Consider the following 56,010-nt stretch of genomic DNA (forward strand, 5'->3'; position numbering starts at 1 on the left):
GCCGACGGACATCGTCGCGTCGCTGAACCGGTCGATCAACAAGATCAATGCCACGCCAGAGTGGGCGCGCAAGCGCGACGAGGTGTGGTCCGGCTGGAAGCCGCTGACACCGGCCGAGCTGCAACAGCAGCTTCAGAGCGAAGTTGCCGCGTGGGGCGACCTAGTGCGCCGTTCGGGTGTATTTGGAGATTGAGAGACATGAGCGCACAAGTGAACGGACAAGTCACGACATTGCAGGCCCATACCGATGCCGTGCCCGAAGAGCAGGTAATGGCCGGATTTCCGCCAGCCCCGGAAACACGCGTCGGGCCAACAAACTGGTTCAAGCTGCCGTGGCTGCGCTGGTCGCTGATCCATCGTTCGCTGTCGGTGCCGACCGTTGACATCTGGCGCGGCGACGCTGCGCCTTCTGCGTTGCCGCCGGGCGACGCACTCGATGGTGCGACGGTGGTTACGGGGCCTGACGGATCGGAGATGGAACTCGATCAAGTGCTCGGCGTTTTGGAGATCGACGCCTTCATGGTGCTCCATCGTGGCAAGGTGGTGTTCGAGCGCTACCTGCACGGCATGGCGCCCCATCTGCGGCACGGCAGCGCGTCGATCAGCAAGTCCTACCTGGGCATTGTCGCCGGCATCCTCGCGCATGAGGGCAAGCTGGACCTGACGGCCACGGCGGAAAGCTACGTTCCCGAAATGTGCGGCACGGCGATGGGCGGCGCCACGCTCCAGCAGTTGCTGGACATGCAGGCGGGTATCGTGCGGCCGAATCTGGGAGACCGGCCCTCCGCGCTTGGTGCCCAGGACGGTGGCGTGTTCGAAGTGCTTGGATTGCTGCCGCGCCGGCCCGAATCCCCGACCGATTTCTACGACTTCGTGCTCAAGAAGCCGGTTGCCGGGCGGCATGGCGAGCGGCTGTACTACGACAACGGCCAGCCCGAGGCGCTGGCCTGGGTGCTGCGACGGGTCACCGGCAGATCGATCGCTGACCTGATGTCGACGTACCTGTTCCAGCCGATGTCGACCGAACGCGATGGGTTTTACTCGGTCGACAAGACGGGTGCCGAGTTTTCGTCCGGCGGCCTGAGCCTGACGCTGCGCGATCTGGCGCGCTTTGGAGAAACCATCCGCGGCAATGGCTTCTTCAACGGCCGGCGCATCATCCCTGAGGCCGTGCTGGCCGATATCCGCGCTGGCGGCGACAAAGCGTTGTTCGCGGAAAGCCGCTTTGCTGCGGCCTACCCGGGCGGCTCCTATCGCAACTACTTCTATCTGTCGCACGACCGCTTGCAGGGTATTTCGGCGCAAGGCCGGTACGGACAGCGCCTCTATGTATCGCCAGTGGCCGATGTCGTGATCGCGCACTTCGGCGCGGCACCGGGCCAGTCACCGCATCCGTTCGAGGTGCCCTATGCGCGCCTGCATCGCGAGATCGCCGAAACGCTGATGGGCTGAATACGTACGCCTGCCAACGAAGAGACCCCGCTCGCGCGGGGTCTTTGTCATTGCGGATTCCACAAGAGGACTCAGGCTACGCGCCGGTCCTGGTCTTTCCAGAATATTTCCCGTACCGCCTTGCGCGACAGCTTGCCATTTGCGTTCTTCGGCAGCTCGGCCACCACGTCGACAGACCTCGGCTTCTTGAAGTCGGCCAGCCGTTCGGCGCAGTGCTGGATCAGGTCGTCGGCCTGCGCGCTAACGCCATCGCGCAGCACCACTACCGCCTTGACACTTTCGCCCCAGACCGGGTCGGGCACGCCCACCACGCAGGCTTCGAAGACGGCGGGGTGTTGATACAGCACGGTTTCTATCTCCGCGGGATAGACGTTGAAACCACCCGAGATGATCATGTCCTTCTTGCGGTCGACGATATACAGGTAGCCCCGGTCGTCGGCGCGCGCAAGGTCGCCGGTATGGAGCCAGCCGTTGCGCAACGCGGCGGCGGTCAGTTCGGGTTCGCGCCAGTAGCCGGCAAACACGTCGGGGCCCGCGATGACGATTTCGCCGATCTCGCCGGCCGGTACCTGCTGGCCGGCATCGTCAACCAGGCATACGCGCGCCTCGCTGAACGGACGCCCACACGAAGCCAGTCGCTCGGGATTGCCTTGCTCGATGGCCACGCGATGATCGTCGATAGTCAGTGCAACCAGTCCGCCAGTCGTCTCGCCTGCTCCATAGCCTTGCGACAGGATCGGCCCGAATGCGCGCCAGGCCTCGACGATGCGTGCCGGGGCCATCGGAGCGGATCCGTAGGTCATCGAGCGCAGCGTGGAAAGATCGAATCGCGCGCGGTCCGGCACTGCCAGCAGCATGTTGATCATGGTGGGCACAACGAAGGTATGCGTGACACGATGCGTCGCCACCGACGCGAGGAAGGCTTCGGGATCGAACCGTTCGTGCAGCAGGATGGTGCCGCCCTGGGACAGGAACGGCTGGATGAACATGCCGCTGGCGTGGGTAATGGGGCCCGCCAGCGCCAGCACGTCGCCGGGGTTGACGCGCATGCGTCCGGTCAGCACCTTGCGCAGCGATGCCATGCGGTTGCCCATGGTTTGCATGGCTGCTTTGAGCTTGCCGGTGGAGCCGGACGTGTAGTGAAGCACGGCCAGATCGACATCGGCCAGTTCCACGTCGGGATTGACATCAGAAGCTTGCGCGAGCATCTGTTCATAGCTCACAAAGCGCGGATCGGTGCCACCAAACAGCACTCGGCGGCGCACGGACGGCACGGCATCGGCCAAGGCATGCAGGCGCTCGGCGTGGGCCGGACCGCTGATCAGCACGGCGGGCTCCGCATTGCGCAGTGTCTCCAGCACTTCGTCATCGGAAAGCCGTGCGTTGAGCGCAACCTTGACTAGCCCGCTCTTGTACAGCGCGACCTCGAGCTCTATCAACTCCGGCCGATTCCAGGATTGGATGGCTACGCGGTCTCCTTTTTGCAGGCCCAGGCTTAGGAGCGCGTTGGCCAGTCGGCTGGAACGGGTGTCGAGTTCGGCAAAAGTGATACGGCGGTCGGCAAAGAGAATGGCCGGCCGGTCGGGCCAGTACTGTGCGCTGCGCGCGACGAATCGCCCCAGATTCATGATGTTTTCCGGTGGATGGATGGGGCGACCAGTCTAGGCAGTGGCGCAGTGCATGCCGATAGCGGTGCGCGCTTTGCCGATAACGCCACGGAATCGGCAGGGCGCAAGGTGAGGCGGGTTTGTCCGTGGCAACTTCAGGTATCGCGATAGACCTGTGAACGTTCCAGCAGGATCTGGATCAGGCGCTCGGCCAGCGGCGACTGGTAGGCGTCCTTGCGGCGTAGCACGCCGATGGACCGTTGCCAACGCGCGGAAGCGATCTCCAGGATGGCCAGCCCCTGCGTCTGCGCAACCGTGCGCCGCCCGAGCACCGTCAGCAGATCGCTGCTATGGATGACCGTCAGAAGGGCCGCCGCTGACGAGTTGGTTTCCACGGCCACGTTTGGGGCAGGCAGGCCAGCCTCGGCGAAGCGCGCCTCAACCAGTCGGCGCGCCACTACGTTGGTATTGGGCAGTAGCCACGAGTAGTCGCACAGGTCGGCAAGCCTCAGCGAGCGCCGGTCCAACAACGGATGGCGATCCCGCGCAATCACCACGAGTTCGTCGTCGAACAACGGGATCTGCTCGAATTCCGGATCGCCTTTGCGCGCCAGGGCCGCGATGCACAGATCGAGGTCGCCGAGGCGGAGCGACGAGTAGAGCGAATCGTTGAGGCCGATGGAGATCTGGATATGGGCGGCAGGCCGCTGCTTGATGAGTTCGGTGCAGGCTTCCGAGAAAAACATGCTCAGGATCGAAGCGGGTACGCCTACGCGAACCAGGCCGATCTTGCCAAGGTGCAGGTCGTTGGCTTCCTTGATGGCATCGTCGAGCGAGGACCTCACCTGCAGCACGCGTTCAAAGAATACCGACCCGGCGGACGTCAGCGTCATGCCTTTGGCATTGCGTTCGAAGAGCTGTATTCCCAGTTCCTGCTCCAGGCGTTGCACCCCCTTGGTCAGCGCCGGTTGACTCTGGCCGAGCTTCTCCGAAGCGCGTCCCACGTGGCCTGCCTGTGCCACTTCCAGAAAATAATTCAGATCCTCAAGCCTCATCTGATTCCGCCGCGTTATCGAAACTGACGTTCCGATCATGGGGGAGGAATGCTGCCCGGTCAACACTGTCAGGATCGGAAGAGGAGTCAAAAATGCCAGAACTTGCTGCCAACCCTGGCGAGCTGCGTGCCGTGCTGCATCGCTACCTGGAGGACGAATTGCTTCCATGGGAGCGGGAGCAGAACATCGGTTACGAAGACCGGATCTCGCGCGAACTGATCCGTTCCATCTGGCGGCGCAGCCGGGAGCTGGGGCTTTACGGAGCCCAGTTGCCCGTCGAATTAGGCGGGCAGGGCCTTTCTGTGGAGGCAATGTGCCAGCTCAAGGATGATGTGGCCGCATCGGGGGCCATCCTGTTTCCTCATGTGCTGGGAGACTGGGGCGGACCTTCGCGCGTGGGCAATCTCGTCCGGTTTGCCACGCCTTACCAGCGGAAGCTTTTTATCGACCCCGTGATCGCCGGCGAGCGTGGCGCCTGCTTTGCCATGACTGAACCGAATTCGGGGTCGGACGCCGCGAGCATCCAGACCCGCGCAGTCGTCGACGGCGACGATTACATCGTCACGGGCCGAAAGCACTTCATCACTGCCTCGGTATTCGCGGACTACGCCCTCACCATGTGCGTGACGGATCCCGACAAAGGCAATGAAGGCATTTCCGCCATCTTCATCGATCTCGATAGTCCGGGCGTTACGCTCGATACCGCCTGCGTGCCCATCACGGGACAGTACGTGGATGCCGACATCATCCTGGATCACGTCCGCGTACCGCGCCGCAACTGCATCGGCGGAGAAGGCAACGGCTTCCGGCTGGCGATGAACCGCATCAGCCTGAATCGACTGCTCCACTGCCCGACCATGATTGGATTGGCCCGCCAGGCGCTGCGCCTGTCCATTGCCTACGCCAACACGCGTCGCCAGTTTGGCGGGGCGATCATCCGCTTTCAGGCGATTCAGCACATGCTTGCCGACATGGCCTCCAGCCTGTTCGCTTGCGAAAGCATGGTGTTGGCCGCCGCACGCAAGGCCGACGCAGGCATCGATGTCCGCATGGAAGCGTCGATGTGCAAGCTATTCGTCTCCGAAGCCTGTTTCCAGATTGCCGACAAGGCTGTGCAGATTCACGGCAACGTGGGGGTCACGAAGAACCATCCGGTCGAGTTCATTTTCCGACGCCTCCGGCTTTATCGGATCGTGACCGGCACCAGCGAAATCCAGCGCAACACGATCGCCAAGGAAATCATGCAAGGTCGTGGCGCATGAGCGGGGGCTAAGCATCACGATTCCAGACCTCATTCGCGGCGCTGAACGGAAATGACCGTATCTGGCCGAGAAAAGTGCGGCACATATTGGCGCGAACGGATGGCAAGTGGCCATCGCTTAGAATTCCGCATCCGAGACCGATAGTCGACACCATGCCTGGAGCCAACCTGACGCAATGCGTCGTGAAGCCAATGCGAACAGCCGCGCTGGTCATCGTGTTGTTTGCGCTGGGCGCGTGCACCGCGCGGCCTTTTCAACCGAACCCGCCGGCGTACACGATGTGGGAAAAGACGGGGGTGACTGAGGATGGCGTGCGCGCCGCCATGCACGATTGCGGCTTTGCCAGCGCTACGAGCAATGATGGCGTCAACATGACCGGCAATGACTATGCCGGCGCCGAACTGTGCATGATCGACAACGGCTTCTTGTACAAAGGGCGGCGCATTGCCTGCGCCGACTTTCCGGAGCGGATGGCCTGCGCCCGGGTGCCGCGCGGCAAGACCTTTGGAACCGATCCCGATTTCGATCCGGCGCGGCTGGCGAGCCGGCTAGTGCGGCCGCCCGCCTATGCGTACTGGACTCGCCCAGGGACCGATGTCGAAGGTGTCAAGCACGCGATGATGGCGTGCGGCTACAACACCGTCATCGAGCCGACCGATTCGATGCTGCTCAACGACATCGCTGGCGCGCAGCTGTGCATGATCGAGCAGCGGTTCACGTATGCGTGGCCCGTCAACAGCCTGCTATGCAAGAGCACGCCAGGGTTGGCTGCCTGCCGCAACCGTCCCATCGATGCCAAGCGCTGCTGCGCTCGTCCGAAAGCCGCGGGCCAGCACTGATTCATTTCCTGGCTGACATGGCGGATGACGTCACGCCATGGCGGTATCCACTACTTGCCCGCGTATTTTAATCGCCGGCCGCGTGTTCCTTTACATCGCCTACGACCATTGCTTTTAGCCCTTCACGCAGTGCGGTCGCATTTTCTACGCCGTTTAGTTCCTCGAACTCGCGTTGTGCGGCTCGCCAGAGCGGGGCTGCTCGTTCGTGCAGCCGTCGCCCGTCTTTGGTGAGTTCGATCAGTCGGATTCGGCCGTCAGTTGGCGACGGCTTGATTTTCACGAAGCCATCGCGTTCGAGAAAGCCAACCATCTTTCCCATCGCCGTCCGCTCAATATCGAGCCTCTCGGCCAGCGCGTTGACTGGGGCACTTCCCACCTCGTCCAATGCTGCAAGCGTCAGGAATTGTGTAATGCGCAGACCCACCGGTTCGAGATGGCTATCGTAGAGTCGCGAGATCTGCCTGCTTGCCTTCCTAGCGGCGAAGCAATTGCACTGATCGATTCCAAGCGGCTGGTCAAACACCGACATCGCGGTTCCACTCCTTATCTATTTGGGCTAGTCATGCATTAAGTTTAGATGCAGCTTGCACCGAGCCGGGCTCCGGGGCACTCGGATACTCGGCTCGGCCGACGGACGATACGCGTGCACACGGCAATCGTCATGGGACGGTCTACACGCCGTCCGGCGGTACGATATACCCAGGCACTTCGGCCGCAAGGGTGCTCTTCAGGACTGCAGTGCCTTTGTCAGCCATGACTTCGCTCTTGCCGGCGGCTAGAGCGTCGTAGGTCTTTCGAACAACATCATTCGGACTCGCCTTGGGTACATCAATGCCCTTGGTCAAGTCTGTATCGACGAAGCCGACGTGAAGGCCGAGCACGTGGATGTTACGCTCTTTCAGGTGAAAGCGAAGCTGGTTCGTGAAGCTCCACGCCGCTGCCTTTGACGCGGCATACGGGGTCAGATAGGGGCGCGGCAGCCACACAATGTCGGAAAGGACGTTGATGATGGCCGCATGTGATTTGGTTGTTAATACCCCTTCGAAGGCCTGGGAGACACGCACGACGCCATAGTAGTTGGTGTCGAACATCTGCTGGGACTGGGTCTCTGTGTCGACCGCGAGAGGCCCTTCTATCAGTGCGGCAATGCCGGCGTTGTTGATCAGAAGCGTGGTGTCGGCGGCGACTTTCGCGGCTGCGGCGATCGATGCTCTATCTGTGACGTCAATCTGGATCGGCGAGATACCTGGTTCATTGAATCCGGTGATGTTGCGCATGCCAGCGTAAACTTTCTTCGCCCCGCGACGAACCGCCTCGCGAGCGAACTCCAAGCCAAGGCCACGGCTGGCGCCGGTGATGAAGACAGTTGCGTTTTTCACTTCCATGACAACTCCTTTTGATTGGTGCGAGCCATCGGAGGCGAATATCTTGGCCCCCAACGCGCCCGTGGTATCAAAGAAAAATCTCTTCTGGAAATTGCTCCGAGAACATTTCCCGCAGATGGGTAGCGATGCTTAGGACAGCACCGAGCGGGGACATTCGTACGCTGACTCGTGGCACCGATCCATCGGCATTTCGGACTGCGATGACGGTTGCGCTCAGCTTCTCGCCGCTTTTCAGAACAGCCTCGTATTCGAGCACCAGCCGCACGTCGCTGGTTTCAAGGAACGTTGGCGTCTGGGAGCCGCCGTAGAGAGCTCCAACAGCATTGATCAGGAGCCTGATGTCATCGCGTCCTACAACGCGATCACGCAACACGGAACTTGCTAGCTCCGCGTCTGCCGTCAAATCATCCAGAAATGGGTGACGTTCATTCCGTGAATCGGACACGTTCATCTCCAATCGTTGCAGGACAACGTTCATGCAAAAACAGCGCGATTCTTTGCGACGTACTGTTGGACCGAGAGCGGTGGCTTACCGGTGATCCTCGCAACAACGTCGTTGGTGCCGGAGAAAATTCCTTCTTGGTAGTTTTGCGCCACTTCCACCAAATGCTGGGTGAGGAACGGCGGGAATTTGTAGAGGTTCTCCATCTTGTACTGAAACTCTTCGATCGAAGTCGGTGTGTATTCGATGCGAGCGCCAAGTACTTCGCTCATCGCTGCTGCGATTTCCGTGTGGTCCATCTCGACGGGGCCATGGAGCGTGTAGATTTTTCCTGCGTGGGCCTCAGGCGCTGCCAGCACATGGGCGATCACTCGGCCCTGATCGTCACTGGCAATCGGCGCATGACTGCCGTGGCCAAACGGGAACTCAATTCTTTTCTTGGCCCAGATCTCCTTCGCAAAATGCGGGTAGACCAGCCAATCGGCGAAAAAAGTGGGACGCAGGTGCGTAGTCGGAACGCCCGACCAATCGAAAACACGCTCGGAAATCCAGTGATCCTGAGCGGCGTGGCTTGCCGACTCCCGGCGCGCAGAAATCTGTGACATGTTGACGATCGCCGCGACGCCCGCTTCCTTCGCAGCCTGCGCGAAGTAGGCGGCAGCGCTGATGATCCCTGGCGAGATCGGATGAAGGAAATACGCCGAACGGATGCCCTCCATCGCCGCGCGGATCGCGTCAATACTTGTGAAATCGCCAACAGCGATATCCACTCCGCGCTGCCTCAAGGCGGCAGCGCGATCGTCGTCCGTGCGGACGTAGGCCCGCACGCGTCTGCCGAGCGCGAGCAGTTCGTCGATGGCTGCGCCTCCAGTGCGTCCGGTTGCACCGCTTACAAGAATGTCAGGTGGGTTCATTGTTTCGCTCCGTTTTTTGAAATGAGAGCATATGCTCTCTTAAGGCAAGAATAGGAGCATATGCACGTAATGTCAAGAATCGCCTGGTGCGGCCTGTGCGGATGGCACTCCCAAGAGGGTTTTGCCCGTCCCGGGGTGGCGAACTGTTAGCTGGGGCGCTGCACGCTGGCGCCATCGCCGGCGTTCAGTCGGGCGATGTCAACGGCGCCTACGCGACGTCTATCAGTCACTGGCGAAGAGCGGCTGACTTCGCCGGCCCCCCTTCCAAGATGGACGCATGGATGCGCGATAATGGCCGAAGAGCTCGTTACTAAGGAACTCAATGCGCATCCCGCCAATGAAGAGCATCGTTGCCTTTGAGAGCGTTTCGCGCAACCGAAGCGTCAGTAAGGCAGCCGAAGAATTGGGTTTGACTGCTTCAGCGGTCAGCCATCAACTGGCCAATCTGGAGGACGCTATTGGCCAGCCGCTGTTCTTTCGCCAAGGCCGAGGTCTGGTACTCACGCCGGTGGGCGAGCAGTATTTGCGGGACATCACCGGAGCTCTCGCAGAACTCAATAGGGCAACCGAGCGTGCTTCCACACCTGCAGCCATCGACATCCTGCGCGTTCACACCAGCCCAAGTTTCGGACTGATGTGGTTGCTTCCGCGATTGGAGTCTTTTCAGGCTGACAACGGCGATATACAGATCAACTTGTCGTGCTCCTATGAGGATGTGTCGTTCACCGCTGGTTTCTATGACGTGGATGTACGGCACGGCCACGCGCACTGGCGAGACCTCGAGGTCAAAACGCTTCGCCATGAACGGATTCTTCCGCTCGCCTCGCCCGAGTACCTGAGAAAGAATCCGGTGCAAAAGCCCGCCGACCTCGTGCAACGCCGGCTGATCAACTCCGAAACTCCCCTGATTCGGTGGGAGCAGTGGTTTGCGCGGTTCGGCGTGCCCGCGATGCATAAGAACTTCGACTTCGCCTTCGACCGTTCATATATGTCACTTGAAACGGCTGCGCTGGGTCTTGGCGTTGCGCTTGAGAGCTCACTGCTGGCGTCGGTGATGCTTCAAAAGGGGACGTTGGTTCCCGTGTTCGAAGAGCAATACGCAGTGGAAGTTGTTAGCCATCACGTGGTCTATCCAGCCCAAAATGCCGACTTGCCACGGATTCAGCGCTTCCTGACGTGGCTTGATCGGGAGGTCAACCGGCGCCAGGAGGGCGCTGACTAATGAGGGTTTTCCCTCATCTCGACAACCCTCGATAACTGAAAATTTCTCAGCAATAGTTGAAATCGAATGCATTGATTGGAAGCGCTTCAGAGACAAAACTCGACCCATCAACACACCACGCATAAGCAAGGAGACATGAGATGCTGGTCGAGAACAAAGTAGTTATCGTCACGGGCGCAGCTTCGCCTCGTGGTATCGGCAAAGCAACTGCCCGGGCGCTGGCGAAACAAGGCGCAAAGGTCGTCATCGTTGACCTGCAGCTCGACGCCGCTCAGGCGGCGGCCGCCGAACTGGGTGAGGTTCATTTGGGACTGCGCTGCGATGTCACGGACAAGGCTTCATGCGACGCCGCCGTGCAGGCCACCATCGCACGCTATGGCCGCATTGACGCGCTTATCAACAATGCCGGCATTACGCAGCCTATCCGCACACTTGATATCGGTGCCGCCAATTTCGATGCGGTTGTCGACGTGAACCTCCGCGGCACGCTTTACATGTCGCAGGCGGTACTGCCGCAAATGAAGGAGCAGAAGGGCGGGAGCATTGTCTGCATGTCATCTGTTTCCGCTCAACGCGGCGGTGGCATCTTTGGCGGCCCGCACTATAGCGCCGCGAAAGCCGGCGTTCTCGGGCTGGCTAAAGCCATGGCCCGCGAATTTGGCGACGATCGCATTCGCGTGAACTCGGTCACGCCTGGTCTGATTCAAACCGACATCACCGGCGACAAGCTGACTCCCGAAATGCGCGCCGACATTATTAAGGGTATTCCGCTTGGACGGCTAGGCGATGCCGCCGACGTAGCCAACGCTTGCCTGTTCCTGGTAAGCGATCTTTCCACATATCTCACTGGCATCACGCTGGATGTGAACGGCGGCATGCTGATTCACTGATAGCGGCCCGAGGGCCGCCTCCCCACCATGTCAAAGCACCCGGGACCACTCGGGGCACCGGCAGGAGACATTCCATGAAGACCAAATATGCAGCGTCGCCCCTCGGGGCCGGCGTGGTGACAACACGCGCCGACGAAGCCACGTTCGAGTCTCGCACCTACGGTAAGGTGATGCGTCGGCTGATTCCGTTCCTGATGCTGTGCTACCTGGGAGCGTACCTCGATCGCGTCAATGTGGGCTTTGCCAAGCTACAGATGCTGAACGATCTGCAGTTCAGCGAAACCATCTACGGTCTCGGCGCCGGCATTTTCTTCCTGGGCTACTTCATCTTCGAAGTACCAAGCAACGTCATCCTGCACAAGGTTGGCGCACGCAACTGGCTGGCACGCATTATGTTGACGTGGGCCGCCATCTCGGCAGGCTTCGCTTTCGTCAGCACGCCAACGCAGTTTTATGTACTACGTTTCTTGCTCGGTGTTGCTGAGGCTGGCTTTGCGCCTGGGGTCATCCTTTACCTTACGTACTGGTTTCCCTCGGAGCGGCGCGCCAAAGCGCTCTCGATGTTCTTCATGGCGATCCCTTTGGCCGGCATCGTTGGCGGTCCGCTGTCGGGGTGGATCATGCATGCCTTCCATGGTGCGCATGATCTGGCGGGTTGGAAGTGGCTATTCCTGATCGAGGCATTTCCATCGCTGGTTCTCGGCATTGCCATTCTGTTTTATCTCGACAATGGCATTCAGGGCGCCAAGTGGCTTACGGTCCAAGAAAAGGCGCTGCTTCAACGCAATGTCGAGGGCGACAATGCAATGAAGGTACAGCACATTTCGATTCGTGCCTTTATGGCCGATCGACGGCTCTGGTTGATGGCAGCGATCTACTTCTGCGTGGTGCTGGGCCAGTATGGTTTGACGTTCTGGCTCCCGACCATCATCCGGAAGACTGGTGTTGCGGATCCGCTGTGGGTTGGCATCCTCACCGCCGTACCGTATCTGTGCGCCATCGTTGCGCTGCCGCTGATTGGCCTGTCGGCCGACCGTCGGCGGGAGCGCCGTCTTCACCTGGCAATCCCGATGCTGGTGGCGGCGATTGGCTTCGCCACGCTGCCAATGCTCGGCAGTGTCACCGCAGCCATCATCTGCCTCTGCATTGCTGCTGCGGGAATCATGACTTCGTCTTCGCAGTTCTGGGCGCTTCCCACCGCCGTGCTGGGCGGTATGTCCGCAGCAGCCGGTATCGCCGCGGTGAATTGCGTGGCGAACCTCGCGGGCTTCTTCTCACCCGCCATCGTGGGCTGGCTCAACGACTTCACTGGCAAGTCAACTGCGGGCCTGATCTTTATCTCGGCGACGGTCGTATTCGGCGCGCTGCTCGTATTCCTGGTACCGGCGAAAGCTGTGAATCGCTAAGCCAGCCACCATTTAACGGAGTCAATCATGAGTCGTACAAATCTCGAGGCGCCTGTCTCGCTGGCAGAGCGCGCCTATCGTATCCGGCGCAACGCCATCTTGATGGGCGAAGTCCAGGGGCAAGGCTATGTAGGCCAGGCGCTCGATATCGCGGACGTGCTTGCCGTCGCCTACTTCGGTGCCATGAAGTACCGTCCGGAAGATCCTCAATGGGAGGGTCGGGATCGCTTCCTGCTTTCCAATGGACACTACGCGATCGCGCTATACGCCGCGCTGCTCGAGGCGGGCATCCTGCCTGCCGAAGAGCTTGAAACCTACGGGAGCGATGACAGCCGCTTGCCCATGTCGGGCATGGCTAGCTACACGCCGGGCATGGAGATGTCCGGGGGGTCGCTCGGCCAAGGCCTCACGATTGCCGTCGGCCGTTGCCTGGGTCTGAAGCGCAAGAACTCGGACGCGTTCGTCTACACCCTGTTTTCGGATGGAGAACTGGACGAAGGATCGATCTGGGAAGGCATCCTTTCCGCCAGCCACTGGAAGCTGGACAACCTGATCGCCATGGTCGACGTGAACAACCAACAGGCTGACGGGCCGTCGACGCAGATTCTGTCGTTCGAGCCGCTGGTGCCGAAGCTGGAGGCTTTCGGGTGGTATGTGCAGCGTGTGGACGGCAACGACATCGATGCGGTAGCTACGGCCTTCGACAACGCCCGCGCGCATAAAGAAGCGCAGCCGCGAATGATCGTCTGCGACACGCGGATGGGCTGCGGTGTGCCGTTCCTTGAGCAACGCGAAAAGAATCACTTCATTCGGGTAGACGCCCACGAATGGCAACTGGCCCTGCAGGCCCTCGAAGAGGGGAGAAAAGCATGAGCAACAACATTCAATCGGGCAAGCCCCGCCTGAAGACCTCGGCCATGATTGCGTCGATCGCGGGAGAAGGGCAGACGACGCGGTCGGCGCCATTCGGTCACGCTTTGACAGCACTGGCGGCCGAACGGCAGGACATCATCGGCATGACGGCTGACCTGGGCAAATACACGGACCTCCATATTTTTGCGAAGGCCTATCCTGATCGTTACTATCAAATGGGTATGGCGGAGCAATTGTTGATGGGAGCGGCTGCAGGCTTTGCGCATGAAGGCGCAGTTCCCTTCGTGACGACCTACGCAGTGTTTGCAACGCGTCGCGCCTACGACTTCATGCATCAGACGATTGCCGAGGACAACCTGAATGTCAAAATTGTCTGCGCGTTACCCGGGCTGACGACAGGATATGGCCCCAGCCACCAGGCAGCGGAGGACCTGGCGCTGATGCGAGCCATGCCCAACATGACGGTCATCGATCCGTGCGACGCCATCGACATCGAGCAGATGGTTCCAGCCATTGCCGAACACAACGGCCCGGTCTATGCCCGTCTCCTGCGCGGCAACGTGCCTGCGGTCCTGGACGAGTATGACTACAAGTTCGAACTCGGCAAGGCGAAGTTGCTTCGGGACGGTGCCGACGTATTGATCATATCGTCCGGAATCATGACGATGCGCGCTTTGGAAGTGGCCAAGGAGTTGGAAGCGGATCGTGTCGGCGTGGCCGTGCTGCATGTCCCCACAATCAAGCCGCTCGATACGGAAACCATCGTGCGTGAAGCGCGAAAGTCGGGCCGATTGGTGATCGTGGCAGAGAACCACACCGTCATTGGGGGACTTGGAGAGGCGGTGGCCGTCACATTGCTGCGTGAGGGTGTACATGTGCCCTTCAGGCAAGTGGCTCTGCCCGACGAGTATCTGGATGCCGGCGCGCTGCCGACGCTCCATGACCGCTATGGTATTTCCACAAACGTGGTGGTCCAGTCGGTAAAGAAATGGCTTAGCGAGTAGAAGTGAGCTGTAAGCGGCACCGTCGCTTGCCGGTGCCGTAGATGCCGATATGGTTTTGGCCTGGCGCACCTCATTCGAGACCGGTGGGCACATTCTTGCGCGATTCGTCGCTAAGTCTCATTGGGCCGCGAGCTCGATATTGGGCGTGCGTGCAGTCTCCCGAATGATGGCAACCACCGTAATTCAGATCGGGAACTGCGTGGTCGACAACACCTGCTTGAGCACCATGAACGAGCGGATCTGCCGCACGCCCGGCAGATAGAGCAGTTGCTCCGCATGGAGCCGGTTGAAGCTGTCGCTGTCTTTGGTGCGCACCAGCATGAAGTAGTCGAACTCGCCAGTCACCACGTGGCATTCCATGCAGCCCGAGACCTGCTGGGCAGCGGTCTCGAACTGCGCGAAAGACTCCGGCGTGGAGCGGTCCAGTACCACGCCGATCATCACCAGCATTCCCGCATCGAGCGCACTGGGATTCAAAAGTGCCACGATGCCGCGGATCAGTCCCATTTCCTTCAGACGTTCCACGCGCCGCAGACACGCGGGCGGGCTCAGATTGACCTTGGCCGCCAGCGCCACATTGGATATCGATGCGTCCTGTTGCAGCGCGCGCAGGATGGCTTTGTCCGCACGATCAAGGGCCTCGATGTGCGGCGAAGTCACCGTATTCGAGGGTGCCGAAGATGGTGCATGCGGTGGTGCATCGAGGCCGGATTTGGTGCGAAATTTTGTTTCTTTCATGCGGTTTTAGAAAGAATTTTTGATTTTATAAAGCTTGTTTCTCCTTTTAATAGTGTTCAAAACGAAAGTTTTTTGCAAGCACGTTTCGTGAGTTTTTTCTTAGGATGGCACCCATCGCAACATTGATTTGCCGCTGGCGAGACAAGCGCTACTGCGCGCACATCGATGACGGGATACCGCCCCTCAACCTGGAGTTGCCACCATGAATCTCAAGCGTTTCGCTCGCCATTCCCTGACGTTCGGACCTACCCCGATCCAGCCTCTGAAACGCCTGTCGGCGCACCTGGGCGACAAAGTGGAGCTGTATGCCAAGCGCGAAGACTGCAATAGCGGCCTGGCGTTTGGCGGCAACAAGACCCGCAAGCTCGAATACCTGATTCCCGACGCGCTGGCGCAGGGATGCGACACGCTGGTGTCGATCGGCGGCATCCAGTCGAACCAGACACGCCAGGTAGCAGCCGTGGCGGCGCACCTTGGACTGAAGTGCGTGCTGGTGCAGGAGAACTGGGTGAACTATGCCGATGCCGTATATGACCGCGTGGGCAATATCCAGCTGTCGCGCATGATGGGTGCCGACGTGAGACTGGTGGCCGATGGCTTCGATATCGGTATTCGCAAGAGCTGGGAAGATGCCATGGAAAGCGTGCGCAAGGAGGGTGGCAAGCCGTATCCGATCCCGGCCGGTTGCTCGGAGCATCCGTTGGGCGGCCTGGGCTTTGTTGGCTTTGCCGAGGAAGTCCGTGCGCAGGAAGCCGAACTCGGCTTCAGGTTCGACTACATCGTGGTGTGCTCGGTAACGGGCAGTACACAGGCGGGCATGGTGGTGGGTTTTGCGGAGGACGGTCGCGCCGATCGGGTGATCGGTATCGACGCATCGGCCAAGCCCGAGCAAACGCGCGCACAGATCCTGCGTATCGCCAAGCATACGGCCGGCCTGGTCGAACTCGACCGCGATATCGTCGATGCCGACGTGGTGCTCGATACCCGTTACGGTGGCCCCGAGTATGGGCTGCCGTCCGCCGGCACGATGGAAGCGATCCGCATGTGCGCGAAGTTCGAAGGCATGATGACCGACCCCGTCTACGAAGGTAAATCGATGCACGGCATGATCGACATGGTGCAGCGCGGTGAATTCCCGGCCGGCTCGCGCGTCCTGTACGCCCATCTGGGCGGTGCACCTGCATTGAGCGCCTACAGCTTCCTGTTCCGCAACGGCTGAGCGCGCCAGCGCTGTCGTCGTGCACTTCTCCGCGCTGGCTCTTACCGCCGGTGCGGTGGTCTCGCTTCGCTTCACGCAGGGGAACGCAAATGATTGCCTCGCTACGGAAGGAGTTTCTACGAACGATCATGGCAACGGCCAGCGTGTGCGCGCTGGCGGCCATGGCCATGCTTGCCGCCCATGCGGCCAATAGCCACGCTGCGAGCTACCCGACGCGGCCCGTGGTGCTTGTGGTGCCGTTCCCGGCGGGCGGCGCGGTAGACATTATCGGACGGCTGGTCGGCAAATCGATGGGCGATGCGCTGGGCCAGCCGGTCGTGATCGAGAACCGCGCCGGCGCCGGCACGATTGTCGGAGCGGGATACGTGGCCAAGGCTACGGCTGACGGCTACACACTGCTGATCAGTTCGGGATCGACATTCACCGTCAATCCGGCCATCAATGCCAGCCTGCCGTACGATCCGGTGAAGAGCTTCGAACCGGTGGGGCTGGTGGCCCGTGTACCGTTGATCGTGGTGGCCAATCGCTCGGTACCCGTCGACAACCTGCCGCAGATGGTCAGTGCGGTCAGTGCGGCGCCGGGCAAGTATGTCTATGGCTCGTTTGGTAGCGGCACCACCGGGCACTTTGCTGGCGAGCTGCTGCTGAGTGCCACGGGCATGAAGATGCAACACATCCCGTACAAGGGCAGCGCACCGGCCATAGCCGACCTGATTGGTGGGCAGATTCCGTTCTCGATCGACACCGTGGCCGCGTCGCTGCCGCATATCCGCAGCGGCAAGATCAAGCCGATTGCGGTGACCGGCGCCACCCGCGCTTCGTTGTTGCCCGAGGTGCCCACGGTGGCGGAAGCCGGCTATCCCGGCTTCGATGCCGATTCATGGGTGGCCATTGCCGCGCCACGTGGCTTGCCTGCCGATGTACGGGCCAGGTTGGACAGTGCGCTGGTACAAGTGATGAAGGATCCAGACGTGCGGCAGAAGCTGCTGTCCAATGGACTGGAACCCAAATACGCGCCGGCTGAGCAGGTCAGTGCCATGATCGACAGGGAATTGCCGCGCATGCGTACGATTGCACAGAAGTCAGGTATTCAGGCCAACTGACTTTGCTCGCGGACTTTGCTGCAACACCACGGCTAGCCTGAAACTGGCTGGGCTGGACCCGGCCTGAATCTCGCAGGAGACACTCGATGGAACAGCATGACCGCGTCAGTGCAGCCGCCAACGCGCTACACGCCCAGGCAGATCCGCAGGAGCTTCAGGAGTGGTGCCAGGCGCTCGATGGCGTCCTGTCGGCGTGGGGTGCGGAGCGGGGCCGCGAGCGTGCCTGCGAAATCCTCGATGCACTATTGGCCCATGCGCGCGAACGGCGCTTGCCGTGGCGCCCCGCGCACGTCACACCATACCTGAACACAGTGCCGGTGGAAGACCAGCCCGCCTATCCGGGTGACCTGGAAATCGAGCAGCGTCTGTCGGCCATCCTGCGCTGGAACGCGCTGGCCATGGTGGTACGTGCCAATCGCGCGCATGGCGAACTCGGCGGTCATATCGCCAGTTATGCATCGGCTGCGGATCTGTTCGAGGTGGGCTACCAGCATTTCTTCCGCGGCAATGCCGCACCTCACGGTGCCGACCTGGTTTTCTTCCAGCCACACTCGGCGCCCGGCGTCTATGCGCGCGCGTTTCTGGAAGGACGGCTCGATGAATCGGCGCTGTGCCACTACCGACAGGAACTGGTGGCCGAAGCGCAGGGGCTGCGCGGACTGAGTTCGTATCCACATCCGTACCTGATGCCGGATTTCTGGCAATTTCCCACCGGCTCGATGGGCATTGGCCCGCTTAACGCAATCTATCAGGCGCGTTTCATGCGCTACCTGCAGAACCGGGGCCTGTGCGAAACCGGCGGACGTCGCGTGTGGGGTTTCTTTGGCGATGGCGAGATGGACGAGCCAGAATCGATCGCGGCGCTGACGCTTGCCGCGCGCGAACAGCTCGACAATTGCACCTTCGTGATCAACTGCAATCTGCAGCGGCTCGATGGTCCGGTGCGCGGCAATGGACGCATTGTCGACGAACTGGAGGCGCTGTTCGCCGGCGCAGGCTGGCATGTGGTCAAGTGCCTTTGGGGCTCGGAATGGGACGCACTGCTGGCGCGCGACCACAACCATGCGATCAGCCGTGCGTTTGCGCAGACGCTCGATGGCGAGTTCCAGACCTTGTCCGCCAATGACGGAACGTTCAACCGTGCCCACTTCTTCAGCAAGACCCCGGAGTTGCGCGCGTTGGTGGCGCATCTTTCCGATGCGCAGATCGACCAGTTGCGCCGGGGCGGCCATGATCCCGTCAAGATTCATGCGGCATTTGCCGAGGCCGCGGGCTGCAAGGGCAGGCCCGCCGTGGTGCTGGCCATGACGATGAAGGGCTACGGAATGGGCACCATCGCGCAGGGCCGCATGACCACCCATCAGCAGAAGAAGCTGAGCCAAGCCGACCTGATGGCGTTCCGCGACCGTTTCAGTTTGCCGCTGTCTGACCAGCAGGTTATGGATGCGGCGTTCTACCGGCCTCCCGAAGACAGCCCCGAAATGCAATACCTGCAGGCCCGCCGCGCCGAACTGGGCGGCTATCTGCCGGTACGCAGTGCCAGCGCCGCCACCTTGGCGGTGCCCGGTCTGGAAGCGACGGCCGCCTTTGCACTCCATGCCGATGGCAAGGCGATGAGCTCGACCATGGCACTGGTGCGGCAGCTTGGCGCACTGCTCAAGGATCCGGTGCTGGGGCCGCGTATTGTGCCGATCGTGGCCGACGAGGCGCGCACGTTCGGCATGGCTGGCTTGTTCCGGCAGGTGGGCATCTATGCGCCATTCGGCCAGCTCTACCAGCCGGAAGACTCGGCGTCGATGCTGTCGTACCGCGAAACGCGCGACGGCCAGATCCTGGAGGAGGGGATTACCGAGGCGGGCGCGCTGTCGTCGTGGACGGCGGCGGCCACCAGCTATGCCACGCATGGTCTGCCGATGCTGCCGTTTTATATCTACTACAGCATGTTCGGCTTCCAGCGCGTGGGCGACCTGATCTGGGCCGCGGCCGACCAGCGCGCCCGCGGCTTCCTGGTAGGCGCCACGTCGGGACGCACCACGCTCGGTGGAGAAGGGCTCCAGCATCAGGACGGCAGCAGCCATCTTGCTGCGGCCACGATCCCGAACTGCCGCGCCTATGATCCCGCGTTTGCGGGCGAACTGGCGGTCATTGTCGACCACGGCATGCGCCGCATGCTCGAACAGCAGGCCGACGAGTTCTATTACCTGACCGTGACCAATGAGGCTGTGGAGAACCCGAGCCTGCCGCGGCAAGCGCATGAAGGCGTGGTGCGCGGCATCTATCTGCACCGCCCGGGCGGCGACTTTGCCCACCGGGTGCAGCTGTTCGGCAGCGGCGCCATCATGGGCGAAGTACTCAAGGCCGCCCGGCAGCTTGAGCAGGAGCACGGGGTTGCGGCCGATGTATGGAGTGTCACCAGCTATATCGAACTTGCGCGCGAGGGCGCCGACTGCGAACAGCTGTGGCGCCATGGCAAGGGGCCGGCTGACCAAAGCTGGCTGGGCCTGCAGTTGCAGCGCAGCGTTGGGCCGATCATTGCCGCCACCGACTATGTACGTGCACTGCCGGAATTGGTGCGTGCCTTCCTGCCGGCCGGCCGACGCTACGTGACGCTGGGTACCGACGGCTTCGGCCGCAGCGATTCGCGTGCGGCGTTGCGGCGCCATTTCGAGGTGGATGCCGCGGCGATCGTGCAGGCCAGCCTGCGTGCCGTGGAGGAAATCGTGGCCGAGGAAATGGTCTCGGAGCGGCGGCATCTGGCCGACGTGATCGCGTTGGCATCGATATGACCCGCGCCTGATCCACGGTTGCTTCATATTTGACGCGCGGCCCGGGCGGCACCAAGGCCGCGCGTCGCGCACCGCGCTGGGGAGTCATGGCGGGGTGCATGCCCGATTCTTGCGCGTCAAATGCGGCTTTTTGCCGACAACTCTTGCATACAAGCATGGCATACCACTTGCTCAAGTGGTTGCCGTGACCGAAACCACCGACAAATCTCCCGCTGACATTGCCAATCGCATCACCGAGGCGATGCTTGGCCAGAAACTGCTTCCTGGATCGCGCCTGGGCGAGCAGGAACTTGCCGCGCTATTTGGCGTAAGCCGCACGCTGGTGCGTGAAGCGCTGATGCGCCTGGCCGCGCGTGGCATGGTGACCGTCAGCTCGCGGCGCGGCTGGTTCCTGGTGGAACCCAGCGCCGATGACATTCGCGCCGCGTTCGATGCGCGCCGCATTATCGAAACCGGGTTGCTGCGCGAAGTCAGTGCGGAACGGCCGCCAAGCGTTCAGGCGATTCATGCGCTCAAGGTGCATATCGCCCGCGAAAAAGCCGCGCTCGATGGCGACGACGCCAGCGTACGCAGCTTCCTGCTGGGCGATTTCCACGTGTGCCTGTGCGCCTCGCTTGGCTATGGCCTGCTCACCGATACATTGCGTGACCTGACCGCGCGTACCACGCTGGTGGCCAGCCGCAATCAATCGGCCCTCGATGCCGGACGCTCATGCAGCCAGCATGAAGACATCGTCAACGCACTGGCCAATGGCGATGGCGCGCTGGCCGCACGCCTGATGGCCGAACATCTGGGCGAGGTCCACACGAGCCTCGACGCCGTGCCGCCCATCGATCCGCTCGCGCACCTGCGCCACGCACTGGCGCCAGTGGACCCGCAACGCATATCAACCTCCGTTCTACCGTCCGGGGATTTGTCCCCGAACCCATCTACTCCCTCTCGAAGCTAAGGAAACTCGCGATGTTTCATGTCAACGCCCTCAAGAAGTTTTCCCGTCGCGGCCTGATGGTCGCCATGCTGGCCGGTCTGTGCGTAACGGCCTTGCCGAAGCTGAGCCATGCCGACACGCTTGCGGACGTCACCAAGGCGGGCGTATTGCGCGTGGCCGTGCCGCAGGATTTCCCGCCATTTGGTTCGATTGGCGTGGACATGGCACCGCAAGGCCTCGATATCGACGTGGCCGCGCTGGTGGCGAAGAAGATGGGTGTCAAGCTCCAACTGGTGCCGGTGACCAGTACCAACCGCGTGCCATACCTGCAGACGCGCAAGGTCGACCTGGTGATTTCGAGCATGGGCAAGAACCCCGAGCGCGAGAAGGTGCTCGATTTCTCCGAAGCCTACGCTCCGTTCTTCAACGGCGTGTTCGGTCCGGCCGATCTGCCGGTCAAGAGCGCGGCCGACCTCGCCGGCAAGACCGTCGGTGTTACACGTGGTGCCGTGGAAGACCTGGAACTGAGCAAGATTGCGCCGGCCAGCGCCACCATCAAGCGCTACGAAGACAACAACGCCACGATCTCGGCGTTCCTGTCTGGCCAGGTGCAACTGATTGCCACTGGCAATGTCGTGGCATCGACGCTGATCGCCAAGCATCCGCCCAAGGCACCGGAAACCAAGTTCCTGATCAAGAACTCGCCGTGCTTTATCGGCATGAACAAGGGCGAGAAGGCGCTGCAGGACAAGGTCAATGCGATCCTCGCAGAGTCGAAGAAGGACGGCTCGCTGAACTCGCTGTCGATCAAGTGGCTGCTGCGTCCGCTGCCGGCACAACTCTGATCCGCGCCGTCACCGGGTTGAAGCATGGCTTACCAGTTCGATTTCCTGTCGGTGCTTGATTACACCGATGTGCTGCTCAAGGGCATTGCCGTCACCGCGCAACTCACGCTGACAGGCGGCGTGCTGGGCGTGGCGGTGGCGATTGCCGGTGCCTGGGCCAAGACGCAGGGACCGGCGTGGCTGCGCGCCGTGGTCAGCGCCTATGTGGAGCTGATCAGGAACACGCCGTTCCTGATCCAGTTGTTTTTCATCTTCTTCGGCTTGCCGAGCCTGGGCGTGCATCTGCCTGAGATGCTGGCGGCGTCGCTGGCCATGATCATCAACCTGGGTGCATACGGCACCGAGATCGTTCGCGCCGGGCTGGCCGCCAGCCCGCGCGGGCAGTTCGAGGCTGGCGCGAGTCTGGCCATGTCGCCGTTCCAGGTATTCCGTCACGTAGTGCTGCGCCCCGCGTTGCAGAAGATCTGGCCGGCGCTGTCGAGCCAGATCGTGATCGTGATGCTGGGGTCGGCGGTCTGCTCGCAGATTGCGGCGCAAGACCTGACCTATGCGGCCAACTTTATCCAGGGGCGCAATTTCCGGGCCTTCGAGGTGTATCTGGTCAGTACCTCGATCTACCTGCTGCTGGCGCTGGTGTTGCGGCAACTGCTGCGCGGCATCGGACGGCAGCTTTTTGCACGGAGCGTCCGATGATCGAGTTCTCAACGTGGGATATCGTCCGCAATCTGCTGCTGGCTGCACGCTGGACCGTGCTGCTGTCGCTGGTGGCCTTCGTGGGCGGTGGCATCGTGGGACTGCTGGTCCTGTTGATGCGGACCAGCAAGCGCCCGATGCTACGTCGCGCGACGTGGGCCTACATCGAGATTTTCCAGGGCACGCCACTGCTGATGCAGTTGTTCCTGGCGTTCTTCGGGCTGGCACTGTTTGGCATCGAAGTGCCTGCCTGGCTTGCCGCCGGCTTGGCGCTGACATTGTGGACCGCAGCGTTCCTGGCGGAAATCTGGCGCGGCTGCGTCGAGGCCATTCCACGTGGCCAGTGGGAAGCGTCGAGCAGCCTGGCGATGAACTATGTACAGCAGATGCGCCACGTGATTCTGCCGCAGGCGCTGCGCATCGCAGTGGCGCCGACCGTGGGTTTTGGCGTGCAGGTCGTCAAGGGCACGGCACTGGCTTCGATCATCGGCTTCACCGAGCTTTCCAAGGCGGGGACCATGATCGTCAACGCCACGTTCCAACCGTTCACCGTGTATGCCGCCGTGGCGCTGATGTACTTCGCGCTGTGCTGGCCGCTTTCGCAATACAGCAAAATGCTGGAGAGGAAATTCCATGCCGCTCATCGCCATTGACGAGGTCCGCAAGTCGTTCGGCAGCAATCAAGTCCTGAAGGGTGTATCTCTTTCCGTGGAACCGGGCGAAGTCATTGCCATCATCGGCAAGAGCGGTTCGGGTAAAAGCACGTTGCTACGTTGCATCAACGGACTGGAAACCATCGACTCGGGTGCGATCACCGTGGCCGGTGCGCATCTGGCTGACAGCGAACTGCAACTGCGTGCGCTTCGCCTGAAAGTGGGCATGATCTTCCAGCAGTTCAACCTGTTTCCGCACCTGAGCGCAGGGCGCAACGTGATGCTGTCGCCGATGGTGGTAAAGGGCGTGCCGGAGGCGCGCGCCCGTGAACTGGCCGAGGAAAACCTGGCGCGGGTGGGTTTGTCCGCCAAGTTCGACGCGTATCCGGATCAGTTGTCCGGCGGGCAACAGCAACGTGTGGCTATCGCGCGTGCGCTGGCCATGCAACCGATCGCCTTGCTGTGCGACGAGATTACCTCGGCGCTCGATCCCGAACTCGTGAACGAAGTGCTGCAGGTGGTGCGCGGCCTGGCTGCCGATGGCATGACCTTGCTGATGGTGACGCACGAAATGCGCTTCGCACGCGAGGTGTGCGACCGCGTGGTCTTCATGCACCAGGGCAAGGTGCATGAGATCGGCGCACCCGATGAGGTATTCGCTCGGCCGCAGACGCCAGAGTTGCAGCAATTCCTGGGGCTGGTGGAGGCCTGATCGCTCCAGATGCGCGCGGCTTGTCAGGAGGAGCGCCGATAGGGTCTTCTATGCGACAGCGGTCTGAACATTTAGCGCGCGCCGGCCTCCGCCGCGAGGTAATTCTTCAGCAGCACCGCACCGCGTTCGCCGACGCGGGTTTGCCAGGCCGCCACGGCGTCGAGCCCCGCATGGCGTAGCGCCTGCTGCACGGCCGGCGCGGGCTGATCCTGAATGACCACGCCATTGGCGCGCATGCGCGCGGTGTTTTCGGCCAGGCGCGTATCGAGTCGCGCCCACTGCCTGTCTTCGGTGGCTTTCGCGGCGGCGGTCACGGCGTCGCGCTGTGCCGGCGACAACGCCTGCCACGCAGCGTTGTTCACGGTGGTGAACGACAACGGCATGGCGTAGCCGATCGCCGTGAAGTTCGGCAGGAAATCCCACAGCTTGCGGCCCGCACCGCCATCGCCCGACGACAGCACCGCGTTCACCGATCCATCCTTCAGGCGCGGCATGGCGTCGGAGAACGACAGGTTTTGCGCCCGCGCGCCGGCCGCGCGCATGACTTGCGTCGACGTTTCGTCGTAGGCGCGCACCGACAACGCGCGCAGATCGTCAAGCGACCCCACGGGCTGCCGCGACCACAAACCCGTGGGCGGCCACGGCGTGGTGTACAGCAACTGCTGGCCTTGCTGCGCGAAGGCACGTGCATAGTCCGCGCGGGCCAGATCGGCCAGGCGGTGTGCGCCGTCAACAGACGTGGCCACGAACGGCAGCGACGACAACAGGAAGATGGGATCGACTTCGCCCAGCGCGCCGCCGAATGCGTCGCCAGCCTGCAGCTTGCCGTCGCGAATGGCGGCTGGCATCTGCGCGGACTTGATGCCGGCGCTGGCGTCGAACGTGGGCTGTGCTGTGATCGCGCCCTGCGTGCGGGCGGCGACTTCCTGCGCAAACGTGGTCAGTCCCTCGCCGGGCATCGACGTCGCCGGGTACTCGGTGGCCATCTGCCAGACCACCGGCGCGGGCTGTGCGCGTGCGTCGGCGGCAACCCAGAACGAGGCGCAACACAGCGTGGCGGCGATCCAATGACGAGACAAACGATGGGCTTGGCGAACGTTGTACAAGGTGCGCATGGCAGGGACGTATGAAGGGATTGGGGGCGAGGACAGACGGCTTGTGGCGCGACGATAACTGATCGAGTCGCCCAAGGCCAGAAAGCGACGGAGAGCCATCTGCATTATCGGGCATTTATCGTCCTTTTTTTGAAATCGATAATTTATCGACATAGGATAAATGCCGATAAACGGCTTGAGCTGAGTCGCGCGGCACGTACGGGATCGAGGATCAGGCCTGGCTCGGTTGGTTGCGCGCCCGCAATCTGCTGCTGTCAGCGGTCGGGTAGCGACATCGGCATCGACGCATCCCACAGGATGTCCTGCAGCGCGCGCCGCTGGCGCCAGCCCAGTTCCTCGAGCATGGGCGCGTCGTAGAAGGCGGGCACGGGCCCCACGCACAGCAGGCCGAACGGTGTGGCACCGTCGGGCAAGCCCAGTTCGCGCGCCAAGGCGTCGGGATCGAACATCGATACCCAGCCCAAACCCAGGTTCTCGGCGCGCGCGGCGAGCCACAGGTTCTGTACCGCGCAGGCGGCCGATGCCCACGCCATTTCACGCGGCATGCTGCGCCGACCGAAGACGGTGCCGTCGTCTGGGGCAAGAATCACTGCCAGCAGTTCGGCGCTGTCGCGTATGCCTTCCACTTTCAGACGCAGGAATTCCGCGGCACGTTCGCCCAGCGCGTGCGCCGTGGCCTGGCGCTCCGCTTCCACCAGCGGCGCCAGGCGCGCGCGCCATCCGGGCGTGCTCAGCCGCATGAACCGCCATGGCTGCATCAGCCCCACCGATGGCGCCTGATGCGCCGCCTGCAGCAGCCGTTCCAGTTGATCGTCGGGCAGCGGCGGCCCCGGGGTGAAATGACGACAGTCGCGCCGCAGCGCCATCACGCGATACAACGCGGCGCGCTCGGTGTCGTCGATATGTGGGCCAGAGGGGAGGTGTTCCATATGCCAATGCTTGCCATGCGAGGATGCGTCGCAGCCGGACTTCGCATCCAGCGCGTGGGGCTGATTTATACCGTGACGGGCCGTCAAGGGGCAACCTGCGCGCCAGCCGACGCCCCCTTGGCGCTCGCGTTTCGATGCCCTCCGTGGGAGGGGGGTATTCGCCATCCAGATTCGTGTGCGATCTGCCGATATATGCCGCTAGGCGGTGCGGTGTTTCCGTACTTGAACAGTGAGATATCGGGAGATACCGTTGCGCAACGGAGTCATGGTGGTCAGGTTGGCGTTTCGCCGGCGTTTTGTCTGGTTGTTTCTGACATTGGCGGTGCAACTGGCCTTTGGCTCAAGCATGGCGCACGCCGTGTCGGCGGCCTGTTCAGCCCTGAGTGCGCTCGATACGATCTCCTACAGCAATACCTTTCCGGCTGCTTCATTCTCACCCGGTGAGACATTAACTGTGTCCTACACCGATGACGGTCAAGATCCAGCCAGCCTACCGCCGTTCGCCTCCGACCGTGTCTTGGTTCAGGATGCGGGCACGACCAATCTGTATGGCTACAACTATTACAGCAGTTCGAAGATAAATGGCCTGCGTGCATTGACCATTACGGCGAGCCAACTCACTGCTTCAGGCCTGAATCTCAATATCCAGACGGGCACGCATATCGGTCCCGTGGCGATTCGCTGCACCGGTTCGGTCACCGCTCCCACCGTCGCCAACACGGCGTCGACGGTTGCCGCCAACAGCTCGAACAACGCTGTGACGCTGTCGATTGGGGGGACGGCAACGTCGGTGGCCGTGGTGTCAGGTCCAGGTCATGGTGCTGCAACGCCATCCGGAACGAGTATCAGCTATACGCCTGCGCCCGGCTACTACGTGGACAGACAGCTTTACCTACAGCGCGTCGAATGGGGGTGGAACGTCTGGAACCGCGACCGCGACCATTTCAGTGACGGCTCCCGTCGCGACCCTTGCTCCGGCGCCCGGACCATTGACGCCGGGCACCGTAGGTGCCTCCTACAGTCAGATTTTCACCATGACCGGCGGCACAGCACCATTCAGCTATTCCGCGACAGGACTGCCTGCGGGGCTGAATCTGAACCCCGCGACCGGCCTGTTGTCCGGTACCCCGACCGTCGCGGGACCCAGTACGTTCACAATCCAGGCAACGGATAGCTCGAACGGCGCCGGCGGGGCGATTTCGGTAACGCAAAGCTACTCGCTGACCATCGCGACGCCGACCGTCACGGTTGGGCCAGTCTCGGTGTCCAACCCCACCGCGGGCATCGCCTATTCCCAGACTCTGGTGGGTGCGGGTGGCGCGGCGCCGTATGCGTTTGCCATCACCGGCGGAGCGCTGCCCGCAGGCTTGTCGATGATGGCCAACGGCACCATCGCTGGCACGCCCACGGCGGCGGGCGGATTCAGCTTTACGGTGACGGCCACTGACAAGAACGGTTTTAGCGGCAGCCGTGCTTATAGCGTCACCGTGGCACCGCCGGTGATAACGTTTGCGACCACCACGCTTGGCGCTGCCAGCGTGGCATCGGCCTATAGTCAAAATATCGCGGCAAGCGGGGGCAATGCCCCCTACACATACTCGCTGGTCAGCGGCGCGCTGCCGCCGGGGATTTCGCTCAGTGCAGGGGGTACCTTGGCGGGAACCGCCGCATCCGCCGGTACGTTCAATTTCACGGTACAGGCCCGGGACAGCACGGCAGGCGGCACATTCACAGCTACGCAGGCATTCACGCTGACGATCGGCGCCGCAACGCTGGCCGTGGCGCCGGCCTCGCTGACGGGAGCAACGGTGGGCGTTGCCAGCAACCAGACCATCACGGCATCGGGTGGCGTCGCGCCGTACACGTTTGCGATCACGGCGGGCTCGCTTCCGGCAGGGATGACGCTGTCTTCGGGGGGCGCTTTGAGTGGCACGCCAACCGCGGGGGGCAGTTTCAGCTTCACGGTCACCGCGACGGATAGCAGCGGCGGCTCCGGGCCGTTCTCGGTATCGCGCAACTACACGCTGGCCGTCGCGGCGGCGACGTTGTCGCTTTCGCCGGCGATGCTCCCACCGCCGACTGTCGGCGCGGTGTACAGCCAGACACTGACGGCTTCGGGCGGCGTGGCACCGTACACCTATGCCGTCACGGCAGGAGCACTGCCGGCGGGCTTGATCCTGAATTCGAGCACTGGCGTCATCAGCGGTACGCCCACGGTATCCGGAAGCAGTTCGTTCACGATCCAGGCGAATGACAGCAGCGTGGGCGTCGGGGCGCCGTTCAGTATCGCGAGGACATTCTCGTTGAGCACAGGGCAGGGCATTCCGACGGCGCCGGGGGTGGTCGTCGCCACCAATCCGAACACGCCAGTGACAATTCACGCGGCGGCCAATGCTGCCAACGGGCCGTTTACCGGCGTCGTGGTCGTGACGCCACCCGCGAGCGGGTCCGTCGCGGTTCAGGGGCTGGACATTGTCTATACGCCGGTATCAACGTCATCCGGAGCCATCACGTTCGCCTATGCGCTGGTGAATGCGGCGGGCCAGTCGGCGCCCGTGCCGGTCACGGTGAACGTTGCGGCGATGCCGATTCCGGTGGCTTCGGCGCAGGCCAGCGCCGCCGCTGGCAAGGTGGCGTCGGTCAACATTACTGAGAACGCCACCGGCGGTCCGTTCACCGGCGCGGCCATTGTGTCCGTGGTCCCCGAATATGCCGGCGAGGCCAAGCTGAGCCGCATCGCGCCGAAGACCGTGGCCTCGGCGAATGTCATGGGCGGAGCGCCCGGCAGTGACTTCGTTGTCACCTTCACGCCGGCTGCCGCATTCGCCGGCACGGCGGTGATTACGTACACGATCAGCAATGCGGTCGCGATTTCCAATCCCGCAGAGCTCAGGGTGACGGTGGCCCCGCGGAAGGACCCTTCCACGGATCCTGATGTCACCGGATTGATCAACGCCCAGATCCAGGCGGCGCGCCGCTTTGCCTCGGCGCAGATCAGCAACTACAACCAGCGGCTGGAGCAATTGCACGGAAAGGGCCGGCCGACATTCCGCAGCACACTGAACGTGGCGATGCCGCGGGCGGATGGCGTGGACCCGCGCGTTTGCCAGGGTATCGACGGCCTGGCCGCGCGCGACGAGTGCCAACGCGGCGCGGCAATGGTTCGCGATGCCAACGCTGGCAACCCTGGCGCGGCACAGGCAGATGCTGCCAAGGGCATCCCCGAGCTGCCAGGTACGGAGCATGCGCCAGCCGGCAATCCGGACGATGCGCGCCTCGCGTTCTGGACCGCCGGTACGGTCGACTTCGGCTTCGCCAACGTTGCTGCGCAGCGCTCGGGGTTCCGGTTCACCACCGGCGGCGTGACGGCGGGTGCCGACTATCGCGTGTCAGATCAACTGACCGCTGGCTTCGGCATGGGCTACGGGCACGACGCCACAGAGGTGGGATCCTATGGCACGCACAGCAATGCGGATGCGTTCAGCGTCGCGCTGTACGGCAGCTATCGACCCGCCCCGTCGTACTTCATTGACGGTGTTGCCGGGTACGGGGTCCTTGATTTCGATTCGCGCCGTTGGGTGGCCGATGAGGCGGTGATGGCAACTGGAAAGCGAAACGGGCACCAGTGGTTCGCCTCGCTGACATCAGGTTACGAGCATCGGGGCGCGAAATGGCTGATATCGCCATACGGGCGTGTGTCGGCTATGGAAAGCGGGCTTGATGCCTTCACCGAATCCGGGGCCGGTACGAATGCGTTGACGTACTTCGGACAAACGGTGACGAGCGTCTCGGGAACGCTCGGCTTACGTACTGAATATGTGCAACCGACGCGCTGGGGCACCTTCACCCCATTTGGGCGCATCGAGTATCAGCATGATTTTGAAGGGCAGGGCGCGGCCAACCTGTCATACGCCGATCTGGTGGGTGTGGGCCAGGTCTACAGCGTAAAGGGTTCCCCGTTTGGCCGAGATCGCTTCCAGGTCTGGCTCGGCGGAAAGATGCGCACCAAGACGGTCACGTTCGGCTTGGACTACAACGTGATGTTCGGCATGAGTGGGCTGCAACAGGGCGTAAGACTGACGTTTGCAGCGCCCTTCTGATTTTGCGTTGTACACCGTCGGTAGCGGCCATTCACCCAGTTGCAGCTGGCTGGTTTAATGGCCGCGCCCCATCCCTTATCTGCCGTGGCACTTCTTGAACTTCTTGCCGCTGCCGCAAGGGCACGGGTCGTTGCGGCCGGGCTGGTCGCCCCTCACCACGGCCTCCACGCGCGGGCCCAGGCTCTTCCAGATCTGGCGCAGGTCGTAGACAGCCCAGATCGCCTCGCCGAAGGCTTCCACGCGCGCCTGGCTCGTACTGGGCGGGCCATCCTCGCTGTACATGCAGACCTCGGGCTGGCCGGTGTCGGCCTCGGTCAGGGCGACAATGGCGTCAAGCGCGTCGTCCAGCCACTGGGCGGCTTCCTTGTCGCGTGGGGCGGCCCATTCATCGGGCCAGTTCTCCACCGCGAACATGAAGCCCAGCGCCCACACCTGGCCAAACGAGGGAATTTCCCGCCCGTCAATCTCCGCGCGCTCTTCCTGGGGCAGGCTCCAGATGGCGCCGCGCATGTCCATGACTTCGGGATGGAAGGTGCGTTCGTCCTCCAGCGTCTCCACCGGCTGGTCGAGCTGATGCTCCACCTCGTTCCATCGACGCTGCCACAGCTCCATGAAGCGGCTCTGCTGGGCCGCGTCACGGAACGCGGGCAGCAACGGCGGCGGACTGCCCTCGGCCACGTCGAGCGCCGCGCCGTCGCCCAGCAGCATGGGCAGGTAGTCGGCAGCCGGGATGCGGCGGCGCGTGCAGACCAGGGCCGTGAGAAAACCGTCGCAGAACTCCCATTGCGGGATTTCTTCAGCGCGCTGGCGCAGGTCGTCCAGCAAATCGTCAAGCTCCTGAAGTTCGTCGGGCGTCAGGGCGGTGGCTTCGGTCATGAGGCGGGTTCTCGCGGTGCGGTGTGGGGATGCGCTGGTCGCAGCGCCGCGAAGTATAGCGCGGCCCCTTTTTCAGGAGTGCGTCGTACGACTTGCCGCAACAGCCTCGACAGCGTTCGACGTGCCATACCACATTGCCAGACGGTTCTCGTCGCTGGACACATCAGCGGCGGTCGGGCCGGCTAAAACGTGGTGACAACGGCGAATCCCGATGCAGCCCTCAACTTTGGCTACGAGTCCGAGATGGGTCATGACGATCGCTACGAGCTTGCACGGGAGTTTGTCGATGTCGTCACCGGTCTTTGGGCAGTTTCGCTGATGACGCCTTTGGGGACCAGAGGAATCGATTGCCGTTGCAGGAAAATAGTCCAATTCGTGGATACGGATTGAGCTTTCATGTCATTTTCAGAAGACGACTGCACCATTCAACTGGGTATGAAGCTTGTTGTGCATATGGCTTTTGACAGCCAGATATCAGAACTCCTCTGCACGAAACTCGTCTATGCTCAATACTCGTGTGCACCAAAGCGAGGTGAGCATGGGGACCGATACCGCACCGATTACCGAGCACGGCGTGGCTACCCTGCCAGAACAGGCATGGGAGCGTGCGCGTCGTCGCGCGGAGATCATTGGGCCGTTGGCGCAGTCGGAGACGGTCGGGCATGAAGCGGCCGACGTGGCAGCCCAAGCATTGGGTCTGTCCCGGCGGCAGGTCTACGTCCTGATCCGCCGCGCCCGGCAAGGTTCGGGACTGGTCACTGACTTTGCGCTTGGGCAGTCGAGCGGAGGCAAAGGTAAAAGCCGCTTGCCGGAGTCGGTCGAACGAATCATCCGCGAGCTAATGCAAAAGCGCTTCCTGACCAAGCAGAAGCGTAGCTTGGCGGCGTTCCACCGCGAAATTGCGCGGGAGTGCAAGCTGCAAAAGCTGCGGGTGCCGACGCGCAACACGGTGGCGTTGCGGATCGCCAGCCTTGATCCACTCAAGACCACTCGCCTTCGAGAAGGTCAGGATGCGTCCCGCGCCCTGCAAGGTGTTGGTGGTGTTCCGCCGCCTGTCTCCGCACCGCTGGAGCAGGTGCAGATCGACCACACAGTCATCGACCTGATCGTGGTGGACGAGCGCGACCGGCAACCGATTGGCCGACCATATCTGACCATCGCCATCGACGTGTTTACCCGCTGCGTTCTCGGCATGGTCGTCACGCTGGAAGCGCCGTCATCCGTTTCGGTTGGTCTGTGCCTCGCGCATGTTGCTTGCGACAAGCGTCCCTGGCTGGAAGGACTGAATGTGGAAATGGACTGGCCGATGAGTGGCAAGCCCAGGCTGCTCTACCTGGACAACGCGGCCGAGTTCAAGAGCGAGGCCCTGCGCCGTGGCTGTGAGCAGCATGGCATCCAGTTGGACTATCGTCCGCCTGGGCAGCCGCACTACGGCGGCATCGTGGAACGGATCATCGGCACGGCGATGCAGATGATCCACGACGAACTGCCGGGGACAACCTTCTCGAATCCCGGCCAGCGCGGGGACTACGATTCTGAAAACAAGGCAGCTCTGACATTGCGCGAGCTGGAGCGCTGGCTCACATTGGCGGTCGGCACCTATCACGGCTCCGTGCACAACGGCCTGCTCCAACCGCCGGCCACGCGTTGGGCTGAGGCCGTGGCGCGTGTCGGTGTACCGGCCGTCGTCACCCGCGCCACGGCTTTTCTGGTCGATTTTCTGCCAATCATCCGCCGCACGCTGACCCGCACCGGCTTCGTCATCGACCACATTCACTACTACGCCGATGCGCTCAAGCCGTGGATAGCTCGGCGCGACCGCTTGTCTACGTTCCTGATCCGGCGCGATCCGCGCGACATCAGCCGTATCTGGGTGCTGGAACCGGAGGGGCAGCATTACTTGGAAATCCCCTACCGTACCTTGTCGCACCCGGCTGTCACCCTCTGGGAACAACGGCAGGCGCTGACGAAATTGCGGCAGCAGGGACGCGAACAGGTGGATGAGTCGGCGCTGTTCCGCATGATCGGACAGATGCGCGAGATCGTGACCACCGCACAGAAGGCCACGCGCAAGGCGCGGCGCGACGCGGATCGACGCCAGCACCTCAAGGCATCTCCTCCGCCGGACAAGCCGATTCCGCCGAAAACGGACGTTGCTGATCCGCAGGCAGACAAGCTGCCACCGGCCAAACCGTTCGACCAGATTGAGGAGTGGTAGCAGTGGACGAATATCCCATCATCGACTTGTCACACCTGCTGCCGGCGGCGCAGGGCTTGGCCCGTCTTCCGGCGGACGAACGCATCCATCGCCTTCGCGCCGACCGCTGGATCGGCTATCCGCGTGCAGTCGAGGCGCTGAACCGGCTGGAAACCTTGTATGCGTGGCCGAACAAGCAGCGCATGCCCAACCTGCTGCTGGTCGGCCCGACCAACAACGGCAAGTCGATGATCGTCGAGAAGTTCCGGCGCACGCATCCGCCCAGTTCCGATGCCGACCAGGAGCACATCCCGGTGCTGGTCGTGCAGATGCCGTCCGAGCCGTCGGTGATCCGCTTCTACGTCGCGCTGCTCGCGGCGATGGGTGCGCCATTGCGGCCGCGCCCACGGCTGCCGGAAATGGAGCAATTGGCGCTGGCCTTGCTGCGCAAGGTCGGTGTGCACATGTTGGTGATCGACGAACTGCACAACGTCCTGGCCGGCAACAGCATCAACCGCCGAGAATTCCTCAATCTGTTGCGTTTCCTCGGCAACGAACTGCGCATCCCGCTGGTCGGCGTCGGCACACGCGATGCCTACTTGGCGATCCGCTCGGACGACCAGTTGGAAAACCGCTTCGAGCCGATGATGCTGCCGGTGTGGGAGGCCAACGACGATTGCTGCTCACTGCTGGCCAGCTTCGCGGCTTCGCTCCCGCTGCGGCGACCCTCGTCGATTGCCACGCTGGACATGGCCCGCTACCTGCTCACACGCAGCGAGGGCACCATCGGCGAACTGGCGCACTTGCTGATGGCGGCGGCCATCGTCGCCGTGGAGAGCGGCGAGGAAGCGATCAACCATCGCACGCTGAGCATGGCCGATTACACCGGTCCCAGCGAGCGGCGGCGGCAATTCGAGCGGGAACTGATGTGAAGCCAGCGCCACGCTGGCCACTGCATCCGGCCCCCAGAGAAGGCGAAGCCTTGTCTTCGTGGCTCAACCGCGTGGCCCTTTGCTATCACATGGAGGTGTCCGAGCTGCTGGAGCACGATCTTGGTCACGCTCAGGTTGATGACCTGGATACCGCGCCACCACTGGCGCTGTTGGCGATGCTCTCCCAGCGGAGCGGCATCGAGCCGGACCGGCTGCGTTGCATGAGTTTCGCCGGCTGGGTGCCTTGGCTACTGGACAGCCTTGATGATCAGATTCCAGACGCATTGGAAACCTATGCGTTCCAGCTCTCGGTGCTGCTGCCGAAACTCTGCCGTAGGACGCGATCCATCACGAGCTGGCGTGCCTGGCTGCCCAGCCAGCCGCTACATCGCGCCTGTCCGCTCTGTCTGAATGACCCGGCAAACCAAGCCGTACTGCTTGCATGGAAGCTGCCCCTGATGCTGAGCTGCCCGCTGCATGGCTGCTGCCTGGAATCCTATTGGGGCGTGCCTGGACGGTTTCTCGGCTGGGAGAACGCCGACACTGCGTCGTGCACCGCCAGCGACGCGATTGCAGTCATGGACCGGCGTACCTGGCAGGCACTGACGACCGGCTATGTGGAACTGCCGCGCCGACGCATCCATGCTGGATTGTGGTTTCGACTGCTACGCACGCTGCTCGATGAGCTGAACACCCCGCTTTCGGCGTGCGGAACCTACGCGGGGTATCTCCGCCAAGTCTGGCAAGGCTGCGGGCATCCGCTGCGTGCTGGGCAAAGTCTGTGGCGACCGTATGAAACCCTGAACCCGGCAGTACGGTTGCAGATGCTGGAGGCGGCGGCAACGGCAATCAGCTTGATCGAGGTGAGGGATATAAGCCCGCCAGGCGAGCATGCAAAGCTGTTCTGGTCCGAGCCCCAAACCGGGTTCACCAGTGGTCTGCCGGCGAAAGCGCCGAAGCCCGAACCCGTCAATCACTGGCAACGGGCGGTCCAAGCTATCAGTGAGGCGATCATTGAAGCGCGGCACGACCCCGAGACGGCGCGCTCGCTGTTCGCGTTGGCTTCCTATGGTCGGCGCGATCCCGCTTCCCTGGAACAGTTGCGCGCCACCTTTGCAAAGGAAGGCATCCCCCCGGAATTTCTGTCACATTACAAGCCTGCTGGACCCTTTGCATGTCTTAGACAGAATGACGGGTTAAGTGACAAATTTTGACGGCCAGAATTTTCCGGTTCACACTGTCACATAATCGAACGTATATGTGACAGGTGAAACATGCTGATTGGCTACATGCGGGTATCGAAGGCGGATGGTTCCCAAGCTACCGACTTGCAGCGCGACGCGCTGATTGCTAACGGCGTCGATCCGGCCCATCTCTATGAGGATCAGGCGTCCGGCAAGCGCGAGGACCGACCCGGCCTGGTGTCTTGCCTGAAAGCGCTGCGGCCCGGCGACACGCTGGTGGTGTGGAAACTGGATCGCCTCGGGCGCGACCTGCGCCACCTGATCAACACCGTGCACGACATGACCGGCCGTGGCATCGGTCTGAAAGTGTTGACTGGGCACGGTGCAGCCATTGACACCACGACGGCCGCCGGCAAGTTGGTCTTTGGCATCTTCGCCGCGCTGGCCGAGTTCGAGCGCGAACTGATTGCCGAGCGCACGATTGCAGGATTGGCTTCGGCGAGGGCGCGCGGTAGGAAGGGCGGCCGGCCCTTCAAGATGACTGCCGCCAAGTTGCGGCTGGCGATGGCCGCTATGGGGCAGCCCGAAACCAAGGTCGGCGATCTATGTCAGGAACTGGGCATCACACGGCAGACCTTGTATCGGCACATTTCGCCGAAGGGCGAGTTGCGCCTTGATGGCGAGAAACTGCTCAGTCAAGTTTGATGGCAGGACAGCGGTTACTGTAGACGAATCGTGACGACTGGTTGAGTCAGTATGTCCTACCTGTTATCACTTGAACGCCAATAACAGAACGCCTCCGGCGACCATCGAAATGCCGGACCACTCCCTCAGTGACGGGCGTTCGCCCAAAAAGGCGAAAGCAAATACCGCCACCAGGACAAGACTGAGTTTATCCACTGGCGCAACCTTGGATGCATCGCCAATCTTGAGTGCGCGGAAGTAGCAGACCCACGATGCCCCTGTTGCCAAGCCGGACAGCCCGAGGAAAAGCCATGTCTTGGGTGATAACTCCAAGGGGTTGGCCCATTTCCCCGTGTAGGCAACAAACGCCGACAGGACGACGATGATGATGGCCGTGCGGATCAAGGTGGCCAGATCGGAATCAACTCCCTGAATGCCAACCTTGGCAAAAATAGCCGTCAGTGCCGCAAAGATGGCGGACAGCAAAGCCCAATAAAACCACCCCGCCGAATTGACCATTTAGCCTGCCTCCACGTTTCTCAAACCGCTACCGCATGGGAACGATAACGGCAACATTTAAGCCAGTTTGCTTCTCTTGATCTGAGAAGTCGAGGCGGATTTCAGCACCGATGCGATTGGCAATCGTCTGGACAATGGATAGTCCCAGACCCGAGCCGATCTGCTCGCTCCCCAGCGTGCGGTAGAAGGGATCAAACACTCGATCCCGTTCAGCCAACGGAATGCCAGGCCCACTGTCCTGAATACGTAGTACGACCTTCCCTTCCGAAACACCCACAGAAAGATCAACACGCCCTCCCTCTGGCGTGTAGCGGATGGCGTTATCGACCAGGTTCTTGACCACAGCGATCATGTCCAGCTCGCTTGCCCACACTTCGGCGTCCAGCGTGCCTTCGACACCGATGTCGATGTACTTGGCCTCGGCCAGCGGCATGAGGTCTTCCAGCACGCGGCGGTAGATGCTCTGGACAGATACAGGCGACTTCGGCAGGTCGGTGGCTGACTGCGCCTTGGCCAAGGTCAAGAGTTGATCGAGCAGGCTGCGGCTGCGCTCGATCCCTTGGCGCAAAACCGTCAGCCGTTCGCGCGCCACGCTGGACATTTCCGCTTCCGCGAGCCGTTCTGCTTGCAGCGACATGGCTGTCAGCGGCGAACGTAGCTCGTGCGCGGCATCCGCCACAAAGCGGCGCTGAGATTCCATCGACTGGCCGACACGAGCGAGCAGGCGATTGATCGCCACGGCAAACGGACGTACCTCGACCGGAAGGTGGCGGTCTTCGACGGGATGCAGTTCCTGCTCTGCCCGCTGGTCTATTTCCTTGGACAGCGCCGCGATGGGCTGGAACATCTTGCGCACCAGGTCAGCAACGATCAACAGCAGCACCGGCACGAGAATCAAGAAAGGCATCACCGTGCGCAGTGCCCCGTCGCGGGCAATTTCATTGCGGAAGCCGGACTCCTGAGCCACAGCAATGCGTTCGCCGCTCGCCGTGGTCTTGACCAGCACGCGAAACGTCTCGCCACCAACTTCCAGCGTGTGCAATCCATCCGCCAAGGTCGCCGGGAGCGGGAGCACGCCTCCTGCGTCCACGCCTACCGTAGAGGGACTGACCTCACCCAAGCGCTGGACGATCACGCGCGACTCTTCATCGACATCCTTGAGACGGATATCGGTGGTTGGCACGGCAGGCAACAAGCGCTGGCGATCCATGAGCTGCGCCACCTGGCGCAGCACATCGTCCTGTAGTTCGTGGGCTTCATCGAAGGCGGACAGGAACGAGAATACGCCCGCCACAACGGCCACCACGAGGATGGCCAGCGACAAGGTGAAGGACAGCTTGAGCTGAACCGATTCGTTCAAGCGCCTTTTGAGACCATCCATCCGACCCCCCTGACGTTCTTGATGACCTCGCCACCCAGCTTGCGCCGCAGTGCGTGGATCAGATATTCGACGGCATTGCTTTCGACCTCTTCCCCCCAACCATAGATGCGATCCTCCAGTTCGCTGCGCGAAAGGATGGCACCAGGCCGAACCAGCAGGGCTTGCAGTAGCGAGAACTCGCGGTTGGACAGTTGCACTTGGGGGCCATCATTGGCACAAGCCTCTTTGGTGGCCGGGTCGAGCGTCACCACGCCGTTGCTGAGCACGGGAGCTGCCGTGCCACCTTTGCGCCTCAGGACGGCGCGCATCCGGGCCAGTAGTTCCGCCATCTGAAAGGGCTTGGACACATAGTCGTCGGCCCCGCCATCCAGGCCGCGCAGGCGATCATCCAGACCATCGCGAGCCGTGATGATGAGCAGGGGAATCGGGTTGTCCTTGGCTCGGATGCTGGCCAGCACCTCCAGCCCATCCTTGCCGGGCAGACCGAGGTCGAGTAGCACTAGGTCGTAATGCTGGCAGCCCAGCGTGGTGAGCGCCGTCTGCCCGTCCTTCACCCAGTCGGCGGCGTAGGACGCATCCTTCAATGCGCCCTGGATCGCGTCACCGATCATGGGATCGTCTTCAACCAGCAATACCCGCATTCCCCCTCCGTTCAATCGTTGTTCAATATGCCGTCCTGGCTGCTCTCTGCCTGAACAGCAGGATCGCAGTCAGCATGAAGGCCAACAGTGCGGCCGATGCTGAATAGCGGCTCAACGCCAGACCACCCGCGCTCAGTGGCTTGTCCAGAAAATCCCCGACCACGGCACCCAGCGGGCGCGTCAGGATGAACGCCGCCCAGAACAGCAGCGTGCGGGACACGCTCGTCCAGTAGTAGGCTGCCACGACCAGCGCGAGCAGCCCGCCGAACACGACGGCCGCACCCGTGTATCCCAGACCCGCCGTATCAGCCGTCCAGTCGCCCCACGCGGTGCCCAGCGTCTGGGAGAACATGATCGTCAGCCAGTAGAAGGCTTCTGCCTTGGGCGAGCTGACCGTGCTGACCGACACGGAGCCGAGGGTGCGATGCCAGATGAAGAGCGAGCCGAGCAGCAAGGCCAGCAGCAAGCTCGAACCGCCAGCGTACCCGATTCCCAGTGATCGATCCGCAAAATCGGCCAACGTCGTGCCGACCGTGGTTGTGGCGATGATGGTCGTCCAGTACAGGAAGGGATGAAATCCTTTGGCTTTGACCTGCGCGACTACGGCAGCCAGGAAGATCGCCGCGAAGATGGCCGTGCCGACCAGGTAGCCCAGATTCATGGACATCGAGACGGCATCGCCGCCGGTTTCGCCGAGCGTCGTGGCAGCAATCTTGATGAGCCAGAAGCCCAGCGTGACTTCGGGCACTTTGGCCAGCGCCTGTTCAGTGGATGTTTTCATGGGGCACGCTCACAGGTCAGGCTTTGCCTTCGAGCGTGTCGAAGGCTTTCAGCAGGGCGGCCATTGCTGCCTTGCAGTCAGCTTGGCTCGGCGTGTCGGCACGGAGCGCCGCAAGCGACTTGTCGATGGCTTTGTCGAGCACATGCCAGTCATCGGCTGCCCGTGGTTTCAGGCCAGCCTCGGCCGAGTCCCATGCGACTTCCAGGTCCTTGATGCGGGCCTTGGCAGCGGGCAGGTCGCCCTTATCCACGATGGTGACCACGTCGGCGGCGATGTTGCGGAAGGCCGACAGGTCGCCCAGCTTGGAGGCAGTTTTGCCTTGCGAGGCCGAGACAGTCTGGGCCGGTGTCGTTGATGTTGTGCTTGCGTTGTTCTGATCGGCAGATTTGGAACAACCAGCTGCGAGTGCCAAGAGCACGGCGGCCGAAATGGCGGCAACCGGGCGAGCGATTGAGTGCTGCATGAACATGTTTTTCTCCTTGTGTAGAGCGAAAAGAGTTATTCGACGAGCTGGGCCGAGCGGCGTCCATTCATGGCGATCTGCGCGACGGCCACCAGCATGACGATCACCGTGAGGAACAAGGCGCTTGTCCACATGGCACCCATGCCAAGACCACCATAAGTCTTAGCCTGTGTCAGCAAGTCGCCGAGTGCGGCCCCGAAGGGGCGGGTCAGGATGTAGGCAATCCAGAAGGTCAGAACGGCGTTGCCGCCCATGCGCCAGGCCGCGTAGGTGGCGCCGATCAGCGCACCGAATGCCACTGCACCCCAGGTAAAGCCCAGGCCCAATGCCTCGGTCGCCAGATCGCCCGCAGCAGTGCCCAGCGCAAACGTGCAGAGGATGGCGGCCCAATAGAACAGCTCCCGGTTTCGCGTCACGATGTCGTGGATGGACAAGGTGCGCTCGACCCGATACCAGACAAAAAAGATCGCGGCGAGCGCCACGGCGAACGCCGAGGTGCTGATGTACAGGCTGACGCCAAGGCCATCAGTCAGCAGATCGGTGATCTGGGTGCCGACCACGCTGACCAGTACCACCGTCAGCCAGTAAATCCAAGGGGTATAGCGGCGGGTACGCAACTGCATGAACAACGCGGCTGCCAGTAGAGTCGCCATGACGGTTCGAGTCACGCCTTGGCCCAAACCTGCGTTGACCGCCAGGAAATCGGCTCCCGTCTCGCCCACCGTGGTGGACATGATCTTGATGATCCAGAACGACAGCGCGACTTCCGGGACTTTATTGAGCCAGCCTGTGGCGCTGCTCGTGGGCAATTTGTTCATAGAGTTCTCCTACCGGGGTGAAATGGTTTGCCAGCAGTTTGAACAGGCTGACTTAGCCCGCCCATAGGCTCACTCGCGCACCCATCCAAGCGCGATCAAACCGCCGAAAAGCCGGCGATGGATTCCGGTGGCAAGTTGGTAACTTGGCACCAGATACCAGCGTGCTTCACGCAACGTCAGCCAGGCACAGATCGCAGCGACCGCGCCGGCTCCGAGCATGTCGAATGGGAAGTGCACTCCAAGGTAGATGCGCGCCCAGGCAATGGGGACGCCCAACAAAGCCAAAGCCACGCCTGCAATTCGTGGGCCTCGTTGCAGCGCGAGGCTGAAGGCGACCGCCCACCACAGCGTCAAGTGATCGCTTGGGAAAGACGAATCGGCAACATGAGCGATGAGGGTGTGACCCAGGCCGATCATGAAAGGCCGGGGATGAATCCAAGCCAGGCCGATGATCTGGTTGATGAGCAGGCCCAGCAATCCCGATGCGCTAGCAACGAGCATCGTCTTGCGGGTAGGCTCGCCGCCGCGAAGCCAGCCGATGCCGATCAGGAGTGGAACAGCCCAGATGAGCTGTTCGGCCAAGAAAATGACCAACGTCAGAGCTAAAGCACTGGGATGCTCCGGCGCGTTGAGCCAGAGAAATAATGTACGGTTGAGTGATTCCATGAGGTCTCCGTGCCGGATCGCCTCCGAGGGAAACGATCCGGCCATACTGTCGGGAGTCAGTCCCGCTTGTCGTGGTCGTCATCGTGATCCGCCTTGTCCTCGGCAGACGAGATGACCGTGCCCTTGTCGGCATCGACCCGGACATCGAAGACCTTGGCCCCACTGACGACCTCCACGTCATAGACCCAACCTTGCTTCGAGTTCTCGTACTCGGCGCGTGACGCCTTGCCATTGGCGTGCTGCTCGGCGACGGTGACTGCTTGTGTGAGGGGAATCTTGGCCTTGCTGATTGCCAGGGCGTCGTTTTCCATACCGCCATTGGCGGCGTAGGCGACCGCGCCGGTTGCAGCGATGGCGACGGCCAGAAGGGAAAGTTTGGTGTAGCGGTACATGATGCTTCTCCAGAAGAGTGCAGGGATTTGCACAGTGGAGAAGGTACGCAGGCAGACTTAGCTCGCACTGAGCCGGGAAGTTTTCGCTCTCGCCGATGTAGTGTTATCGACTCCTGATAATTGGTGCAGTCGTCTTCTGAAAATGACAGACGCTTTCCGACGGCCTTGTTGCCGCGCTGCATCGCGACAAGGACGAAAGAATCGTCAGCATCCAAATGACCGCACCGATTTCATCGGGGTCCAGCGGCGGTGGCGTATTCGACGAGGATGGTCGGCTGATTGGTGTGTCGTACATGACCATTCGCGATGCGCAGAACCTGAATTTTGCGATTCCAGCAATGTGGATCGACCAGGTGCCGGCGCGTGCCACCGTCGCACTACAAAAATTCCGCGCCGAGCAAGCCGCCACCGCATCAGGCAATACAGCCACGGCTGCCGTGGGACCCGCCCGCGTTCCGGCAACTGGCCCCGAGCAACCGGTTCTGGGGGACGAGTTGAACCGCCACTTCGCGTCGATCAGGCAGGTCGTTGCCACGGCACCAAGCGGCGCGGCACTGGAAATACGATTCAGCCCCGACGGATCGTTAGGCGTGACCAATACCCGCTCGCATGGCTATTCAAGCGGCCAATTCAATGTGTCGCCGGGTACGAACGAGGTTTGCTTCACCATGGGCAATCCGAGCTTCAACGCCATGCAGACTTGCTACCGCCTGAGCCACCGCGGCGATACGTACATCATGCGTTCCGTTTCCTCACCGTACTACTTCACGTATGCGTTCACCGCTTCCTGACCCTGGCATCGATCGATGGAGTGGCCTGAGACGCCAGGCGCGACTGGCGGTATTGGCCACGCTAACGCTTGGCGTGGCCGCATGCGCGCCACGCACGGCGGTCACCAGCGTCCGCGCGCAGGACTACGCACAACAGCCCAAACGCATCTATGTGATTGCCGCGTCGGGAATGGGCTGGGGGCCTGCGTTTGCGCCGACGTTCCGCGCCAAGTTCCGCGACATCTTGCGCGGCTGCGGCGCCACCGCCGCCTTCGAGGATGTCACGGGACTCGAGCTCGACCGCAGGCCAGCGGAAGCGAGGGCCGTCGCGTTCAAGCCCGATGCGGTGTTGACGATTGCCAGCACCGGAGGCGTTGTGGAAGTAGGCGGCAGCCGGCTGTCCATCGACTACAACACCACGCTGAGCGATGTGGGCCAGAATCGCGCTGTATGGCGCGCGAAGTTCGCGTTCAGTCGGGGCAGTTCGGCGATCTCGCTTGCCGAACGCGGCGCGGTCTTTGCCATCGAACTCTCCAATAAATTAAAGTCCGACGGCTTGCTGACCGGCTGCTTGCCGATCCCACTGGATAGCAACGGCAGGCTCGATGCATCAGCTATTCCCAAGCCGCGCCCCGAGGACATTACGCCCAGCCTCGCCGTAACACGACCCACCATTTCCGACAAGCCGACGCTAAAGGATCTGCAGGACCTGCTGCCGACGAATTGACGCAATGCGACGGCATGCTCTTGTCGCCTTCCGCAGATTCCACGGATCAGGAAAAATCGGTTAGTCCAGCGCTTCAGTTGGGATTAACGCAATAAGAGATGTTTCTCGATCCGCGAATCGGGAAGAAACCAGAATGCCGCCATGCCAATCAGTATCAGCGTTGCAGCGGTAGTGCTGAAAAAACTCACGCCAACCGTCAGCGCATACACGGCCAGCGACAGCCTGCCCTTCAGATCCTTGCCGATGGTGCCTGCGAGCGAAGAATCCTTGCCTTCCGCGGCGATGATGACGCGCTCCAGAATCCAATAGGCAATCGCACACATGAACAGCACGAAGGCGTAGAGGGCCGTCGGAATCGCCGAGAAATCCGATTTGCCCGTCCAGGTGGTGGAGATCGGAATCATTGTCAGCCAGAACAGCAGATGCAGATTCGCCCACATCACCTTGCCGTTGATGCCGCGAACCATCTGGAACAAGTGGTGATGGTTGTTCCAGTAGATGCCAACGTACACAAAGCTCAGCACGTAGCCAAAGAAATGCGGGGCTTCGGAACGCAGGCCATTCAAGTTGAATTCCGTTGGAAACTGGATCTGATAGAGCATCAGCGTCAGGCTCACGCCAATCACGCCATCGCTGAACGATTCGAGCCGGCTTTTGTTGATAGTCATGAGCGCGCTCACACGAATTGCTTGCGGAAGGAAAGGCTGGCCAGGTGCGCGATGATCACGATAAACGGCAGCACACTCCAGAAACCGATCTGCATATAGAGCAGGGCACCGAGGAAAGCACCGAGCACAAAGCCGAGCACGACGCTGCCGCTTTTCAAGACGGCCACGCGATGTTCGCGGGTTGGTGCGCGGAGGTAGTTCGACAGATCGATGCCGAATTGCGTAGTGTTGCCGGTCATCATCGTGCTCGGGCTGATGCTCTTCGTCAGCGTCTTGCTCGAGGTATTGCGGATCGCCAGCGCCATCAGGCCAAGACCACCGGCCAACGCGAGTTCGACGCCATTCGGGTCGCCGAACGGATCGAAATACAGCCCCACGCCCATAAATCCCAGCAGGAATATCGCCTCGGCCACGAACAGCCAGCCCAGCGTCTTGTGTGTCTGGCTGCACCGATCGATCCAGAGCTTGGCGACCATCACGGTGGCGATAAACAGCGGAATCGCGCCGAGCTTGATCCACAGCCCCGCTCCGCCCTTCACGAAGGCCGCGCCGGCGAGCACCAGGTTGCCGGTGACGTGGGCGGTAAAGAAGCCGACCAGCGCGATAAAACCGATGGTGTCGATGGCACCGCCGACTATCGTCAACAGCACCGCGGGGCGACATTGCTCCCAGATGCTGGCAGTGGAAGTGTCGGGACGTTGGGAATCGCTGATGGCCGGCATGTGTTCTTTCTCCAAAAGGCGCCGCAACGTCCGGCGCAATGTAGTTCAGTTTGTCTGATGATTCACGCCGCCGTCCTCCTTCCTGCTTCGGCGTCGTATGTCCTGAACTATAAGCATTGGAGCCGCGACACGAGTGGTTGTGTCGCGCACATGATGTTCAATATTTTTGAATGTTAGAGCTGGATTGCAAGCACCAGCCTGGTACGAGCGATCAACCCACCCGAATTTATTGCGGAGGATTCACCCGTGGCGGACGCGCGAGATCGAATCGATTTTCTGGTCCGATAAGCGCATAGGCCGATGGGCCGCCTGCACGAAGGATGATGCCCGCGCCGAAGGTGTCGAAGACGCCGTCCTTCAACAGGTCCTGTCGGATGTGAACGGCCACGACTTCGCCAAGCACCAGCCACGTTGGAATTGTCGCGCCTACATGATCGCGGAGCTGAATCACATCAGTGAGCTTGCACTCGAAGTGAGCCGCACTTTCCGCCACGCGCGGAACGGCGACTCGCCGTGACGGAACGGGAGTGAGCCCGGCCAGTTCGAATTCGTCGACCTCATAGGGCGCCATGGCGCAAGTCGCATTCATCTTGTCGGCAAGATCGTGCGTAGTGAGGTTCCACACAAACTCCCCGGTCTCCTGAACGTTGCGCAGGCTGTCCTTCGCCTGGATGCTCGAGAAGCCGATGATCGGCGGATGGTAATTGAAGGCGTTGAAAAAGCTGTAAGGGGCGAGATTGAGCGTGCCGTCGCTGCCGCGCGTGGAGATCCAGCCGATGGGGCGGGGACCGACGATCGCATTGAGCGGATCATGCGGCAATCCGTGGCCTTGCGATGGTTCGTAGTAGTGGTAGTCCATGTCAGTCGTGCAAAGGTGAAAATCGGGAATGTGAAGCAGGGATCGTCAATAGTACGTCCGATCTGCATCAGGCGCTTCGCCAGCATCGGGAACAGGTCAAGCGCCAGCGCAGCCCCTTGGTCACGCCGATCTGCACGATGCGTCCCGTTCAATACAGCCGCCGCGAAATTCCGAGGAGTTCCGCGCTACGATTCCAAATCAACTATTCAACGAGGTGCGTTTATGAGTTCCGCTCAGGACAATCAAGTTGGCGCCTGTGTCTATATTCTGCACATGCTATTGCAGCGGCTGGAATCCCAGCAGCCCGGGATGCTGCTTGAGATGGCAGAGGGCATTGGGGCAGACCAGACTGCAGCGTCCGCGACCGAGCGCGGGAAGAAACTCGATCCAGTCTTTTCAGAGGCGCTGCGGATCGTCAATCTGGCGCGAGCACAGTTGCAGCGCGCCGATCGAAATGGCGCAGACGATGATCGTTAAATGGGCGGGTGCGGCCCAACGCCGAGCACAATTGAGCGTTCCTCCCCGGACCGGTCCGCGTAGGGCAGAAGACGACCCTGAAGGGACGACCAATTTCCCCACAAAGCGGCCGTTCGGGGCGGTTATTTCTCCCCACCTGGTCCAAGCTGAGAGGTAGCCTCCTGATTTCATAGGTACTTGAACTTTGTGATCCTTACTCTGTTATTGAATCGGGCAGCCTTGAACTGAACTGGCTCTGTCGTGTTTGCTGTTGTCCGCTCCATAATCCACGGAATCGGCCGATACGTCATCTTTCGCCCGTTGATAATTAAATCCAAAATTTCGTAATCCTCCACATAGACACGCGTCAAAAAGCGTCCGCGAGTTTGCCACTCCCAATGAGCGGCCACGATTCGCTTTGCTATGACCTCGGCGGTTCCGACCGGACTCTTCACTGCAGCGAAGTTGGCAATCTCGAACAAAGTTCCGGCGATACATGCGAGGATGACCGCGTAGAAGAAGAAAAGCACGCTTGCAGCGCCAATCTGACCGCGACTCAGTGCCGCGAATGGGAGCAAAACAACGTCAAGCAAAGACACACTATGCTCCAGTTTGGATGAAACTGCGTGCAACGCGACGAGTGCCACTCGCACGCAAATTTCCTTTAGGACCTGGCCGTATTGTCAGCAATCAGACTCCGCATTTCGAGAGGCCGCTCCTGGCCGGACTCGGCCCCAGCTGGGCAAGTTGACAGTGGGGCGCTGCTCGCTTGCGTGTTAGCGAAGGCTCGATACGCCGGTCACGTAGTCAATGCAATAGATTGTCTGATTAAAATCCACCACTTCGATATATTCAGGTAGCAGGCGAAAGCCGTTGGAGAATATGTCGGCTCCGGACGATTGCCAGAGTAGATGCCCACGCAATGACAGGCGAGAAACTTCCAGCTCTCCATGCGAAATGAGCGCAGCTCGCCCGCTGTCCCAGTAGACACCAAAGCAGGTCGCGGTATCGACCCGAGTTGCCCAGATCAACCGATGGGGCAACTCCAAAGAGAGGCAGGCCACATGATCACCGACTGCCAGGTAAAGCCTGTCGTCAATCACCAGTGCCGAATGCTCATGCACCGCGGAGCATCCTCCACCAGCACCAACGACCAATACTCTTTCGCCATTTACCTCGACACCGTGGATAGACGTCAGCGAGTCGGCAGAAAGACGTATTTCGAGCGGGTACGAACGGACATTGTCTTGTGACTTGAACGTGTATGTCCCCTCATTAACAATCCTGAGCGAGCCATATTTCGTGTCGATCTTCGTATGCACTTTCGGTACTCGTTTGCTGAGCAGCAGGCTGGGGTCACGGCGCCATTGTCAGCGATCTAGGATCTGCCGTCGACTGGCTGTTCATGGCCAGTTTTGGCCCTCTGCCGATTCAGGTGAAGGCTTCCAGCGCCAAGGGCAACTACCGACATCATGCGATGGAGGTAGCTCTAGTCAACATTCTGCCGAGTTGTAAGGAAACGGGGTCTTCCGCTGAGCGCCCCTCGAGGAATCGATCTAGCTCCCTACGTGCGCCATTAGCATCGCCTATCCTCGCGAGCACGAACGCGAGCGCAATCGGATGCTGGGCGTAGTTGTAGAAGCCCAGGCCTCCATTCGACAGATAGCTTCGCAGCCATTCGAAGGCCCCGACGACATCCTCCACCGAGTTGACTCGTCGCCAAAATTCGTCTGCCCGTGCGATTGCGGCTTCCACGACCGTTGACGATTTCTCTGCAACGAAGCGCTCTCCGCGAATAAGACTGATGTCCAAGTCCCTGTCGCGGGCATCGACGGCAAGATCAAACAACGCAGATTTGTTGGTTCGGTGCCAGCGAACAGAGCTACCCGATACGTGCGGGACAAAGTCAATGGACAGACCCCATCGTGGCGCGATTACACCGCCTTTCCATGCAAGGAACGAAAATATCTGGCGGATTGGTGACTCGTCAAATCGTACCCACTTTAGCGGCGCGACTACCTCGAATCCTCGCGCATTCAGAGCGGCATCGACCACGGGGGAGATGACCCTATGCGCCACCTCCAAATTCACCGTGTTGAATCCTTCGCTACTGTTCGCATCTTTCCGAAAATGCGCTATCCAATTGCTGATGCTCATCGTCGCAACACCATGAGAGAAATGGAAGGCCACCGTCATCAGTCGGATTAAACGGCGCGCGGGGCAGTGGCTTAGGGCATACATTGTCGACCATCTAGGTCAGAAGGTCGAGCGACTGCTTCTGGCCGGCCTCGGCCCTCGGCCTGCCTTGGGGCAGGGCTTGCCGCCCCCGGAGAAGACTTCCGGACCCTTAGCGGACAGAGGTACTTCCTCGAAGCTGCCATTTGAGAGCGGACGCGCTTTCCGGTGGCCATTAGGTGCTTCGGCCTACTAATTCTCGGCGTCTCCCTCATAAGCTCCCAATCTCTCGTAGACGAAAGCGAAGCGGTCTCCAAGCTCTTGTTGAAGACGGTCGCGCATCACGATCGCGGTCGCCTCAAAGCGCTCGTACTCGTGCGCGTCCCATGGTCCCGCGTCTGGGGGGTATTCCCAGTTGAGCGATAGATCATGCCAAGCAGTCATTTCTGCAAGCTTCCGGCGCGTCTCATCGGCTAGTGGCAGCAAGTCCTCAATTGGACCGACTCCGTATGTGTTGCGCGTTGCGTCGTCTCCCGCCCAAATGCAACCACCGCGCCATTCGAACATGAGCCTGAGTCGATATTTTTCAGTCATCAACAGCTTCGGCAAACAGGCCTTGGCAAGGTTGGTTTGCGAGGTTCTTTGCTACCTTTTGTATCGCTCATTGTCGACGATTTAGGTTCACGGCGGAAAATGGCCGGTCTCCGTCCTCCAAACGCGTGGGAATAAGAGGTGCTTCTGCGGCGATCGAGGCCTCTGATCAACTCAGGTATGGCTTACTTCGACGCTCGCATAGATGACACCTAGAAGCAGAGTTAGCAGCCCTACGGCGATCGCGATCAGGCACCATTTTCGTGTGTGGTGCGTATGCCAGAAATATTCAGCGCTTCGTTTCTCTTCGTTTGTGGAAAAGGTAGCTCGACCGCAGCGCCAAGCCGCGTATTTTTTCGCTTCCTTGCGCTGGGACTCGTTCAGGGCGAACAGCGATGATACTTCGAATAGGCCATAGGCCCCGCCAAAAATCAGGAGTAACCCGATTCCCATTAGTGCGCGTCCCAAAATAGCTCCTGAGAGTTTGATTTTTGCGGCCGTTATCGCACCGAATTTTGAACGCTGAATAGTCTAGCAAAGGGGGTAAGACAATTGCGCCGCCGAAGTGGGGTGTAACGTGCGCGCAACGTTGACGTCAGCGAACTGGACGGCCGCTCCTGGCCGAAGCCGGAAGCTCGCGGCCTCCAGGTCTCGCTGCCCGGCCGGACTTCGGTAGTCGACACACAGCCGTCCCATGGGGTCTACTTGAAAGTGACCGTTGCCATTCTAAAAGCAGCGGCTCCAGCTCGCCAGAAACCTGCGGCACTCTTGATGCCCCTGCCTGGCACTATCCTACGCAGAGCGGAATACGGACAACGCCGTGCACAGGGATCGTCTTCACCTGGCCGCCCTCATGACGATTTCTGACGGCGCGATTTCAAAGCCCGTTGCGCTGCTGGGGACCGTGATAGTTTCGTAGTCCTTACACCCCGGCGACGCGCTTGGGTCTGGCCAAGGCGCTGAACTTTGCCGCCGACGTTTGAGTGGAAGATTCTCCGCTGGTCGTTCGTGGTGTCGTCGATGCATTCGTGCGATAGGTTGCACCGCGCCATCCTCGAGTCCGAATCGTACCCCTCCGCCGCCGCCCCCCCCGCGGGGCGCTACCCGTTCCACAAAGGTGTTGGTAAACGGTCGCGGGGCACCTGAAATCCCTTGGATGCATTAGCTTCAAAGGGATTTCCTTTTTTGGCGGGGAAATTTCCGTCAGAACAGACCGAGATATCCCTCCGTCACACCGCCAAAGCAACCTTACCTCTAGTTTTGACCTGTATGGATTTCCCGGGGGCGCGTCATGGCAGCGTGACTGTCGTTGAACTCAGGATAGGGCCGCGGCCCGCCGGAGTGCAGGAGAGCGTCAGATTATAAGTACCAGGGGTCGGCGCATTTGATAAAAACATATTGCCGGTCGCACCGACATACGTCAGTGCGCTGCCAACCGGCATTGGGCCGGGGCTCTGAAACAAGGCACAAGGGACCGCGGGCGAAAGGTCGTCGCTGGTGTGGTACAGCCGAAGGTTCCAGTTTGGGCCGCTAACGGTCAGTGGTGTCACTACGGTGTACGCCGGGACCTGCGAGAGAGCTAAAGACGCGGGGGGAGCGGACACCGTGCTGCCTGGGCCGACAGCCGTCACCTTGACTAGGAAGCTGAACGTCACTTCAGCCAAGTCTTGTGCCGACTGATCTGCGTAGCTCGAGATGACGGTGGCGGAGGGCCCCCCGGAGGAGCCGATGCTGAGATTCGAGGCCCCCAACGTTGCCCACTGCCAGTTGCTGAACTGGCTTGTGACGTCGAGTCCGTCGCTGCGCATTACGGTTGCTGTCACGACAGCCGGCCGGTCGCTGGACACTTTGGTGGATGTCGCTGACAGGGATATGTTGTAGACATAGTGCGGCAATGCCGTCACCGCAATCTGCCCAGTGACTGTGCTGCCATCCGGAGCCACGGCCGTTACCGTGATGCTGGCGGACGCGGCGGTAGTTGCAGAACTGTTTGTGGCAGTCAGCGTCGCGCTGGCGCCCGTGGGGTTGGGCGTCACCACAGCGACATCGCTACTCACCCAGGTCCAGCCGGTGGCCTGTGCCGTTACGTCCGAGCCATCGCTGCCCAACACCGTGACGCTCGCCGTGGTCGGCTGGTTATATTGCAAGTTCAGCGTGGGATTGGCTGATACCACGTTGTACGTGACTGCGGGCAGCGTGACCGCGACGGTGGCCTGCTGACTCAGCGCGCTGCCGTCGGGCGCGGTAGCGCTGGCTGTGACACGTGCGGTGCCGGCGGCGATGCCCGTCACCACGCCCGCCGCATCGACTCTCGCCACGCCAGCGGCATCGCTCGCATAGGTAATCTGGGGATTGGCCACGGTGCGCCCCTCGCTGTCGACTAGAGTGCCCGTCAGCGGTACCGTGTGGCCAACTGCCACGTTGGCAGTTGTCGGTGTCAGGCCGAGACGATAGGTCAACGTGTGGGCCGCCACCGGGCTGTCGGTGTGATCTTCGCCCGAATTGCACCCTGGAAGAAGGAAGAAGCAGAGCGCGGCGGCCCACCACGCTCGAATGGCTTGTCGATTCATGTTCCGACCTCTCTTATTATTTTTGCTTGGCTTGGGTCGGAACCTATATGACCTTGGCGATTCTGGCCATACCTCAATTGTGGGAAGGGTTCCAGTCGCCAAGCCCTCGCCATCGCATGAGCCCGGGTCCTATTCGGCTCCATGCCAATGGGCCGGTCGTCCCGCCATGGAGTTGTCTCTGCGCAGGTTGTGCCCGCCTATCTGGCCTTCTTTATCGTCCTGGCTGCCAGCTTGCCGCCGTCGCCACTGTCGCCACTGGTGTTCTGGCGATCGGCCGGTTGCTGAATGCCAGAAGTGCGCCAGTCATGTTTAAGAAGTGTTTGCTGTTGTGGACACGTCCAGTGACGCGAGGATCGCGTCGCGGCAAACCGCCAGGATTTCGTCGGCCAGCGGCGAGTCGTCCGGACAGGCCCGAGACATGACGATGGCGCCCACCGCGTGCGCCAGTGTGTCGAGGGACCGGGCTCGTGCCCGACCCGGATCGCCTCCGTCCGAATCAATGTCCGTGGGCATCAGCGCACCAAGCAGGCTCTCAATGCCAGCCGCGAACGCGGCCCGAACCGCTTCTGGTTGACGCGCGGCATCCCCGCCTAGTGCGGCCATCGTGCAACCGGTTGCGCGGGTATCGCGGTGCTCGCGAGAAAGATAATACTGCACGAACTCCGGGGCGTTTACACCCTCGCTTAGTGCCACCGTCTGCGCGATGCCGCAGGCCGCCGATTCCGCCATCAGGTCGGCCTTGGAGTTGAACTGTCTGTAAAACCCGCCGTGGGTGAAGCCGGCGGCGGCCATCAGATCGGCAACCCCAACCCCGTCGTAGCCACGTTCCCGAAAAACCTTCGACGCCGTCGCGACGACGTGCTCCCGGTTGGCTTGTGCTTGTGCCTTGGTGATCTTCATTTGCTGGCCACGGTGGTGGGTTCGTGACTGTGAAGGCTTCATTCTACATTGATGTTAGTCGTCATCAAAATCTTGACAGTTATGATTATGATCGTCATTATTGATTGCGATTTCAACGCGAAGGCTAACGCGACATGACTGAAAAGACGCTTTTCGAGCCCTACACCCTTGGGCGCCTGACACTCGCCAATCGTTTTGTCATGGCGCCGCTGACCCGCAATCGTGCAGGCGCGGGGCTGGTACCCAGCGAGCTGGCTGCGATCTACTACGCCCAGCGTGCCTCGGCCGGCCTGATCATCTCGGAGGCCACTCAGGTGTCGGCCCAGGCTCAGGGCTATCAGGACACCCCGGGCCTGTACACGCCTGAGCAAATCGCCGGCTGGCGCAAGGTCACCGAGGCTGTACATGCCAAGGGGGGGCGCATCTTCGCGCAACTCTGGCACGTCGGCCGTGTTTCGCACGTCGATGTCCAGCCTGACGGCGCTGCGCCGGTCGCACCGTCGGCCATCCGCGCGGCGACGAAGACCTTTGTCAACAACGGTTTTGTCGACGTATCGCAGCCGCGCGCCCTCGAACTCAACGAACTACCGGGCATCGTTGGCGACTTTCGTCAAGCCGCAGCCAATGCAATGGCTGCAGGCTTCGACGGCGTGGAGATCCACGGTGCCAACGGCTATCTGCTGGAGCAGTTCATCAAAGATGGGGCCAACCAGCGCACTGACGCCTACGGCGGCACGATCGAGAACCGCGCGCGCCTGTTGTTGGAAGTCGTCGCGGCAGTGGTGGCGGAAATCGGCGCCGACCGAACCGGTGTGCGCATCTCGCCTGTGTCACCGGCAAATGGCATTTCGAGCAGCGACCCTCAGCCGCAGTACGACTACATCGCCGGGCAGCTCAGCGCGCTGGGCATCGTCTACCTGCACGTGGTCGAGGGCGCGACCGGCGGCCCGCGCGATGTCGCACCTTTTGACTACGATGCGCTGCGCCGCCGCTTCAGGCAAACCTACTTGGCCAACAACGGCTACGACCTCGAACTCGCCACGGCCAGGCTCAATGAGGGCAAGGCAGACCTGTTCGCTTTCGGGCGTGCCTTCATCAGTAACCCCGACCTGGTCAAACGCCTGAAGACCGGCGCCCCGCTGGCCCAGCCCGACTTGGCCACACTCTATGGCGGCGGCGCTGCGGGCTACACCGACTACCCATCCATCACCGTCTAAGGCGCGCGCTGCTTGCGTGCACGTTCGAACTGCCTTGAAAAGGAAATTATTGATGACCACGCTTCCGACTGTTCTCGTCACCGGCGCCTCCTCCGGCATCGGCGCCACCTACGCCGAGCGTTTCGCCCGCCGTGGCCACGACCTCGTGCTAGTTGCACGCGACAAGGCACGCCTAAATACGCTGGCCGCACGGCTGCATGAAGAAAGTGGGGTGGCCGTGGAAGTTCTGCAGGCCGACCTCACTCAGCCCGCCGACCTTGGAGCGGTCGAGACTCGTCTACGCGAGGATAGTCGGATAGGCATCCTGATCAACAACGCCGGGATGGCTCAGTCGGGCAGCTTCGTGCAGCAGACCGCCGAGGGCATTGAACGCCTGATCGCGCTAAATACCACGGCGCTTACACGGCTTGCCGCCGCCGCCGCTCCGCGCTTCCTGGAGTCGGGTACCGGCGCAATCGTCAACATCGGCTCGGTGGTCGGTTTCGCGCCCGAGTTCGGCATGTCGATTTACGGCGCCACCAAGGCGTTTGTGCTGTTTCTGTCGCAGGGATTGAACCTCGAGTTGTCGCCCGGCGGCGTCTACGTGCAGGCGGTGCTCCCGGCAGCGACCCGCACGGAAATATGGGGGCGCGCCGGCATCGATGTCAATGCGCTTCCCGAGGTGATGGAAGTCGGCGAACTGGTTGATGCGGCACTGGTCGGCTTCGATCGCCGCGAACTCGTGACTATCCCGCCGTTGCATGTAGCGGCGCGCTGGGACGCATTGGATGGCGCGCGTCAAGGGCTCATATCGGACATTCGACAAGCCCAGGCGGCCGAACGCTATCGGCCCGAAGTCTGACCGCCACAATGACCGGGGCGTCATCCCCGACGAGAATCGACCATGGTCATCTACGAAGACGCTGGGCACGGCGGCATCTTTCAATATCACGCCGACTTCGTGTCGAAGGCTCTGGCGTTCCTGGCAGCGCCCTACCTTTTAGAGCAACATGCAAGCACTCACATTCAAACGCTATGGCAGATCACCTGAGATCGGGTTCGCCGACGTTCCGCGCCCCACGTTAAAGGCGGACGAGTTGCTGGTGCAGGTCCACGCGGCCGGATTGAACCCAATCGACAACATGATTCCGGCGGGTACGTTCAGGCCCGTCCTGAAGTTCGAATTGCCGGCCACGCTAGGCAGCGATATTGCCGGCGTGGTGGTTGAGGTTGGCAGTCGTGTGACGCGCTTCAAGCCTGGCGATGCCGTTTTTGCCAGCCTCTTCGATCTTGGCAGAGGGTCGATCGCCGAATTCGCGGCGGTGCCGGAAAGCGTTGCCGCACCGAAGCCGGCGAAGCTCGACTTTGTGCAGGCCGCCTCCGTTCCGATGGTTGGCCTTACCTCGTGGCAAGCATTGAAGGAGCGTGCCAAGGTTCGAGCTGGCCACAAGGTGTTCATCCCTGCGGGGTCGGGCGGCATCGGTACGTTCGCGATCCAGCTAGCAAAGTACCTCGGTGCCAAGGTAGGAACGACTACCAGCACGGGTAATGTCCCACTGGTCACCACGCTGGGCGCAGACGAGGTGGTTGATTATAAAAAGGAGAACTTCGAAAAAGTGCTGCGGGGCTACGACGTGGTGATCGGTACACTGCGGGGCGATGCGATCGAGAAAGCCATCGGCATTCTCAAACCAGGGAGCAAGGTTGTCTCGCTCATCGGTCCATTGGACGCAGCCTTCGCACGCGCACGAGGCCTGAATTTCTTTCTAAGATTCGTGTTCGGCTTGATGAGCCGAAAAATCATGCGCCTTGCAAGAAAACGGGACGTCACTTACTCATTTCTATTCGTCCGTTCCGACGGCGCCCAGCTCGCCGAAATTGGAGGACTGCTCGAGTCGGAACATATTCGTCCGGTGATCGACAGGGTTTTTCCGTTCGAGCAAGCAAAGGAAGCGCTTGAATACTTGGCCCAGGGACGCGCGAAGGGCAAGGTCGTCGTGAAGATCAAGTGATTGGCCAACCGGTTGCTGTGCAGGAGCTTGCCCTAGCGACTGAAGACGCGGGTGACTAGGTCAAGGCTCAGGGAGAACCGGATGGCCGGTTAGAGGTAGAGCCGACGACGCCCGAACGTCCGACCAAAAGCGCGGGCGAATGACGCTTGTTGGCCGGATAGCTGTCTGTGGCGCCAGTGCCATGCCAGTTTCCACTGCAGTAGGGGGGCGATGTCTCAGTTCGGCCAGTCTCGGTCGTTGCACTTTGATCAGTGAACGTCTGCTCTACGAGCGTGAACCGACGCTGATTTGGCTTTTGTTGATTGGCCCTGATGGCGCCGCTCGCGCGAAGTCGCCTAGCGTCAAGCGTCAGCACCGGCCAACCCCTTAATCTTTCATCGGATGGTATTTGCCCCATCCGAAATAATCGTTATAGATTTGCGCGGCCTCGTCGTAGGTTTCGGCATCGAAGGTCTTCAGTAACACCGGCTTACCTTCGAACAAGTGGGCTTGCGTTTCGAACTGTCCCTTTTCGATAAGAGCGTTGTGTCCGCTTCCATCGGCGTCCGAAATTGCTTGCCAAATCTCATATGTTTTGGTCATCCTGTTCCCCTTTATTGTAAGGGTAGCCCGAGGGCAAAGAGCGGTAGACTCGGACATTGACATCCGTCCGGCGAGC

At 61.3% G+C, this 56,010-nt stretch carries 57 protein-coding genes and 2 pseudogenes (1 of these 59 cut by a window edge); 31 read left to right on the plus strand and 28 right to left on the minus strand.

The window, feature by feature from the left end; all coding sequences use genetic code 11:
• Both F7R19_RS07380 and F7R19_RS07385 read left to right on the plus strand, forming a co-directional pair.
• Positions 1-193: the 3' portion of a Bug family tripartite tricarboxylate transporter substrate binding protein gene (locus F7R19_RS07380; protein ID WP_150979824.1), read on the plus strand. 824 nt of this gene lie to the left of the window's left edge; only the last 193 of its 1,017 coding nucleotides appear in the window; its start codon lies off the left edge, out of view; it ends in the stop codon at positions 191-193.
• Positions 194-198: 5 nt separating this feature from the next.
• Positions 199-1,452 (plus strand): serine hydrolase domain-containing protein, encoded by a 1,254-nt coding sequence (locus F7R19_RS07385; RefSeq protein WP_150979825.1) that lies wholly within the window; start codon positions 199-201, stop codon positions 1,450-1,452.
• Positions 1,453-1,523: 71 nt separating this feature from the next.
• On the opposite strand, the gene F7R19_RS07390 is transcribed toward F7R19_RS07385, so the two are convergent.
• Positions 1,524-3,080 carry an acyl-CoA synthetase gene (locus F7R19_RS07390; RefSeq protein ID WP_150979826.1) on the minus strand — a complete coding sequence of 519 codons (1,557 nt, stop codon included), beginning with the start codon at positions 3,078-3,080 and terminating at the stop codon, positions 1,524-1,526.
• A gap of 134 nt (positions 3,081-3,214) precedes the next feature.
• Positions 3,215-4,114 carry a LysR family transcriptional regulator gene (locus tag F7R19_RS07395; protein ID WP_170292564.1) on the minus strand — a complete coding sequence of 300 codons (900 nt, stop codon included), beginning with the start codon at positions 4,112-4,114 and terminating at the stop codon, positions 3,215-3,217.
• A gap of 92 nt (positions 4,115-4,206) precedes the next feature.
• Here F7R19_RS07395 and F7R19_RS07400 point away from each other — a divergent pair, with 92 nt between their 5' ends.
• Together F7R19_RS07400 and F7R19_RS07405 are read left to right on the plus strand one after the other, a co-directional pair.
• Positions 4,207-5,376: an acyl-CoA dehydrogenase family protein gene (locus tag F7R19_RS07400; RefSeq protein WP_150979828.1), complete on the plus strand. Its 1,170-nt coding sequence runs from the start codon at positions 4,207-4,209 to the stop codon at positions 5,374-5,376.
• A 152-nt stretch (positions 5,377-5,528) separates the two neighbouring features.
• A complete protein-coding gene (locus F7R19_RS07405; RefSeq protein ID WP_223506252.1) occupies positions 5,529-6,215 on the plus strand; it encodes a hypothetical protein in 687 nt (228 codons plus the stop codon).
• A gap of 67 nt (positions 6,216-6,282) precedes the next feature.
• Here F7R19_RS07405 and F7R19_RS07410 read toward each other — a convergent pair whose 3' ends face one another.
• The 4 genes from F7R19_RS07410 to F7R19_RS07425 all read right to left on the minus strand — a co-directional run bounded on the left by F7R19_RS07410 (position 6,283) and on the right by F7R19_RS07425 (position 8,956).
• Positions 6,283-6,744: a MarR family winged helix-turn-helix transcriptional regulator gene (locus F7R19_RS07410; RefSeq protein WP_061957950.1), complete on the minus strand. Its 462-nt coding sequence runs from the start codon at positions 6,742-6,744 to the stop codon at positions 6,283-6,285.
• Positions 6,745-6,886: 142 nt separating this feature from the next.
• Positions 6,887-7,600 (minus strand): SDR family NAD(P)-dependent oxidoreductase, encoded by a 714-nt coding sequence (locus tag F7R19_RS07415; RefSeq protein WP_061957951.1) that lies wholly within the window; start codon positions 7,598-7,600, stop codon positions 6,887-6,889.
• A 67-nt stretch (positions 7,601-7,667) separates the two neighbouring features.
• Positions 7,668-8,078 (minus strand): hypothetical protein, encoded by a 411-nt coding sequence (locus F7R19_RS07420; RefSeq protein ID WP_223506250.1) that lies wholly within the window; start codon positions 8,076-8,078, stop codon positions 7,668-7,670.
• On the minus strand, positions 8,075-8,956 hold the full coding sequence (locus tag F7R19_RS07425) for an NmrA family NAD(P)-binding protein (protein ID WP_150979829.1): 882 nt from the start codon (positions 8,954-8,956) through the stop codon (positions 8,075-8,077). The genes F7R19_RS07420 and F7R19_RS07425 overlap by 4 nt, the downstream gene beginning before the upstream one ends.
• A 322-nt stretch (positions 8,957-9,278) precedes the next feature.
• Between F7R19_RS07425 and F7R19_RS07430 the strand changes: the two genes are divergently transcribed.
• The 5 genes from F7R19_RS07430 (at position 9,279) to F7R19_RS07450 (ending at position 14,351) form a co-directional block, all read left to right on the plus strand.
• Positions 9,279-10,178 (plus strand): LysR substrate-binding domain-containing protein, encoded by a 900-nt coding sequence (locus tag F7R19_RS07430; RefSeq protein WP_061957952.1) that lies wholly within the window; start codon positions 9,279-9,281, stop codon positions 10,176-10,178.
• Between the two features lie 140 nt (positions 10,179-10,318).
• Complete coding sequence (locus F7R19_RS07435; RefSeq protein ID WP_150979830.1) at positions 10,319-11,068, plus strand: SDR family NAD(P)-dependent oxidoreductase; 750 nt, start codon at positions 10,319-10,321, stop codon at positions 11,066-11,068.
• Between the two features lie 74 nt (positions 11,069-11,142).
• Positions 11,143-12,474 (plus strand): MFS transporter, encoded by a 1,332-nt coding sequence (locus F7R19_RS07440; RefSeq protein WP_061957954.1) that lies wholly within the window; start codon positions 11,143-11,145, stop codon positions 12,472-12,474.
• Positions 12,475-12,501: 27 nt separating this feature from the next.
• Positions 12,502-13,347 carry a transketolase gene (locus tag F7R19_RS07445; protein ID WP_150979831.1) on the plus strand — a complete coding sequence of 282 codons (846 nt, stop codon included), beginning with the start codon at positions 12,502-12,504 and terminating at the stop codon, positions 13,345-13,347.
• Positions 13,344-14,351 carry a transketolase family protein gene (locus F7R19_RS07450; RefSeq protein WP_150979832.1) on the plus strand — a complete coding sequence of 336 codons (1,008 nt, stop codon included), beginning with the start codon at positions 13,344-13,346 and terminating at the stop codon, positions 14,349-14,351. Before F7R19_RS07445 ends, F7R19_RS07450 begins: the two co-directional genes overlap by 4 nt.
• A gap of 183 nt (positions 14,352-14,534) precedes the next feature.
• Here F7R19_RS07450 and F7R19_RS07455 read toward each other — a convergent pair whose 3' ends face one another.
• Positions 14,535-15,089, minus strand: a complete 555-nt coding sequence (locus tag F7R19_RS07455) for an Lrp/AsnC family transcriptional regulator (RefSeq protein ID WP_170292565.1) — start codon at positions 15,087-15,089, stop codon at positions 14,535-14,537.
• A 202-nt stretch (positions 15,090-15,291) separates the two neighbouring features.
• Here F7R19_RS07455 and F7R19_RS07460 point away from each other — a divergent pair, with 202 nt between their 5' ends.
• The 8 genes from F7R19_RS07460 to F7R19_RS07495 all read left to right on the plus strand — a co-directional run bounded on the left by F7R19_RS07460 (position 15,292) and on the right by F7R19_RS07495 (position 24,028).
• Positions 15,292-16,308 carry a 1-aminocyclopropane-1-carboxylate deaminase gene (locus F7R19_RS07460; RefSeq protein ID WP_150979833.1) on the plus strand — a complete coding sequence of 339 codons (1,017 nt, stop codon included), beginning with the start codon at positions 15,292-15,294 and terminating at the stop codon, positions 16,306-16,308.
• Between the two features lie 128 nt (positions 16,309-16,436).
• Entirely contained in the window at positions 16,437-17,411 is a 975-nt protein-coding gene (locus F7R19_RS07465; protein WP_150979834.1) for a Bug family tripartite tricarboxylate transporter substrate binding protein, read from the plus strand.
• Between the two features lie 86 nt (positions 17,412-17,497).
• The gene (gene mdeB, locus F7R19_RS07470) at positions 17,498-20,197 is read left to right on the plus strand and encodes an alpha-ketoglutarate dehydrogenase (RefSeq protein WP_061957958.1); all 2,700 of its coding nucleotides are present in this window, start codon (positions 17,498-17,500) and stop codon (positions 20,195-20,197) included.
• Positions 20,198-20,381: 184 nt separating this feature from the next.
• Positions 20,382-21,146 (plus strand): GntR family transcriptional regulator, encoded by a 765-nt coding sequence (locus F7R19_RS07475; RefSeq protein ID WP_150979835.1) that lies wholly within the window; start codon positions 20,382-20,384, stop codon positions 21,144-21,146.
• A 56-nt stretch (positions 21,147-21,202) separates the two neighbouring features.
• Complete coding sequence (locus F7R19_RS07480) at positions 21,203-21,970, plus strand: transporter substrate-binding domain-containing protein (protein WP_200899043.1); 768 nt, start codon at positions 21,203-21,205, stop codon at positions 21,968-21,970.
• 24 nt (positions 21,971-21,994) lie between these two features.
• Positions 21,995-22,663: an amino acid ABC transporter permease gene (locus F7R19_RS07485; RefSeq protein WP_150979836.1), complete on the plus strand. Its 669-nt coding sequence runs from the start codon at positions 21,995-21,997 to the stop codon at positions 22,661-22,663.
• Positions 22,660-23,316 carry an amino acid ABC transporter permease gene (locus F7R19_RS07490; RefSeq protein ID WP_150979837.1) on the plus strand — a complete coding sequence of 219 codons (657 nt, stop codon included), beginning with the start codon at positions 22,660-22,662 and terminating at the stop codon, positions 23,314-23,316. Before F7R19_RS07485 ends, F7R19_RS07490 begins: the two co-directional genes overlap by 4 nt.
• Entirely contained in the window at positions 23,297-24,028 is a 732-nt protein-coding gene (locus F7R19_RS07495; RefSeq protein ID WP_150979838.1) for an amino acid ABC transporter ATP-binding protein, read from the plus strand. The genes F7R19_RS07490 and F7R19_RS07495 overlap by 20 nt, the downstream gene beginning before the upstream one ends.
• Positions 24,029-24,099: 71 nt before the next feature.
• Here F7R19_RS07495 and F7R19_RS07500 read toward each other — a convergent pair whose 3' ends face one another.
• Together F7R19_RS07500 and bluB are read right to left on the minus strand one after the other, a co-directional pair.
• A complete protein-coding gene (locus F7R19_RS07500) occupies positions 24,100-25,143 on the minus strand; it encodes a TRAP transporter substrate-binding protein (protein ID WP_150979839.1) in 1,044 nt (347 codons plus the stop codon).
• 254 nt (positions 25,144-25,397) lie between these two features.
• The gene (bluB, locus tag F7R19_RS07505) at positions 25,398-26,072 is read right to left on the minus strand and encodes a 5,6-dimethylbenzimidazole synthase (RefSeq protein ID WP_150979840.1); all 675 of its coding nucleotides are present in this window, start codon (positions 26,070-26,072) and stop codon (positions 25,398-25,400) included.
• Between the two features lie 815 nt (positions 26,073-26,887).
• Here bluB and F7R19_RS07510 point away from each other — a divergent pair.
• Positions 26,888-30,172, plus strand: coding sequence for a putative Ig domain-containing protein (locus F7R19_RS07510; RefSeq protein ID WP_223506248.1), 3,285 nt, complete (start codon positions 26,888-26,890; stop codon positions 30,170-30,172).
• Between the two features lie 75 nt (positions 30,173-30,247).
• Here the strand turns inward: F7R19_RS07510 and F7R19_RS07515 are convergent, their stop codons facing one another.
• Positions 30,248-31,048 (minus strand): YecA/YgfB family protein, encoded by an 801-nt coding sequence (locus tag F7R19_RS07515; RefSeq protein WP_150979841.1) that lies wholly within the window; start codon positions 31,046-31,048, stop codon positions 30,248-30,250.
• 85 nt (positions 31,049-31,133) lie between these two features.
• On the opposite strand from F7R19_RS07515, the pseudogene F7R19_RS07520 reads away from it, so the two are divergent.
• The 5 genes and pseudogenes from F7R19_RS07520 to F7R19_RS07540 all read left to right on the plus strand — a co-directional run.
• Positions 31,134-31,377 (plus strand): annotated as a pseudogene (locus F7R19_RS07520) (LLM class flavin-dependent oxidoreductase); the annotation flags it as partial.
• 173 nt (positions 31,378-31,550) lie between these two features.
• A complete protein-coding gene (locus F7R19_RS07525) occupies positions 31,551-33,266 on the plus strand; it encodes a Mu transposase C-terminal domain-containing protein (RefSeq protein WP_126221091.1) in 1,716 nt (571 codons plus the stop codon).
• A 2-nt stretch (positions 33,267-33,268) separates the two neighbouring features.
• Positions 33,269-34,177: a TniB family NTP-binding protein gene (locus tag F7R19_RS07530; RefSeq protein ID WP_126221090.1), complete on the plus strand. Its 909-nt coding sequence runs from the start codon at positions 33,269-33,271 to the stop codon at positions 34,175-34,177.
• Positions 34,174-35,391, plus strand: a complete 1,218-nt coding sequence (locus F7R19_RS07535; protein ID WP_126221089.1) for a TniQ family protein — start codon at positions 34,174-34,176, stop codon at positions 35,389-35,391. Before F7R19_RS07530 ends, F7R19_RS07535 begins: the two co-directional genes overlap by 4 nt.
• A 60-nt stretch (positions 35,392-35,451) precedes the next feature.
• Positions 35,452-36,066, plus strand: coding sequence for a recombinase family protein (locus tag F7R19_RS07540; protein WP_011875630.1), 615 nt, complete (start codon positions 35,452-35,454; stop codon positions 36,064-36,066).
• 66 nt (positions 36,067-36,132) lie between these two features.
• On the opposite strand, the gene F7R19_RS07545 is transcribed toward F7R19_RS07540, so the two are convergent.
• The 8 genes from F7R19_RS07545 to F7R19_RS07580 form a co-directional block, all read right to left on the minus strand.
• A complete protein-coding gene (locus tag F7R19_RS07545) occupies positions 36,133-36,564 on the minus strand; it encodes an EamA family transporter (RefSeq protein ID WP_126221088.1) in 432 nt (143 codons plus the stop codon).
• Between the two features lie 28 nt (positions 36,565-36,592).
• On the minus strand, positions 36,593-37,945 hold the full coding sequence (locus F7R19_RS07550; RefSeq protein ID WP_126221087.1) for an ATP-binding protein: 1,353 nt from the start codon (positions 37,943-37,945) through the stop codon (positions 36,593-36,595).
• Positions 37,921-38,586: a response regulator transcription factor gene (locus tag F7R19_RS07555; protein WP_011875626.1), complete on the minus strand. Its 666-nt coding sequence runs from the start codon at positions 38,584-38,586 to the stop codon at positions 37,921-37,923. Before F7R19_RS07555 ends, F7R19_RS07550 begins: the two co-directional genes overlap by 25 nt.
• A 22-nt stretch (positions 38,587-38,608) precedes the next feature.
• Positions 38,609-39,367, minus strand: a complete 759-nt coding sequence (locus F7R19_RS07560) for a COG4705 family protein (protein WP_126221086.1) — start codon at positions 39,365-39,367, stop codon at positions 38,609-38,611.
• Positions 39,368-39,383: 16 nt separating this feature from the next.
• Positions 39,384-39,836 (minus strand): hypothetical protein, encoded by a 453-nt coding sequence (locus F7R19_RS07565; protein WP_126221085.1) that lies wholly within the window; start codon positions 39,834-39,836, stop codon positions 39,384-39,386.
• Between the two features lie 29 nt (positions 39,837-39,865).
• Complete coding sequence (locus F7R19_RS07570; RefSeq protein ID WP_150979842.1) at positions 39,866-40,648, minus strand: COG4705 family protein; 783 nt, start codon at positions 40,646-40,648, stop codon at positions 39,866-39,868.
• A 69-nt stretch (positions 40,649-40,717) separates the two neighbouring features.
• A complete protein-coding gene (locus F7R19_RS07575) occupies positions 40,718-41,314 on the minus strand; it encodes an undecaprenyl-diphosphatase (RefSeq protein ID WP_126221083.1) in 597 nt (198 codons plus the stop codon).
• A 56-nt stretch (positions 41,315-41,370) separates the two neighbouring features.
• Entirely contained in the window at positions 41,371-41,706 is a 336-nt protein-coding gene (locus tag F7R19_RS07580; protein ID WP_005797945.1) for a PepSY domain-containing protein, read from the minus strand.
• A 161-nt stretch (positions 41,707-41,867) separates the two neighbouring features.
• Here F7R19_RS07580 and F7R19_RS30455 point away from each other — a divergent pair.
• The 3 genes and pseudogenes from F7R19_RS30455 to F7R19_RS07590 all read left to right on the plus strand — a co-directional run.
• A pseudogene (locus tag F7R19_RS30455) lies at positions 41,868-41,981 on the plus strand (serine protease); the annotation flags it as partial.
• A gap of 18 nt (positions 41,982-41,999) precedes the next feature.
• Positions 42,000-42,497, plus strand: coding sequence for a hypothetical protein (locus F7R19_RS07585; protein WP_223506246.1), 498 nt, complete (start codon positions 42,000-42,002; stop codon positions 42,495-42,497).
• Positions 42,498-42,570: 73 nt separating this feature from the next.
• On the plus strand, positions 42,571-43,203 hold the full coding sequence (locus F7R19_RS07590; protein ID WP_223506244.1) for a hypothetical protein: 633 nt from the start codon (positions 42,571-42,573) through the stop codon (positions 43,201-43,203).
• Positions 43,204-43,286: 83 nt separating this feature from the next.
• Here the strand turns inward: F7R19_RS07590 and F7R19_RS07595 are convergent, their stop codons facing one another.
• From F7R19_RS07595 to F7R19_RS07605, 3 genes are all read right to left on the minus strand, one after another.
• On the minus strand, positions 43,287-43,871 hold the full coding sequence (locus F7R19_RS07595; RefSeq protein WP_150979844.1) for a TMEM175 family protein: 585 nt from the start codon (positions 43,869-43,871) through the stop codon (positions 43,287-43,289).
• Positions 43,872-43,879: 8 nt separating this feature from the next.
• A complete protein-coding gene (locus F7R19_RS07600) occupies positions 43,880-44,593 on the minus strand; it encodes a YoaK family protein (protein ID WP_061957972.1) in 714 nt (237 codons plus the stop codon).
• Positions 44,594-44,819: 226 nt separating this feature from the next.
• On the minus strand, positions 44,820-45,452 hold the full coding sequence (locus F7R19_RS07605; protein WP_061957973.1) for a flavin reductase family protein: 633 nt from the start codon (positions 45,450-45,452) through the stop codon (positions 44,820-44,822).
• A 222-nt stretch (positions 45,453-45,674) separates the two neighbouring features.
• On the opposite strand from F7R19_RS07605, the gene F7R19_RS07610 reads away from it, so the two are divergent.
• Positions 45,675-45,929, plus strand: coding sequence for a hypothetical protein (locus F7R19_RS07610; protein ID WP_150979845.1), 255 nt, complete (start codon positions 45,675-45,677; stop codon positions 45,927-45,929).
• Between the two features lie 167 nt (positions 45,930-46,096).
• On the opposite strand, the gene F7R19_RS07615 is transcribed toward F7R19_RS07610, so the two are convergent.
• From F7R19_RS07615 to F7R19_RS07640, 6 genes are all read right to left on the minus strand, one after another.
• The gene (locus F7R19_RS07615) at positions 46,097-46,561 is read right to left on the minus strand and encodes a hypothetical protein (RefSeq protein ID WP_150979846.1); all 465 of its coding nucleotides are present in this window, start codon (positions 46,559-46,561) and stop codon (positions 46,097-46,099) included.
• 123 nt (positions 46,562-46,684) lie between these two features.
• Positions 46,685-47,230 carry a hypothetical protein gene (locus tag F7R19_RS07620; protein ID WP_150979847.1) on the minus strand — a complete coding sequence of 182 codons (546 nt, stop codon included), beginning with the start codon at positions 47,228-47,230 and terminating at the stop codon, positions 46,685-46,687.
• A 148-nt stretch (positions 47,231-47,378) separates the two neighbouring features.
• Positions 47,379-48,065: a hypothetical protein gene (locus tag F7R19_RS07625; protein ID WP_150979848.1), complete on the minus strand. Its 687-nt coding sequence runs from the start codon at positions 48,063-48,065 to the stop codon at positions 47,379-47,381.
• Between the two features lie 270 nt (positions 48,066-48,335).
• Positions 48,336-48,677 carry a hypothetical protein gene (locus F7R19_RS07630; RefSeq protein ID WP_150979849.1) on the minus strand — a complete coding sequence of 114 codons (342 nt, stop codon included), beginning with the start codon at positions 48,675-48,677 and terminating at the stop codon, positions 48,336-48,338.
• 1,286 nt (positions 48,678-49,963) lie between these two features.
• Complete coding sequence (locus F7R19_RS07635; RefSeq protein ID WP_150979850.1) at positions 49,964-51,244, minus strand: Ig-like domain-containing protein; 1,281 nt, start codon at positions 51,242-51,244, stop codon at positions 49,964-49,966.
• Between the two features lie 309 nt (positions 51,245-51,553).
• On the minus strand, positions 51,554-52,144 hold the full coding sequence (locus F7R19_RS07640) for a TetR/AcrR family transcriptional regulator (protein ID WP_150979851.1): 591 nt from the start codon (positions 52,142-52,144) through the stop codon (positions 51,554-51,556).
• Positions 52,145-52,278: 134 nt separating this feature from the next.
• Between F7R19_RS07640 and F7R19_RS07645 the strand changes: the two genes are divergently transcribed.
• From F7R19_RS07645 to F7R19_RS07655, 4 genes are read left to right on the plus strand one after another with little or no spacing between them, the layout of a single operon-like run.
• Positions 52,279-53,361 carry an alkene reductase gene (locus tag F7R19_RS07645; RefSeq protein ID WP_061960186.1) on the plus strand — a complete coding sequence of 361 codons (1,083 nt, stop codon included), beginning with the start codon at positions 52,279-52,281 and terminating at the stop codon, positions 53,359-53,361.
• Between the two features lie 52 nt (positions 53,362-53,413).
• Complete coding sequence (locus F7R19_RS07650; RefSeq protein ID WP_150979852.1) at positions 53,414-54,202, plus strand: SDR family NAD(P)-dependent oxidoreductase; 789 nt, start codon at positions 53,414-53,416, stop codon at positions 54,200-54,202.
• 42 nt (positions 54,203-54,244) lie between these two features.
• A complete protein-coding gene (locus F7R19_RS29685) occupies positions 54,245-54,391 on the plus strand; it encodes a hypothetical protein (RefSeq protein ID WP_170292566.1) in 147 nt (48 codons plus the stop codon).
• Positions 54,351-55,352 (plus strand): NADP-dependent oxidoreductase, encoded by a 1,002-nt coding sequence (locus F7R19_RS07655; RefSeq protein WP_150979853.1) that lies wholly within the window; start codon positions 54,351-54,353, stop codon positions 55,350-55,352. The genes F7R19_RS29685 and F7R19_RS07655 overlap by 41 nt, the downstream gene beginning before the upstream one ends.
• A 366-nt stretch (positions 55,353-55,718) precedes the next feature.
• Here the strand turns inward: F7R19_RS07655 and F7R19_RS07660 are convergent, their stop codons facing one another.
• Positions 55,719-55,934 carry a hypothetical protein gene (locus tag F7R19_RS07660; RefSeq protein ID WP_150979854.1) on the minus strand — a complete coding sequence of 72 codons (216 nt, stop codon included), beginning with the start codon at positions 55,932-55,934 and terminating at the stop codon, positions 55,719-55,721.
• Between the last annotated feature and the right edge of the window lie 76 nt (positions 55,935-56,010).

It is taken from the genome of Cupriavidus pauculus (assembly GCF_008801835.1).
Taxonomy (GTDB): Bacteria; Pseudomonadota; Gammaproteobacteria; order Burkholderiales; family Burkholderiaceae; genus Cupriavidus; species Cupriavidus pauculus.

Coding starts and splice junctions, on each gene's coding strand:
- mdeB (WP_061957958.1), top strand. CDS start 17,498: ATGGAACAGCATGACCGCGTCAGTGCAGCCGCCAACGCGCTACACGCC.
- F7R19_RS07485 (WP_150979836.1), top strand. CDS start 21,995: ATGGCTTACCAGTTCGATTTCCTGTCGGTGCTTGATTACACCGATGTG.
- F7R19_RS07430 (WP_061957952.1), top strand. CDS start 9,279: ATGCGCATCCCGCCAATGAAGAGCATCGTTGCCTTTGAGAGCGTTTCG.
- F7R19_RS07635 (WP_150979850.1), bottom strand. CDS start 51,244: ATGAATCGACAAGCCATTCGAGCGTGGTGGGCCGCCGCGCTCTGCTTC.
- F7R19_RS07440 (WP_061957954.1), top strand. CDS start 11,143: ATGAAGACCAAATATGCAGCGTCGCCCCTCGGGGCCGGCGTGGTGACA.
- F7R19_RS07655 (WP_150979853.1), top strand. CDS start 54,351: ATGCAAGCACTCACATTCAAACGCTATGGCAGATCACCTGAGATCGGG.
- F7R19_RS07550 (WP_126221087.1), bottom strand. CDS start 37,945: ATGGATGGTCTCAAAAGGCGCTTGAACGAATCGGTTCAGCTCAAGCTG.
- F7R19_RS07565 (WP_126221085.1), bottom strand. CDS start 39,836: ATGTTCATGCAGCACTCAATCGCTCGCCCGGTTGCCGCCATTTCGGCC.
- F7R19_RS07480 (WP_200899043.1), top strand. CDS start 21,203: ATGGTCGCCATGCTGGCCGGTCTGTGCGTAACGGCCTTGCCGAAGCTG.
- F7R19_RS07400 (WP_150979828.1), top strand. CDS start 4,207: ATGCCAGAACTTGCTGCCAACCCTGGCGAGCTGCGTGCCGTGCTGCAT.
- F7R19_RS07490 (WP_150979837.1), top strand. CDS start 22,660: ATGATCGAGTTCTCAACGTGGGATATCGTCCGCAATCTGCTGCTGGCT.
- F7R19_RS07510 (WP_223506248.1), top strand. CDS start 26,888: ATGGTGCTGCAACGCCATCCGGAACGAGTATCAGCTATACGCCTGCGC.
- F7R19_RS07455 (WP_170292565.1), bottom strand. CDS start 15,089: ATGAAAGAAACAAAATTTCGCACCAAATCCGGCCTCGATGCACCACCG.
- F7R19_RS07540 (WP_011875630.1), top strand. CDS start 35,452: ATGCTGATTGGCTACATGCGGGTATCGAAGGCGGATGGTTCCCAAGCT.
- F7R19_RS07640 (WP_150979851.1), bottom strand. CDS start 52,144: ATGAAGATCACCAAGGCACAAGCACAAGCCAACCGGGAGCACGTCGTC.
- F7R19_RS07460 (WP_150979833.1), top strand. CDS start 15,292: ATGAATCTCAAGCGTTTCGCTCGCCATTCCCTGACGTTCGGACCTACC.
- F7R19_RS07580 (WP_005797945.1), bottom strand. CDS start 41,706: ATGTACCGCTACACCAAACTTTCCCTTCTGGCCGTCGCCATCGCTGCA.
- F7R19_RS07395 (WP_170292564.1), bottom strand. CDS start 4,114: ATGAGGCTTGAGGATCTGAATTATTTTCTGGAAGTGGCACAGGCAGGC.
- F7R19_RS07450 (WP_150979832.1), top strand. CDS start 13,344: ATGAGCAACAACATTCAATCGGGCAAGCCCCGCCTGAAGACCTCGGCC.
- F7R19_RS07420 (WP_223506250.1), bottom strand. CDS start 8,078: ATGAACGTTGTCCTGCAACGATTGGAGATGAACGTGTCCGATTCACGG.
- F7R19_RS07525 (WP_126221091.1), top strand. CDS start 31,551: ATGCTCAATACTCGTGTGCACCAAAGCGAGGTGAGCATGGGGACCGAT.
- F7R19_RS07515 (WP_150979841.1), bottom strand. CDS start 31,048: ATGACCGAAGCCACCGCCCTGACGCCCGACGAACTTCAGGAGCTTGAC.
- F7R19_RS07500 (WP_150979839.1), bottom strand. CDS start 25,143: ATGCGCACCTTGTACAACGTTCGCCAAGCCCATCGTTTGTCTCGTCAT.
- F7R19_RS07555 (WP_011875626.1), bottom strand. CDS start 38,586: ATGCGGGTATTGCTGGTTGAAGACGATCCCATGATCGGTGACGCGATC.
- F7R19_RS07465 (WP_150979834.1), top strand. CDS start 16,437: ATGGCAACGGCCAGCGTGTGCGCGCTGGCGGCCATGGCCATGCTTGCC.
- F7R19_RS07660 (WP_150979854.1), bottom strand. CDS start 55,934: ATGACCAAAACATATGAGATTTGGCAAGCAATTTCGGACGCCGATGGA.
- F7R19_RS07570 (WP_150979842.1), bottom strand. CDS start 40,648: ATGAACAAATTGCCCACGAGCAGCGCCACAGGCTGGCTCAATAAAGTC.
- F7R19_RS07600 (WP_061957972.1), bottom strand. CDS start 44,593: ATGCCGGCCATCAGCGATTCCCAACGTCCCGACACTTCCACTGCCAGC.
- F7R19_RS07435 (WP_150979830.1), top strand. CDS start 10,319: ATGCTGGTCGAGAACAAAGTAGTTATCGTCACGGGCGCAGCTTCGCCT.
- F7R19_RS07405 (WP_223506252.1), top strand. CDS start 5,529: ATGCCTGGAGCCAACCTGACGCAATGCGTCGTGAAGCCAATGCGAACA.
- F7R19_RS07495 (WP_150979838.1), top strand. CDS start 23,297: ATGCCGCTCATCGCCATTGACGAGGTCCGCAAGTCGTTCGGCAGCAAT.
- F7R19_RS07445 (WP_150979831.1), top strand. CDS start 12,502: ATGAGTCGTACAAATCTCGAGGCGCCTGTCTCGCTGGCAGAGCGCGCC.
- F7R19_RS07410 (WP_061957950.1), bottom strand. CDS start 6,744: ATGTCGGTGTTTGACCAGCCGCTTGGAATCGATCAGTGCAATTGCTTC.
- F7R19_RS07605 (WP_061957973.1), bottom strand. CDS start 45,452: ATGGACTACCACTACTACGAACCATCGCAAGGCCACGGATTGCCGCAT.
- F7R19_RS07650 (WP_150979852.1), top strand. CDS start 53,414: ATGACCACGCTTCCGACTGTTCTCGTCACCGGCGCCTCCTCCGGCATC.
- F7R19_RS07625 (WP_150979848.1), bottom strand. CDS start 48,065: ATGAGCATCAGCAATTGGATAGCGCATTTTCGGAAAGATGCGAACAGT.
- F7R19_RS29685 (WP_170292566.1), top strand. CDS start 54,245: ATGGTCATCTACGAAGACGCTGGGCACGGCGGCATCTTTCAATATCAC.
- F7R19_RS07645 (WP_061960186.1), top strand. CDS start 52,279: ATGACTGAAAAGACGCTTTTCGAGCCCTACACCCTTGGGCGCCTGACA.
- F7R19_RS07595 (WP_150979844.1), bottom strand. CDS start 43,871: ATGACTATCAACAAAAGCCGGCTCGAATCGTTCAGCGATGGCGTGATT.
- F7R19_RS07390 (WP_150979826.1), bottom strand. CDS start 3,080: ATGAATCTGGGGCGATTCGTCGCGCGCAGCGCACAGTACTGGCCCGAC.
- F7R19_RS07385 (WP_150979825.1), top strand. CDS start 199: ATGAGCGCACAAGTGAACGGACAAGTCACGACATTGCAGGCCCATACC.
- F7R19_RS07585 (WP_223506246.1), top strand. CDS start 42,000: ATGACCATTCGCGATGCGCAGAACCTGAATTTTGCGATTCCAGCAATG.
- F7R19_RS07575 (WP_126221083.1), bottom strand. CDS start 41,314: ATGGAATCACTCAACCGTACATTATTTCTCTGGCTCAACGCGCCGGAG.
- F7R19_RS07630 (WP_150979849.1), bottom strand. CDS start 48,677: ATGACTGAAAAATATCGACTCAGGCTCATGTTCGAATGGCGCGGTGGT.
- F7R19_RS07425 (WP_150979829.1), bottom strand. CDS start 8,956: ATGAACCCACCTGACATTCTTGTAAGCGGTGCAACCGGACGCACTGGA.
- bluB (WP_150979840.1), bottom strand. CDS start 26,072: ATGGAACACCTCCCCTCTGGCCCACATATCGACGACACCGAGCGCGCC.
- F7R19_RS07415 (WP_061957951.1), bottom strand. CDS start 7,600: ATGGAAGTGAAAAACGCAACTGTCTTCATCACCGGCGCCAGCCGTGGC.
- F7R19_RS07560 (WP_126221086.1), bottom strand. CDS start 39,367: ATGAAAACATCCACTGAACAGGCGCTGGCCAAAGTGCCCGAAGTCACG.
- F7R19_RS07610 (WP_150979845.1), top strand. CDS start 45,675: ATGAGTTCCGCTCAGGACAATCAAGTTGGCGCCTGTGTCTATATTCTG.
- F7R19_RS07545 (WP_126221088.1), bottom strand. CDS start 36,564: ATGGTCAATTCGGCGGGGTGGTTTTATTGGGCTTTGCTGTCCGCCATC.